The 57,671-nt window shown below is 47.6% G+C and carries 56 protein-coding genes and 1 riboswitch (1 of these 57 only partly in view); of the genes, 24 read left to right on the top strand and 32 right to left on the bottom strand.

What is annotated here, in order from left to right:
• Positions 1–616 carry the 5' end (the start) of a UDP-N-acetylmuramoyl-tripeptide--D-alanyl-D-alanine ligase gene (locus NG796_RS05330; protein ID WP_261204874.1) on the bottom strand. Its footprint begins 758 nt before the window's first position, so the window shows 616 of its 1,374 coding nt (coding positions 1–616); the start codon lies at positions 614–616; its stop codon lies off the left edge, out of view.
• 490 nt (positions 617–1,106) lie between these two features.
• Here NG796_RS05330 and NG796_RS05325 point away from each other — a divergent pair, with 490 nt between their 5' ends.
• Both NG796_RS05325 and NG796_RS05320 read left to right on the top strand, forming a co-directional pair.
• Positions 1,107–2,390: a hypothetical protein gene (locus NG796_RS05325; protein ID WP_261204873.1), complete on the top strand. Its 1,284-nt coding sequence runs from the start codon at positions 1,107–1,109 to the stop codon at positions 2,388–2,390.
• A 185-nt stretch (positions 2,391–2,575) separates the two neighbouring features.
• Positions 2,576–4,048: a GTP-binding protein gene (locus tag NG796_RS05320; RefSeq protein ID WP_261204949.1), complete on the top strand. Its 1,473-nt coding sequence runs from the start codon at positions 2,576–2,578 to the stop codon at positions 4,046–4,048.
• A gap of 88 nt (positions 4,049–4,136) precedes the next feature.
• On the opposite strand, the gene NG796_RS05315 is transcribed toward NG796_RS05320, so the two are convergent.
• Positions 4,137–5,840 carry a mechanosensitive ion channel gene (locus tag NG796_RS05315; RefSeq protein ID WP_261204872.1) on the bottom strand — a complete coding sequence of 568 codons (1,704 nt, stop codon included), beginning with the start codon at positions 5,838–5,840 and terminating at the stop codon, positions 4,137–4,139.
• Positions 5,841–6,226: 386 nt separating this feature from the next.
• On the opposite strand from NG796_RS05315, the gene NG796_RS05310 reads away from it, so the two are divergent.
• Positions 6,227–6,688 (top strand): SRPBCC family protein, encoded by a 462-nt coding sequence (locus tag NG796_RS05310; RefSeq protein ID WP_261204871.1) that lies wholly within the window; start codon positions 6,227–6,229, stop codon positions 6,686–6,688.
• 80 nt (positions 6,689–6,768) lie between these two features.
• Here NG796_RS05310 and NG796_RS05305 read toward each other — a convergent pair whose 3' ends face one another.
• Positions 6,769–7,599: a SirB1 family protein gene (locus NG796_RS05305; RefSeq protein ID WP_261204870.1), complete on the bottom strand. Its 831-nt coding sequence runs from the start codon at positions 7,597–7,599 to the stop codon at positions 6,769–6,771.
• 191 nt (positions 7,600–7,790) lie between these two features.
• Here NG796_RS05305 and lgt point away from each other — a divergent pair, with 191 nt between their 5' ends.
• The 5 genes from lgt (at position 7,791) to NG796_RS05280 (ending at position 12,329) form a co-directional block, all read left to right on the top strand.
• Complete coding sequence (gene lgt, locus NG796_RS05300; protein ID WP_261204869.1) at positions 7,791–8,657, top strand: prolipoprotein diacylglyceryl transferase; 867 nt, start codon at positions 7,791–7,793, stop codon at positions 8,655–8,657.
• Between the two features lie 258 nt (positions 8,658–8,915).
• Complete coding sequence (gene cobM, locus NG796_RS05295) at positions 8,916–9,755, top strand: precorrin-4 C(11)-methyltransferase (RefSeq protein ID WP_261204868.1); 840 nt, start codon at positions 8,916–8,918, stop codon at positions 9,753–9,755.
• A gap of 62 nt (positions 9,756–9,817) precedes the next feature.
• Entirely contained in the window at positions 9,818–10,297 is a 480-nt protein-coding gene (locus NG796_RS05290; RefSeq protein WP_261204867.1) for a flavin reductase family protein, read from the top strand.
• Between the two features lie 66 nt (positions 10,298–10,363).
• On the top strand, positions 10,364–10,714 hold the full coding sequence (locus NG796_RS05285) for a phenylpyruvate tautomerase MIF-related protein (RefSeq protein WP_261204866.1): 351 nt from the start codon (positions 10,364–10,366) through the stop codon (positions 10,712–10,714).
• A gap of 535 nt (positions 10,715–11,249) precedes the next feature.
• Positions 11,250–12,329 carry a Gfo/Idh/MocA family protein gene (locus NG796_RS05280; RefSeq protein WP_261204865.1) on the top strand — a complete coding sequence of 360 codons (1,080 nt, stop codon included), beginning with the start codon at positions 11,250–11,252 and terminating at the stop codon, positions 12,327–12,329.
• A 138-nt stretch (positions 12,330–12,467) separates the two neighbouring features.
• Here the strand turns inward: NG796_RS05280 and NG796_RS05275 are convergent, their stop codons facing one another.
• The 9 genes from NG796_RS05275 to sufR all read right to left on the bottom strand — a co-directional run bounded on the left by NG796_RS05275 (position 12,468) and on the right by sufR (position 19,027).
• Positions 12,468–12,821 (bottom strand): type II toxin-antitoxin system PemK/MazF family toxin, encoded by a 354-nt coding sequence (locus NG796_RS05275; protein ID WP_261204864.1) that lies wholly within the window; start codon positions 12,819–12,821, stop codon positions 12,468–12,470.
• A 2-nt stretch (positions 12,822–12,823) separates the two neighbouring features.
• Positions 12,824–13,054, bottom strand: a complete 231-nt coding sequence (locus NG796_RS05270) for a hypothetical protein (protein WP_261204863.1) — start codon at positions 13,052–13,054, stop codon at positions 12,824–12,826.
• A 203-nt stretch (positions 13,055–13,257) separates the two neighbouring features.
• Positions 13,258–13,578 carry a clan AA aspartic protease gene (locus NG796_RS05265; protein WP_261204861.1) on the bottom strand — a complete coding sequence of 107 codons (321 nt, stop codon included), beginning with the start codon at positions 13,576–13,578 and terminating at the stop codon, positions 13,258–13,260.
• A complete protein-coding gene (locus tag NG796_RS05260) occupies positions 13,575–13,850 on the bottom strand; it encodes a hypothetical protein (RefSeq protein ID WP_261204860.1) in 276 nt (91 codons plus the stop codon). Before NG796_RS05260 ends, NG796_RS05265 begins: the two co-directional genes overlap by 4 nt.
• Positions 13,851–14,086: 236 nt before the next feature.
• Positions 14,087–15,493: an NAD(P)(+) transhydrogenase (Re/Si-specific) subunit beta gene (locus tag NG796_RS05255; RefSeq protein ID WP_261204859.1), complete on the bottom strand. Its 1,407-nt coding sequence runs from the start codon at positions 15,491–15,493 to the stop codon at positions 14,087–14,089.
• Positions 15,490–15,783 carry an NAD(P) transhydrogenase subunit alpha gene (locus NG796_RS05250; RefSeq protein WP_015151532.1) on the bottom strand — a complete coding sequence of 98 codons (294 nt, stop codon included), beginning with the start codon at positions 15,781–15,783 and terminating at the stop codon, positions 15,490–15,492. The genes NG796_RS05255 and NG796_RS05250 overlap by 4 nt, the downstream gene beginning before the upstream one ends.
• Positions 15,784–15,883: 100 nt before the next feature.
• Positions 15,884–17,029, bottom strand: coding sequence for a Re/Si-specific NAD(P)(+) transhydrogenase subunit alpha (locus NG796_RS05245; RefSeq protein WP_261204857.1), 1,146 nt, complete (start codon positions 17,027–17,029; stop codon positions 15,884–15,886).
• Positions 17,030–17,998: 969 nt separating this feature from the next.
• The gene (locus NG796_RS05240; protein WP_261204856.1) at positions 17,999–18,253 is read right to left on the bottom strand and encodes a hypothetical protein; all 255 of its coding nucleotides are present in this window, start codon (positions 18,251–18,253) and stop codon (positions 17,999–18,001) included.
• Positions 18,254–18,349: 96 nt separating this feature from the next.
• The gene (gene sufR, locus NG796_RS05235; protein ID WP_261204855.1) at positions 18,350–19,027 is read right to left on the bottom strand and encodes an iron-sulfur cluster biosynthesis transcriptional regulator SufR; all 678 of its coding nucleotides are present in this window, start codon (positions 19,025–19,027) and stop codon (positions 18,350–18,352) included.
• Positions 19,028–19,389: 362 nt separating this feature from the next.
• Between sufR and NG796_RS05230 the strand changes: the two genes are divergently transcribed.
• The 5 genes from NG796_RS05230 (at position 19,390) to NG796_RS05210 (ending at position 25,295) form a co-directional block, all read left to right on the top strand.
• A complete protein-coding gene (locus NG796_RS05230) occupies positions 19,390–19,752 on the top strand; it encodes a ferredoxin-thioredoxin reductase catalytic domain-containing protein (RefSeq protein WP_261204948.1) in 363 nt (120 codons plus the stop codon).
• 227 nt (positions 19,753–19,979) lie between these two features.
• Positions 19,980–21,419 (top strand): Fe-S cluster assembly protein SufB, encoded by a 1,440-nt coding sequence (gene sufB, locus NG796_RS05225; protein WP_261204854.1) that lies wholly within the window; start codon positions 19,980–19,982, stop codon positions 21,417–21,419.
• A gap of 123 nt (positions 21,420–21,542) precedes the next feature.
• Positions 21,543–22,331 carry a Fe-S cluster assembly ATPase SufC gene (gene sufC, locus NG796_RS05220; protein WP_261204853.1) on the top strand — a complete coding sequence of 263 codons (789 nt, stop codon included), beginning with the start codon at positions 21,543–21,545 and terminating at the stop codon, positions 22,329–22,331.
• The gene (sufD, locus tag NG796_RS05215; protein WP_261204852.1) at positions 22,331–23,704 is read left to right on the top strand and encodes a Fe-S cluster assembly protein SufD; all 1,374 of its coding nucleotides are present in this window, start codon (positions 22,331–22,333) and stop codon (positions 23,702–23,704) included. Before sufC ends, sufD begins: the two co-directional genes overlap by 1 nt.
• A 328-nt stretch (positions 23,705–24,032) precedes the next feature.
• Positions 24,033–25,295, top strand: a complete 1,263-nt coding sequence (locus tag NG796_RS05210; RefSeq protein ID WP_261204851.1) for a SufS family cysteine desulfurase — start codon at positions 24,033–24,035, stop codon at positions 25,293–25,295.
• A 297-nt stretch (positions 25,296–25,592) separates the two neighbouring features.
• Here NG796_RS05210 and NG796_RS05205 read toward each other — a convergent pair whose 3' ends face one another.
• Positions 25,593–26,216 carry a Uma2 family endonuclease gene (locus tag NG796_RS05205; protein ID WP_261204850.1) on the bottom strand — a complete coding sequence of 208 codons (624 nt, stop codon included), beginning with the start codon at positions 26,214–26,216 and terminating at the stop codon, positions 25,593–25,595.
• A gap of 380 nt (positions 26,217–26,596) precedes the next feature.
• On the opposite strand from NG796_RS05205, the gene NG796_RS05200 reads away from it, so the two are divergent.
• Together NG796_RS05200 and NG796_RS05195 are read left to right on the top strand one after the other, a co-directional pair.
• On the top strand, positions 26,597–28,372 hold the full coding sequence (locus NG796_RS05200; protein ID WP_261204947.1) for a serine/threonine-protein kinase: 1,776 nt from the start codon (positions 26,597–26,599) through the stop codon (positions 28,370–28,372).
• Complete coding sequence (locus NG796_RS05195; RefSeq protein ID WP_261204849.1) at positions 28,373–29,392, top strand: hypothetical protein; 1,020 nt, start codon at positions 28,373–28,375, stop codon at positions 29,390–29,392. It begins immediately after the preceding gene.
• Positions 29,393–29,417: 25 nt separating this feature from the next.
• Here the strand turns inward: NG796_RS05195 and NG796_RS05190 are convergent, their stop codons facing one another.
• The 6 genes from NG796_RS05190 to NG796_RS05165 form a co-directional block, all read right to left on the bottom strand.
• The gene (locus NG796_RS05190) at positions 29,418–29,765 is read right to left on the bottom strand and encodes a type II toxin-antitoxin system PemK/MazF family toxin (RefSeq protein ID WP_261204848.1); all 348 of its coding nucleotides are present in this window, start codon (positions 29,763–29,765) and stop codon (positions 29,418–29,420) included.
• Positions 29,762–29,971, bottom strand: coding sequence for a hypothetical protein (locus NG796_RS05185; protein WP_261204847.1), 210 nt, complete (start codon positions 29,969–29,971; stop codon positions 29,762–29,764). Before NG796_RS05185 ends, NG796_RS05190 begins: the two co-directional genes overlap by 4 nt.
• 162 nt (positions 29,972–30,133) lie before the next feature.
• Entirely contained in the window at positions 30,134–30,415 is a 282-nt protein-coding gene (locus tag NG796_RS05180; RefSeq protein WP_261204846.1) for an acylphosphatase, read from the bottom strand.
• A gap of 6 nt (positions 30,416–30,421) precedes the next feature.
• Positions 30,422–31,159: a phycocyanobilin:ferredoxin oxidoreductase gene (locus tag NG796_RS05175; protein ID WP_261204845.1), complete on the bottom strand. Its 738-nt coding sequence runs from the start codon at positions 31,157–31,159 to the stop codon at positions 30,422–30,424.
• A gap of 274 nt (positions 31,160–31,433) precedes the next feature.
• Entirely contained in the window at positions 31,434–34,127 is a 2,694-nt protein-coding gene (gene cphA / locus NG796_RS05170; protein ID WP_261204844.1) for a cyanophycin synthetase, read from the bottom strand.
• 284 nt (positions 34,128–34,411) lie between these two features.
• The gene (locus NG796_RS05165) at positions 34,412–35,263 is read right to left on the bottom strand and encodes a cyanophycinase (protein WP_261201637.1); all 852 of its coding nucleotides are present in this window, start codon (positions 35,261–35,263) and stop codon (positions 34,412–34,414) included.
• 502 nt (positions 35,264–35,765) lie between these two features.
• Here NG796_RS05165 and trmD point away from each other — a divergent pair.
• From trmD to NG796_RS05150, 3 genes are all read left to right on the top strand, one after another.
• Positions 35,766–36,488, top strand: coding sequence for a tRNA (guanosine(37)-N1)-methyltransferase TrmD (gene trmD / locus NG796_RS05160; protein ID WP_261204843.1), 723 nt, complete (start codon positions 35,766–35,768; stop codon positions 36,486–36,488).
• A 28-nt stretch (positions 36,489–36,516) separates the two neighbouring features.
• Positions 36,517–37,881: a DUF1517 domain-containing protein gene (locus tag NG796_RS05155; RefSeq protein WP_261204842.1), complete on the top strand. Its 1,365-nt coding sequence runs from the start codon at positions 36,517–36,519 to the stop codon at positions 37,879–37,881.
• 146 nt (positions 37,882–38,027) lie between these two features.
• A complete protein-coding gene (locus NG796_RS05150) occupies positions 38,028–38,621 on the top strand; it encodes a DUF1517 domain-containing protein (protein WP_261204841.1) in 594 nt (197 codons plus the stop codon).
• A 98-nt stretch (positions 38,622–38,719) separates the two neighbouring features.
• Here the strand turns inward: NG796_RS05150 and NG796_RS05145 are convergent, their stop codons facing one another.
• Complete coding sequence (locus tag NG796_RS05145) at positions 38,720–38,926, bottom strand: hypothetical protein (RefSeq protein WP_261204840.1); 207 nt, start codon at positions 38,924–38,926, stop codon at positions 38,720–38,722.
• A gap of 33 nt (positions 38,927–38,959) precedes the next feature.
• Positions 38,960–39,033: riboswitch (Glutamine riboswitch) on the bottom strand.
• 88 nt (positions 39,034–39,121) lie between these two features.
• Positions 39,122–39,346 (bottom strand): hypothetical protein, encoded by a 225-nt coding sequence (locus NG796_RS05140; RefSeq protein WP_261204839.1) that lies wholly within the window; start codon positions 39,344–39,346, stop codon positions 39,122–39,124.
• A 460-nt stretch (positions 39,347–39,806) separates the two neighbouring features.
• Here NG796_RS05140 and NG796_RS05135 point away from each other — a divergent pair, with 460 nt between their 5' ends.
• Complete coding sequence (locus NG796_RS05135; protein WP_261204838.1) at positions 39,807–40,376, top strand: Uma2 family endonuclease; 570 nt, start codon at positions 39,807–39,809, stop codon at positions 40,374–40,376.
• A gap of 32 nt (positions 40,377–40,408) precedes the next feature.
• On the opposite strand, the gene NG796_RS05130 is transcribed toward NG796_RS05135, so the two are convergent.
• The 6 genes from NG796_RS05130 to NG796_RS05105 all read right to left on the bottom strand — a co-directional run bounded on the left by NG796_RS05130 (position 40,409) and on the right by NG796_RS05105 (position 47,694).
• Positions 40,409–41,782 (bottom strand): MATE family efflux transporter, encoded by a 1,374-nt coding sequence (locus NG796_RS05130; protein ID WP_261204837.1) that lies wholly within the window; start codon positions 41,780–41,782, stop codon positions 40,409–40,411.
• A gap of 31 nt (positions 41,783–41,813) precedes the next feature.
• The gene (locus NG796_RS05125; RefSeq protein ID WP_261204836.1) at positions 41,814–42,596 is read right to left on the bottom strand and encodes a tryptophan-rich sensory protein; all 783 of its coding nucleotides are present in this window, start codon (positions 42,594–42,596) and stop codon (positions 41,814–41,816) included.
• Between the two features lie 156 nt (positions 42,597–42,752).
• Positions 42,753–43,367, bottom strand: coding sequence for a DUF1822 family protein (locus NG796_RS05120; protein ID WP_261204835.1), 615 nt, complete (start codon positions 43,365–43,367; stop codon positions 42,753–42,755).
• A 57-nt stretch (positions 43,368–43,424) separates the two neighbouring features.
• The gene (locus NG796_RS05115; RefSeq protein WP_261204834.1) at positions 43,425–44,117 is read right to left on the bottom strand and encodes a hypothetical protein; all 693 of its coding nucleotides are present in this window, start codon (positions 44,115–44,117) and stop codon (positions 43,425–43,427) included.
• A 176-nt stretch (positions 44,118–44,293) separates the two neighbouring features.
• Positions 44,294–46,495, bottom strand: coding sequence for a protein kinase domain-containing protein (locus NG796_RS05110; protein WP_261204833.1), 2,202 nt, complete (start codon positions 46,493–46,495; stop codon positions 44,294–44,296).
• A gap of 371 nt (positions 46,496–46,866) precedes the next feature.
• On the bottom strand, positions 46,867–47,694 hold the full coding sequence (locus NG796_RS05105; RefSeq protein ID WP_261204832.1) for a photosystem II manganese-stabilizing polypeptide: 828 nt from the start codon (positions 47,692–47,694) through the stop codon (positions 46,867–46,869).
• Positions 47,695–48,676: 982 nt separating this feature from the next.
• Between NG796_RS05105 and NG796_RS05100 the strand changes: the two genes are divergently transcribed.
• On the top strand, positions 48,677–49,024 hold the full coding sequence (locus NG796_RS05100) for a hypothetical protein (RefSeq protein WP_261204831.1): 348 nt from the start codon (positions 48,677–48,679) through the stop codon (positions 49,022–49,024).
• Between the two features lie 220 nt (positions 49,025–49,244).
• Here NG796_RS05100 and NG796_RS05095 read toward each other — a convergent pair whose 3' ends face one another.
• Complete coding sequence (locus NG796_RS05095) at positions 49,245–50,417, bottom strand: calcium-binding protein (RefSeq protein WP_261204830.1); 1,173 nt, start codon at positions 50,415–50,417, stop codon at positions 49,245–49,247.
• A gap of 442 nt (positions 50,418–50,859) precedes the next feature.
• Between NG796_RS05095 and NG796_RS05090 the strand changes: the two genes are divergently transcribed.
• Both NG796_RS05090 and rdgB read left to right on the top strand, forming a co-directional pair.
• Positions 50,860–52,326: a phosphoglucomutase/phosphomannomutase family protein gene (locus NG796_RS05090; protein ID WP_261204829.1), complete on the top strand. Its 1,467-nt coding sequence runs from the start codon at positions 50,860–50,862 to the stop codon at positions 52,324–52,326.
• Between the two features lie 64 nt (positions 52,327–52,390).
• A complete protein-coding gene (rdgB, locus tag NG796_RS05085) occupies positions 52,391–52,996 on the top strand; it encodes an RdgB/HAM1 family non-canonical purine NTP pyrophosphatase (RefSeq protein ID WP_261204828.1) in 606 nt (201 codons plus the stop codon).
• 112 nt (positions 52,997–53,108) lie between these two features.
• On the opposite strand, the gene NG796_RS05080 is transcribed toward rdgB, so the two are convergent.
• The 3 genes from NG796_RS05080 to NG796_RS05070 all read right to left on the bottom strand — a co-directional run bounded on the left by NG796_RS05080 (position 53,109) and on the right by NG796_RS05070 (position 54,674).
• Positions 53,109–53,447, bottom strand: coding sequence for a P-II family nitrogen regulator (locus NG796_RS05080; RefSeq protein ID WP_015151491.1), 339 nt, complete (start codon positions 53,445–53,447; stop codon positions 53,109–53,111).
• A gap of 212 nt (positions 53,448–53,659) precedes the next feature.
• Complete coding sequence (gene psb28 / locus NG796_RS05075) at positions 53,660–54,016, bottom strand: photosystem II reaction center protein Psb28 (RefSeq protein WP_261204827.1); 357 nt, start codon at positions 54,014–54,016, stop codon at positions 53,660–53,662.
• 457 nt (positions 54,017–54,473) lie between these two features.
• A complete protein-coding gene (locus NG796_RS05070; protein WP_015151489.1) occupies positions 54,474–54,674 on the bottom strand; it encodes a hypothetical protein in 201 nt (66 codons plus the stop codon).
• 472 nt (positions 54,675–55,146) lie between these two features.
• On the opposite strand from NG796_RS05070, the gene NG796_RS05065 reads away from it, so the two are divergent.
• Both NG796_RS05065 and rpmF read left to right on the top strand, forming a co-directional pair.
• Positions 55,147–55,989, top strand: coding sequence for an Npun_R2479 family HD domain-containing metalloprotein (locus NG796_RS05065; protein WP_261204826.1), 843 nt, complete (start codon positions 55,147–55,149; stop codon positions 55,987–55,989).
• A 135-nt stretch (positions 55,990–56,124) separates the two neighbouring features.
• Positions 56,125–56,304, top strand: a complete 180-nt coding sequence (rpmF, locus tag NG796_RS05060; RefSeq protein ID WP_261204825.1) for a 50S ribosomal protein L32 — start codon at positions 56,125–56,127, stop codon at positions 56,302–56,304.
• Positions 56,305–56,416: 112 nt separating this feature from the next.
• Here rpmF and queA read toward each other — a convergent pair whose 3' ends face one another.
• The gene (queA, locus tag NG796_RS05055) at positions 56,417–57,592 is read right to left on the bottom strand and encodes a tRNA preQ1(34) S-adenosylmethionine ribosyltransferase-isomerase QueA (RefSeq protein WP_261204824.1); all 1,176 of its coding nucleotides are present in this window, start codon (positions 57,590–57,592) and stop codon (positions 56,417–56,419) included.
• Positions 57,593–57,671: the final 79 nt, after the last annotated feature.

Below are 57,671 nucleotides of genomic sequence, written 5' to 3'. Positions count from 1 at the left end.
CTTCAGAACCTAAGCGTTCAATATGGGCAGTACCCACATTGGTAATGACACCAATGGTAGGGGCGGCAATTTTGGCGAGGAGGGCAATTTCTCCTTTCCCGCGCATCGCCATTTCAATTACGGCATAATCATGGTCTGAGGTTAAATTTAAGAGAGTTTTGGGAACACCAATTTCGTTATTATAATTCTTCTCGGTTTTGAGAACCGGACCCTGGGTGTTTAAAACCGCTGAGATTAATTCTTTAGTCGTGGTTTTGCCGACGGATCCGGTGATGCCAATCACGGGGATGTCAAACTGAGTTCGCCACCAATGGGCGATCGCCTGATAAGCTGCCAAGGTATCCGGGACCACCAAAAGGGGCCAGTCTGGATGGGTGTTCACATAGTCCCGATCCACAATCGCCGCGATCGCCCCTTTGTCAAATGCGGACCCAATAAACTGATGCCCATCAAATTGGGTCCCTCTTAGGGCCACAAATACCTCACCGGCCCGTAAATTGCGCGTATCCGTAATAATACTGAGGGCCTGTTTTGCGCCAAGTTCCTCCGAGAGCGGGTTAACGACTTGGGCATTCAAGAGGGAAATTAGTTGAGCAAGGGTCACAAAACGAGACATGGTGGCAGGACTTGAATTTAATAAAAATTAATGATACCATCCCCGCAAGCGGTGACGAAGCCAGCGATCGCCCCAATCTAAGCATCGGATATACCATAAAGGTGTTTCCACGGTCAACCGTGATAAATCTTCATTAAAATTCCGTGAATCCCCCCTGGCATCTTCACAGACTTTTTACCATACTGAATGGTTGAGGAGATCTGCCTAGGTTATTCTAATAGATAGAGATCCTATGGATCAGGGAAAGCTCAGACCTATTCAAAAGTGGCCCGAGATCACCGACTCTTTTAGGGAGTTTCATGTAACATGGGTGAATCCCAGTGGCCTGAGACTGGTCTGAATCTGTGTGATAGCTATTATCCAAGCGGATTTAAACATAAATTATCTATCAAAGTCGGGCCAATATTCCACTGGGAAAATGGTGTCCTATTGAAAACGCTCGCTCTGGAAAATTGAATCAAGCCAAACATCTGGGCAGGGGGAAAGTCAAGTGAATCATCGAACGGATCCTTACAACCGAAAAACAAGCCAGGAGGAGCAGTTACTATACGATCACCTCCTCAATCTGGTGAAAGCGGAGCCACCGTCCGAAATGATCTCGCGCTTTCACAGCCTCTTTATTGAAGGCAGGGACTACCCCGAATCTGAGATCTCAGGGGCGTTAGGTCGAATGCTTACCTATAAGGGCATGGACCAAGATTTTAAGTTTATTCTAAATAGATGTTGCCACATTTTAGTGAATCGCTGGCAAATGCACAGCCAAACGCAAGAAGCGATTCCGGAGTTAGTGGCCCTGTTTGAGCAACCTGGGGGCTATAATCCTTATAGTCGCTCAAGAACGGGCCGACAGTTGCAAGAATTGGTCAAAGATTTCACCGCAACGGAGCAGTACCTGACCCTACGCCGGTTATCCAAGGTGGTGCAACATAGTTCGGAAATCAGCCCGCCTAAAGAGCATCGGCCCTTGGGAACGTTTATCGATCGCTATCCCTACCTCTATTCTCATTGCCTGCTGAGTGAAGATAGCAGCTATGAGCATCAACAAACCGTGCGCAAAATTCAAGCGCAACGGCAACGGCAATTTGAAATTAACTTATCCCAGTATGTCACCTATCAAGTCCGGCGATCGCAGGTCCGACGGACGGGAAATGTGAATGCAGTCCGAAACCTATCGCCGGTGAACAATCCCACCTTACTCAGCGATCGCGAACTGTATTATTCCCTCAAAGATTATGTCGGCAAAGCAGAAGGGGGCCACACTTACCGCGACTTAGCCCAGAGCTTTATCACCCACACCAGTCAGACTCCGAACTACGCAGAATTTAAAGCGGATCTATACGACTACCTGATCGGGTCCATCGACCCCGAATATGGCAAACGCCAATTTAACGACAAGTTATGTAAGCATTTAAAAGCCACCCTGCCCCAGAGTGATTCCCAGAAACTCAGTGATTTTCTAGTCGTTAGAACTTGCAGCCAGCTTTTGAATTTTTTAGTCGTAGAAAGTTCTCAAAAGCCCACTCATTTTATCTTTCTGGATGTGGTTTCTAATATTGGACCCACCCGGACAACCGGAATGCTTTTGAAAATTGTACTGCTCTGTCGGAAAGTCAAACCCTACTTAGAAAAACGGCTTTCCATCTTGTTTAACCACTATGAAAATTCTAATAATGATAGCATTATTTGGCTCATCAAAATGTTAGAAAATATCAACGTAGCCTTAAGTACAAATTTTGGTGCCCTTGACTTATCTTTCATGAGCCAAATTGCTTAAAATCCCACCCTTAAATTCTTTTAATCCTGGAAATTGAAGGTGAATACCTCAATTTCATTTCCCCGTCTCGGGCGGGTCTGCACTAGGATTGGTAGTGTAGCGCGCTGAAGGATAGCCCACCTCTTATGACTCACGGAGGTTCCAACGAGAACGAGGAACAAATTCCTAACCCCCATCAGACCCCCATGCCCTCAGCCGGTTCCGCCAATTTAGATGGAGAACTGGATGAGGCAATTTTGTCGTTTGCAGATATTCAAGCGGACCTGAATTACAAACAAGCTAAAGATGCCCTGCGAGAGTTAGTGGCGAATCTGGACCTGACTCCGGAAGAACGAGCAGGCTTGGATCCAGAGATTGAAGGACTCAGCACCATGCTGGATAAACTAGAACGGACGGTGGTGCAAATCGCTGTGTTTGGCATGGTGGGACGGGGAAAATCATCGATTTTAAATGCATTATTGGGGCAGAATGTCTTTGAAACCGGGCCGATTCATGGGGTAACCCGGACCTCTCAGGGAGTGAATTGGCGAGTGGAGCGATCGCCCCTCGATGGCGGAGAGGGCAACATTACCCAACTTACCCTCTCTGGCATCGGACAGTCTCAAATCGAACTGATTGACACTCCCGGAATCGATGAAGTGGATGGTCAAACCCGGGAAATTTTGGCCCAGCAAGTCGCTTCTCGTGCGGACTTAATTTTATTTGCCGTTGCCGGGGATATGACCCAGGTGGAATATGAAGCCCTCTCCCAGTTGCGGGATGCGGGGAAACCCATGCTGCTGATTTTTAACAAAATTGACCAATATCCCGAAGCCGATCGGGAGGCAGTCTATCGTAAAATCCGCGATGATCGGGTCAAAGAACTCCTGTCGGAGGATGAAATCGTTATGGCGGCAGCAGCCCCCTTAGTCGCCCAAGCGACCCCGCGAAGCGATGGCACAATGGCGGTGCAGATGAAGCGGGGTTTACCCCAAGTCGATGACTTAAAATTAAAAATTCTGGAAATTTTAGACCGGGAGGGGAAATCCCTGGTGGCGTTGAATACCCTGCTGTATGCCGGGGATGTGAATGAACAATTGGTTGAGCGCAAAATGCAGATTCGGGACAAGAGTGCCAACCGATTGATTTGGAATGCGGTGATGACGAAAGCGGTGGCGATCGCCCTCAATCCGATTACGGCGATCGATATCCTCAGTGGGGCGGTGATTGATGTCGCTACAATTTTAACCTTATCTAAGCTCTATGGCATTCCCATGACTCAAGCCGGTGCCATCAATCTGCTCAAAAAAATAGCCCTGAGTATGGGCGGAATTAGTGCCAGCGAACTCTTGGCAAATCTGGGATTATCATCCCTGAAAGGTTTATTAGGATTAGCGGCACCGGCTACGGGTGGGGCATCTTTAGTCCCCTATCTTTCCGTTGCCATTACCCAAGCCGGTGTCGCCGGGTTTTCCTCCTACGCCATTGGTCAGGTGACCAAAACCTACTTGGCTAATGGGGCATCCTGGGGACCGGATGGGCCAAAAGCTGTGGTCACCCGAATCATTGATTCCCTTGATGAAACCACCATTATGGGTCGGATTAAGGAGGAACTTCAAGAAAAACTCCTAAAAGTGAGAGAAAGAAAAAAGCCCAAAAACTCAAGTGAGTTAAATTAAAACTTGTTTTTCAAGGCTTTATCCTGAAAAGGTCGGATATTTCTCACTTAAAGAGAGATACTTAAATTATGGGATATGAACCCTCTTGTTATTTTTCTTGTCGTTGTTTGAAATCATTGCGCCATTCTCGCAATTGCTCCGAGGCCACATCGCGGCCCCCTAACCCAAAGGCTAAGGCAATGGCAACAGCAAGGGCACCAAAGAGTAAACCAAAGGCCAGGTTAACAATATGAGGAGCAATCCCCATTTGTTGGAGTGCCATCGCACCGGCGAGAGCAATAATCGCAATTCGAGCCGCTTGAGCCAGAAGTTGAGATTGGGAACCTCGGGAACCGGAAATGAGATGATAGGCCAAATTTGCTAGGTAAAGGCCAATGCCAAAGACGATCAAACCGACGAGAACCTGACCAGCAATGACCAGTAAGCCTTGCATGATGATGGTAAGGGCTGGCAATTGCAGGACTTCAGTCGCTGCCACTGCTCCAAAGAGCATAATGCCCACCCAGGTAACAATCCCGACAATTTCTGCGGGAGTTCTCGTGGGAGACGAGGAGGGTTGGACGACGGTTTGTTGACCCGATCGCATATCCGGTGCATCTGCCGGTGGGGGTTGGGGCGGATTACCACTGGGGGTCGTTGGCAGACCGATCCAGGAGAAGATATTGTTAAACCCGATGCTACGAAGAATGCGGATGACCAGATCCGAGGTGAACTTGGCGATCGCATAGAATAACGCCAAAATGAACCCGGCAGTCAAAATCAGGGGAATGGCGGACATGATTTGCGACAGCATGGCGATCGCAGGAGCCGAGATCGCTGCGATTTCCAACGCATTCAACGCCGCGATCGCCGTCGGAATCAGAATCAAGACATAGACAATCGTCCCAATCAGTTGAGACAGCGACATTCCGTCTTGAGTCCGGGACAGTCCCAATTGAGCACCAAGGCGATCGGTTCCTGTCGCCGCCAGCAAGTTGGTGACAATCCCCCGCACAATCCGGGCCATAAACCACCCGACAGCCCCAATAATCAGGGCCATCAGAATTTTAGGCACTGCCGACAGAAAGTCATTGACCAAATTCTGAACCGGCAGCACATTTAATTCTAAGGCATTCAGAATTAGGGGCAGAAAGAACAGAAAGATAAACCAGTAGAGCGCATTACCGAGGGTTTCATTGAGTAAAAACCGGCTTTCCCCAGCAGTCTGGGGGTCTGTCGTCTCTGCTGTTTCTGCAAGCCGTTCATCTAACCGGAACTGCGCTAATCCCCGAGTCAGCAACATTTTAGACAGGGTTGCCAGGATCCAGGCTACACCCAGCAGAACTGCGGCACCGCCAATCTTGGGTAGATAGGCGAAAATCTGCTCTAAGAACCGATTTAAGGGCTGGGAAACCACCTCCAGATTCAGGGCCTGGAGAAAGGCGACCAAGACAAAAATCATGATCAGCCAGTAAACCGTATTCGAGATCCACTTTTCAGTAGGAGGCATCTCCTGTCCCGGTGCTCGTCCCATGACGGCACTGGCAATCCGGTTGTCCAGATTCGTGTTGTGGAGGACCTTTCTAATAATTCCTGCCGCAATCGTGGCAACAAACCAGCCACCGATGAGAATGGCGAGCGCTCCTAATAAACTGGGCAGGAATGACCCCAACTGTTCAAAGAGCGCCGTAAAAAATCCTGTAACGTTCCCCAAAGCAAAGCCAGAAAAGAATCCTGGTTCCTGAGCCAGCAGCGCTTCGGGGCTTAAACTTCCCCGCGCTATTGCTGATATTCCGTGCAAAATTCCATTCATAAGGTGATTTGAGTGTACTTCCGATATGACCGTTCAACAGCGTTGATCATTCAATAAATGCCAGTCAGTGCATTTGCCCTTATCCTACAGGGCTATGCATCTTTTGCTGTAGTCTATGCGATCTTTTGCGTTTTTCCCCACTCTCAACTGAGGCAGAGCAAACGCTTTATGCTTCAATTGTTCGTAACTAGAAATTAGATTAGGGACAATTTGTCACAAAAGATTGAAACTGTAGTGATTTGTAACAATTCTGCCCCAGTCTGAGGGAAGGGTCTGCTGTCTTTTAGGACCGATTCCTCCTGGCCTTGTGCCCCGCCTCTCCCAGTTGGATTCCCTTTCTCGGGGAAATTTCTATAACAACTTGTCATCATTAGGTCTCATTTCTCATGTCATCTCAAGTCTTTGAACAGTCTATTCAAATTCAGGCGAGTCCTACGGTGGTTGATTACTGTATTACCGATCGCGCATTAATGCACCAATGGTTGAATCCCGCTTTGCGTTGCGAACCGATTGGCGAATGGGATACCCGGGTGGGGAGTCGTAGTCGGTTTATTTTGAATATTCCCCTGTTGCAACCCAGCTTAAACTGTGCGATCGCCCAACGACAACCGGGACTGATTGTGTGGGAGTTTCAGGGATTTTTCAAAGGCTGCGATCGCTGGGATTGTCAACCGGACGGCAACCAAACTCGCCTCGTCAATCGTTTTGAATTTGAAATTCCCAATCCCCTAGTCGCCTGGGGCTTCAATCTATTTGCTGCAACCTGGACCCAAAAAGATATGCAGGCCCAACTCCATCGCCTCAAACAAATTGCTGAACAACTTGATCCCGATCTAAACCTATCTTAAATCGGTTAAAAGCTCTTTCCAAAGAAATATTGACAAAACTAGAAACCTATGTATATACAACAACGTTTTTAAGATTTTCCTTACTCATTCTCTTGCCAACGGATGCGATCGAGAATTTGCTGAATGATTGAGGCATCTTCAGCTTGGGGAACTCCATCCAAATAGGTTTGTAAGTCCTGACGGGCCTGAGTCCATCGGCCATTTTGATAGTAAAACAAACCGCGATCGCGCAATTCCAACGGTGAATCGGGAAATAACAGCAAAATCCGTTCGATCGCCCCGAGGCATTTCTCCGAATCCCCGCGATTCAGATAAATCATTTTTAAATTAGTCAGCATCCGGGCCAAAAATTGTTTGCGCGTCACCGCTTTTAAAAACTCCGGACGCATGGACACTTCCGGACCATAAATTTGCTGGAGACGTTGTTCGCAGTCTTCTTGAAACAACACCTCACCCCGATTAAAGGCATCCACAAAAATACCCGCCCCATCAAACTCTGGGCGAATTAAAAAGTGTCCCGGCATCCCAATTCCCACCATTGGAAAATCCAGCCGCCTTGCAATTTCCAGGTAAATTAATGCTAGGGTGATGGGAATGCCAGTCCGACGGGCGATCGCATCATTTAGAAAACTATTACAAGGGTCATAATAATCCCGGGTATTACCCGTAAACCCTAAATCTTCAAAGAGATAGTCATTGATCGCTTTAACAATTCGCAAAGGATAGCGTTGATCCTTTAACCGTTGTGCCACCTCCCCCGCCATCACATCCAGCACATTCAGATATTCCGCCGGATCGAGGGTTGGGTATTCTTCTTGCGCGATGTACAGCGCTGCCTTAGCGAGATCGATTTGGTCGTCGTTTTGGTTAATCTCGTGGTAGAACGATTGCCGCGCTAGGGGAAAGTTCATCTGAATTTAAGTAAATAGAATTGCCCTGGGGTCTCAAGGCGATCGCGCCTATCTCCCCCTGAAGATAGCAAAAATTCGGCCCCCTGACTATTTGTTCCTTCAATGTACTTTATGGCGTGAAGTACCCTAGAAACAAAACACAACCAAGGCAACTGCACCTGTCGTCCCCCTAAGCGCGTATTATTAAGGTTATGACTCTTGTTACTCTACCCCTAGCCTTGACCTTTGCCTCCCCAGGCCCGATCATCGTTGAAATCGGACCCTTAACCATCCGTTGGTATGGGTTCTTAATTGCGACTGCCGTCTTGATTGGCGTCAGTCTCTCGCAATTTTTAGCCAAACGCCGCAACATCAACCCGGACCTCATGGGTGACTTGATCCTTTGGTTAGTGGTTGGCGCAATTCCCTTGGCGCGACTGTATTATGTTTTGTTTCAGTGGGAAAATTATGCCGATAATCCGGGCCAAATCTTTGCGATTTGGCGAGGCGGCATTGCCATTCACGGCGCAATTATTGGCGGGACGATCGCCACGTTAATTTTTGCCCGACTCAAACGAATTCCCTTCTGGCAATTAGCCGATTTAGTCGCACCCTCCGTAATTTTAGGTCAGGCGATCGGACGTTGGGGAAACTTCTTTAATTCCGAAGCCTTCGGCAGACCCACAGATTTACCCTGGAAACTCTACATTCCCCCAGAATCTCGGCCCTTTCAATATGTGGGCGAGCAATATTTTCATCCCACTTTTTTATATGAATCCCTGTGGAATTTGGCCTTATTTGCCTTATTACTGTTTTTATTCTTTCGGGACCTCCAAGGCAAACCCCGTTTAAAAGTTGGCACATTATTTTTAGTCTATATGGCCGTCTATAGCTGCGGTCGTTTCTGGATTGAAGGGTTACGACTCGATAGCTTAATGTTCGGTCCTCTCAGAATGGCTCAGTTTGTCAGTTTAACGGGTATTGTCATAGGAATCGCTGGCTTAGTCTGGCTTTATGGGTTCAATCGTCCTTTGCCAGATGTGGTATCCCGGAACAATAGTGAACCCTCTTCTTCCTAGAAATTCCCCTCAAAAGAAACCAAGCACTAGAAACCGGGTTTCTATCTTAAATTTTTGCCTAAGTTGCACAGATATTGCCAAGAAGCCCGGTTTCTAATTTTTACCGTAACCCTGCCCTATAATTGATTGCAAAAAATAAAAAACCCTAGAATAAATTCTAGGGTTAAACCAGGGTGCATCTACCAGTGGTTGATTACCTCATAGAGCCGGTAACATCCGGAACCTTCTCAATTCTTTCCTTGATTTTGTTTTAGTTTGATGTCAAAATTCCAGCCAACTGACCTCCAAAAAACTGCCTCTGCACCGCTCAAACCCGCTGTTTATATCGTCGGTGCAGGACCGGGTGATCCCGAGTTATTAACGGTCAAAGCCCAAAAAATCCTCGCGATCGCCAATACGATTCTCTACGCCGACTCCCTCGTTCCTAAACAAATTTTAGAAGGGGTTCGTCCGGATGCCGAAGTTATTCCCACCGGCAATAAAACCCTAGAAGATATCTTACCCATCATGATTGACCGCGTGCGCCAAGGTCAGTCCGTCGTTCGCCTCCATTCCGGGGACCCCAGCCTCTACAGTGCCATCTCCGAACAAATGCACGCCTTAGCCGATGCGGACATTCCCTGTGAAATTATCCCCGGAATTAGTGCCTTTCAAGCAGCAGCAGCCAAACTCAACTTGGAACTCACCATCCCAGCACTGGTGCAAACCATCATTCTGACCCGCGTCAGTGGTCGAGCTTCCTCAGTCCCGGAATCGGAGGAATTAGCGGCTTTAGCCGCCCATAAAGCCAGTTTGTGCCTGTATCTGAGTGCGCGCCACATTGAAGAAGCTCAAGCCAAACTGATGGAACATTATCCCGCAGAAATGCCGATCGCCATTTGCTACCGGATTGGGTGGCCCGATGAAAAAATTGTCGTGGTCCCTCTGAAAGAGATGGCCCAAGTTACCCAGAGTGAAAACTTAATTCGGACGACCCTGTATTTAATTAGTCCAGCTTTGGCAGAACCGGAAAAGCAGTCAGGGAAAGAAACTGCGCGATCGCGCCTCTACCATCCCGAACATACCCACCTGTTTCGACCGACCCCTCGGCAGGGATGATGCCCGGTCGGATACTCTAATATAAATGTCCATCAGTTCTGTATCGAAAAATAGGTAAAGCCTTGCTAGACGAACAAGCGAAAAAAACAATCCTCAGAAAGATTCCCCACGGACTCTATGTTTGCGGTGTCAAAGATGGGGAAAATGTCAACGGATTCACCGCCAGTTGGGTGATGCAGGGGTCCTTTGAACCCCCCTTAGTCATCAACTGTGTTAAACAAGATTCCGGCTCCCATGCCATGATTGAAGCTAGTGGCGTTTTTGCCCTGAGTGTCTTAGAAGCGGGACAAAAAGACTTAGCCCAAAAATTCTTTAAACCCCAACGACGGGTCGGGGATAAATTTGAAGATGTGGAGTTTTATCTGGGAGAAACCGGCTGTCCCATTATCTCCGACTCCCTAGGGTATGTGGAATGTAATGTGGTGGGTTCGGTGAAAAAGGGCGATCACACCGTCTTTGTCGGCGAAGTGATTGCGGCAGGAGTCCACCGAGAAGGAGACCCCTTGTTGCTAGAAAGCACCGGCTGGAATTACGGCGGATAATTTGGGATAGAAACTGTTTCGGGATCCCGATTTGAATCAGCAAGACGCAAGTTAGAAGGTCAATTTATGCCCCTGATTAAAGTTAAAACTTCCGTGTCTACACCGGAAAATGCTGCAATCCAAACCCTGCTCAAGGGACTTTCCTCCAGCTTGGCGAAGCATCTGGGAAAACCTGAATCTTATGTGATGACGGCATTTAATGCGGATGTCTCGATGACATTTGCGGGGACTTTTGACCCGGTTTGCTATATCGAAGTCAAGAGTGTAGGGACAATTCGTCCCGAACAAACCCAAGCGATGAGCAAAGATTTTTGCAATAAGATTCACCAGGCGATCGGGGTTCCGCAAAATCGGATCTATATCGAATTTACCGATGCCGAGGGCTCCATGTGGGGCTGGAATGGCTCCACGTTTTAAAGTTTAGGCGGATTCATGAGGGTCCGCTTTTATTTCAGGGCCAGGACCTGGGTTGCCCATTAAATTAGGGATTTCCATAAAAAAAGTTCTGCATTAGAAATTTTGCAGCATTATTCAAGCCCCCCTTAAGAACGCCAATCGGTTGGGGGGATCCCTCCTGGAAGATGTTATTTTTTGGAGTTCCCTAGTCGAACCAGAAACCGGGTTTCTGAGCCTAATTTGTTGCCTCTGAGCAGAAATTGGGTCAGATACCCGGTTTGTCTGACTCTGACTGTACCGCCCCATTGAGGGTGGCTTTTTTTTGAAGGGTGGGGGGAGATGGAGGGGTGCGGGGGGGCGATCGCCTCAAACCCTGGAAAGCTCACTCCCTCGAAAACGGATTTCCCCCTCTATACTGGAGGGGGTCGAAAATGTTGTAAATCTTTACAACGGGATCGCCTGTGATACTATCGGGTTGGTGTGCGAGGCCAGATGCCTGTCAAGCGGCTCTGACTAATGGTGGTGGAAGAGACATCAAGGAGTGCAAAATAATCCCATGAAAGCTCGGCAATTGAATCATCATAATCTAAAAAGTCAACCGGAACCCTTACGAATTGGGGTGATTGGCGTGGGCAGTATGGGACAACATCATACCCGGGTTCTCAGCTTGCTCAAAGATATTGAATTAGTCGGGGTGGCTGATGTTAATGTAGAGCGCGGACTCGACATCGCCAGTAAGTATCGGATTCGGTTTTTTGAAGATTATCAAGATTTGCTGCCTCATGTGGATGCGGTTTGTATTGCCGTCCCCACGCGCCTGCATCATGCGGTAGGAATGACCTGCTTGCGATCGGGGGTTCATGTTTTAATTGAAAAACCGATCGCCGCGAGTATTGCGGAAGCAGAATCTTTGGTAAATGAGGCAGCAGAATCGGGATGTATTCTGCAAGTGGGTCATATTGAACGGTTTAATCCGGCATTCCAGGAATTGAGCAAGGTTCTCAAAACCGAACAAGTGCTGGCGATCGAAGCGCATCGCATGAGTCCCTACAGCGATCGGGCGAACGATGTCTCCGTCGTCTTGGATTTAATGATCCATGACATCGACCTCATTTTAGAATTAGCTGCCGCCCCTGTTGTGCGATTAACCGCCAGTGGCAGTCGCACCAGTCAAGACACCTCACAAGCTAATTCTTATTTAGATTATGTCACCGCAACCTTGGGATTTGCTAATGGTGTAATTGCCACCGTCACCGCTAGTAAAGTCACTCACCGAAAATTACGGCGCATCGTCACCCATTGCAAACATTCCCTCACCGAAGCCGATTTTCTCAACAATGAAATTTTAATTCATCGGAAAACAACAGCAAATTACAGGACCGAATATGGTCAAGTTCTGTATCGCCAAGATGGCTTAATCGAAAAAGTTTATACCAGTAATATTGAACCTTTACACGCTGAATTAGAACATTTTATCCACTGTGTTCGCGGCGGCAATCAACCCTCCGTCGGCGGAGAACAAGCCCTGAAAGCCCTCAGATTAGCTAGTTTAATCGAACAAATGGCCCTTGATGGTCAAGTGTGGAATGTTGATAATTTAGAGTTTGTCAAACCCACTGGCGTCAGTTTTGGGTGATGGAAACACATTTAAAGAAATTATGTAGGGGCAATTTATCTACTGCCCCGCATCCAGTCTGGAAGGTTTGAACTCATCTAATTTATTTAGACTTGCTTTGCGATGGGGGGTAAGTCATGATTCTCTAACCAGACAGTGCTATAAATCATATCCCAATGTTATCAAAACGACCGTTTCTAGTTGGATGATTGTTTCAGCATTAAGCTGTCCCAACTTCCGAATTAGCCGAGTTTTATCTAATACTCGCATTTGAAAACATAACGCAACTGAATCCTCGGCTAATCCGCCATTTCCTTGGGCGATCGCCAGACAAATTGGCAAGGCGGCACGACGTTGGTTTGTTGTGAGGGGAATGGTTAGAATTGTTGTGGAAAACTGAGAAACAATATCATTTTGGAATATAATTACTGGGCGAATCCCTGCTTGTTCAGAACCTTGAGTGGGATTGAGATTTGCTAACCAAACTTCTCCCCGTTTAATTGGGTTCGTCATGGTTAATCTTCCTGACCCAACAGTTCTACATAATCATCCATTCCTGCTTCTGCCAAAGTGTGGTCTTCTTCCGCAAACTCAGTTGCCAGGGAAGCAAGCTGGGTGGCGTTGAGGTTAACACGATGGCGTTGATCTCGAAATTTGAGGAAGGCAATAAAATCAGCAACGGCACGAAGTTGCTCGTCACTCAGGCGATCGAGGTCTTGTTTAATTGTTTCACTCGTGATTGTCATCAGATGGAAGTCAAAGGTTTACAAAGGATTGGTTAATGATATATAGCGGTTCCCCTAGTTATGAGGTACATTTTGGAAGGGGTAAAGCCTACAGCATAGTTTCGCTTACGCCCCTGCTAATTCTACAATGTTTAGGGGATAAAATTTTGAGAATTTTGGAGATTTCTAATTGTGACGATTCCCCCTTTAATAGCTTGGATTTGTCAATCGTAACCATAGAGCAAACTCATACCAACCAAGGGATCGGTTTCGGATTCATTCACTGGAATATCACGGTATGTACCATCCCAAATTACCTTCACCGCATAAACTTCAAAGGTAACTTCACTCCCATCGCCTAAAGTGCCTCGCTCGACTCCTGTCCAAGGTAAACTTAAAGCAGTGATAATTTCCCTGGGCAAAGTTAAAAATCCGGTATATCCTGTGTCTATCACCGCGTCAATGAGTTGGGACTGCCGATTCTCATTTGCAACAACAATGGAAATGATGGCTTCACAGTTTGTATTGACCCGACCCTCCATCATGCGGGGTTTCTCCGACTCCTTGCACCAAAACGATCAACAGCCCGATGTCCGATGCGAACGATCCAAGGTTGGGCTTCTGGAATCCTTTTAAATAAGCGATCGCTGGCATCCAAGATTTCATCAGCTACTTCAAAAGCGCCGGTTTCAATATCGATCGCGACGATTTTGCCGTGATTCCCCGCTTCAACGTTTTGGCGGATTTGAGTTTCGTACCAGTGATCCCCCCTTCGGGCAAATTCTTCTTGACTATAGCGAGGCTGACGGACTGCCATAATTTTAATATCTCCTTTGCGGTGTCCCCATCCTAATTATAGGGTTTTCCACTCTTATGAGATACCTTTTTTGTTAGTGGGTGGGAGATTTTTAATAATTAATCGCATCTGTATCTCCTGAGTTCACAGAACCGCTATAACATTTTTAAACCCCTCATAAATAAATGGAGGGGCGATCGCTTTCTCGCCCCTCTATTTAAGGTTGATTCTCTAAGACTGTGTAAGTCTTAATTCACTTACAACTGCTTGACTTCCGAGACTAACTTGGTAATCACATCTTTTGCACTACCAAATAGCATCATGGTCTTATCTTTGTAGAACAAATCATTGTCAATCCCGGCAAATCCGGTACTCATGCCGCGTTTGATGACAATGGTATGACTCGCTTTATCTACTTCCAAAATCGGCATTCCGTAGATGGGACTCGCGGAATTATCTCGGGCGGCAGGATTGACGACATCGTTTGCGCCAATGACTAAGGCGACATCAGTGCGATCGAATTCGGCATTGATATCTTCCATGTCATACAACTGTTCGTAAGGCACATTGGCCTCGGCTAGTAAGACATTCATGTGTCCAGGCATCCGACCCGCTACGGGGTGAATGGCATATTTGACTTCTACACCTAAGCGGTCTAATTGGTCGGCCAATTCTCGGACAGCGTGTTGTGCTTGGGCGACGGCCATGCCATATCCGGGAACGATGACAACGGAACGGGCATATCCTAACATCATCGCACTTTCTTCGGAGTCAATGGAGCGGACGGTTTTATCGCCCATGTCCCCAGCAGCGGCGGCAGTTTCGCCCCCTTCCCCACTACCGAAAGCGGCAAACAGGACGTTAGTGAGCGATCGGTTCATCGCTTTACACATAATCACGGTCAGGATGATCCCCGAGGCACCGACTAAGGCACCGGCGACGATCAGCATATTATTCATGACTACGAAACCGGCAGCGGATGCAGCTAAACCGGAAAAGGAGTTTAGCAGGGAAATCACCACCGGCATATCCCCACCACCAATGGGAATCACGAACATGACACCCAGGACTAGGGAAACGCCGGTTAAGGCCAAAAATACTGGGGTATTTAAGGGATTGAAGGCTAAATATACACTGCCAACGAGGAAACCGCCGAAGAGGAGGGCGTTGACAGGTTGTTGCAAGGGAAAGGTGATCGGTCTGCCGGTGACGAGTCCTTGCAGTTTAGCAAAGGCCATCACAGAACCTGTAAAGGTAATCCCCCCGATTAAGACGCCGAGTAGGGCGGTGATGGTGGTATCTAGGGGTGGTTCCTGGAATTTTTGATAGTAGCGCCAGAATTCACCGACGGCAATGAGAGCAGAGGCAGCACCCCCAAAGCCGTTGAAGAGACCGACCATTTGTGGCATGGCGGTCATTTCCACTTTCTGGGCGGAGACGACCCCGATCGCCGACCCGATCGCAATCCCCAGCAAAATCATTTCATAGTTGAGCACTTGGCGATCGAGTAGGGTGGCAACGATCGCCAACAACATTCCCACGGATGCTAATAAATTGCCGTTGCGGGCCGTCGCCGGTGAACTCAACTGTTTCAGACCGACGAAAAATAAGGATGATGCTACTAAATAGCTTAACTGTATTCCAGTTGGGATTAAGTCGCTCATGCTTTCACCTCTTTTTTCTTGAACATTTGCAACATCCGATCGGTCACGAGAAATCCACCGACTACGTTAATAGTGGAAAACACGACGGCAATTAATCCTAAAATCACCGTAACGCTCCAATCCCGGTCTCCTGCCACGATGATGGCTCCTAACAGGGCAATCCCGGAAATCGCATTCGCCCCGGACATTAAGGGGGTATGCAGGGTGGGTGGTACTTTGTTGATGACTTCAAATCCAGCAAATGAAGCCAGAACAAACACAAATAAAGCAGAAATGATCGCTTCGGGCATCTTAATTCAATACTCCGGTTTATGGATGAGTGGGGAAATTTCAGATCGGAAAATGAAGGAAAAAATTTTCCAGTTCATCCTTCATTTTCCTCGGTCAAACTTACACCTTTTCCCCGATGACTTCTAGCGCTTCCCGCACTCGGGAGTTGCGAATTTCATGACCGTGGGCAACGCAGGTACTGCCGATAATTTCGTCAGAAAAATCAAGGTTTAAGGCGTTGTCTTTAATCATGTACTGAATGAATGTGGCGATATTTTTCGAGTACATTTGGGACGCATGGACGGGCATGGAAGCGGGTAAGTTAATGGGACCGACAATGGTCACCCCATTGCGAACGATATCTTTTCCAGCTTCGGTATAGGCGCAGTTGCCTCCTTGTTCGGCTGCTAAGTCTACGATCGCCGCCCCGGGTTTCATCCGTGCAAACATTTCTTCGGTAATCAGTCGCGGCGCTTTTCTGCCGGGAACTTGTGCGGTAGTAATCACAATATCCGCCGCCGCTACCGTATCGGAAAGCACTTCTTGGGTGCGTCGCTTGGATTCTTCGGAAATTTCGCGGGCATATCCCCCTTCTGCAACGGTTTCTTCATCAAGTTTGACCTCGACAAATTTTGCCCCAAGGCTTTGCACTTCTTCTTTCACCGCAGGGCGAATGTCGAACGCTTCTACGACAGCACCCAGACGACGGGCGGTGGCGATCGCCTGCAATCCTGCCACCCCTGCACCCATTACCAACACTTTTGCGGGTCGAATGGTCCCGGCAGCAGTGGTTAACATGGGGAAGAATTTCGGGGCAGTGGCAGCCGCCAGCAGGACGGCTTTATATCCGGCGATCGCCGCCTGGGAGGACAGCGCATCCATGCTTTGGGCTTTCGTCGTCCGAGGGATCATTTCCATACTGAAAGCAGTGACCCCCCTTTGGGCGAGGCGATCGACGATAATTGGATTACCCAGGGGATTCAAAAAGCTAACGATCGCACTGCCTTCGCGCAGTTTGTGAATTTCCTCATCCCTAGGGGCAGCCACTTTCAGCAATAAGTCCGCTTCCCCCCACAGTTGAGCGCTATCGGACACAATCTTAGCGCCAGCGGCTTCATAAGCGTCATCGTAAAAAAACGATTGCTCTCCCGCACCTGCTTCTACAAAAATTTCTAGTCCAGCTTTGACTAACCGCGCCACCATATCAGGGATTAAGGCAACACGACGTTCTCCCACTTCGATTTCTTTTGCTACGGCTATTTTCATCGTTTCTCCTTATGGGGTGAAACCCATTAAATTTGTGAGGGGGACTTAATCAAGACAGGGGGTAGCCACTTTTCGGGCGTGACTGATGACTACCGGGGCTTTGTGAGTTCAATTCTTTCAATGGTATTAAGTTTACTAATTTTTTTGGGGGGGCTGATCCCGGAGGGATGGTGCTTTTTATTAGCAAGGGTAGAGACATCCGTTGTACTACTTTCTACGAGGTTAGGGAGTGCGCTTTAAGTTGAGAAACCATGACACCAGTCAACTGATTGCTGGGAAACGGGGGTTGAGCTTTTGCCGTTTTGCATCCTATTCGATCCCCAAGCCCTTGTCCATTTTTTATCTGTTCTGGGTAAATTTATCAGGAAAAACGGAAGTGTTCACCGACTGAAGGAGTGGCTGCGTGCGATCGCAATGGACCGGCCTGCTTGGAAATGAGTTTAGATGGGTCATCCCTCCTCTGTCAACCGGGGTAACCCGTAACCTTTGCCCTCGATATTAGCGTTTTTTTTCGCGCTTGTTCCGCTGAATTCCCCTTTATCTCAGAGTTTTAATATAAATTCAGATAACTTCATCTTTGTTTGCTGACAAATCTGTAGAAAAACTTACGTTTTTGAGAAAGGATCCCATTAGTTGATGGGGATCGCTCGGTTTGCAGTGTGATCGGTCTTCAGAATCTTAAGGGTTCACTGCACCTCCGGTCCCCTCCCCTGTGTCTTGGGGAGGGTTAGGGTGGGGTTCCCCCTTGGCGATCGCCACCTCAAGCACTCTTAAGGTTTAAGCACCTGTATGGAGGCTGGAGAAACCTTTTTCTTCGCCAATCGCGCCTGTACGAGAAGTCTTCACCCACTCATTCCTCAACTGACGCCCGCTTGCAGGTCAAGAGGACCCCACCCTAACCCTCCCCTTGGCAAGGGGAGGGGACCGGAGGTAAAAACCCTACTCTTGTCAGAGGGTGCGGACCCCAATTTACCATTTTAAGAAGGCAGCTTCGGGACCTTGTTCATAACGCAACTTGGCATCTTTCTCAAACCAGGCAATGATCTCTTCGTGAGTAAGGGACTCCATTGGAACTCCCGAATCGGTAGCGATATGTCGGAGTAGCTTCAGGGAAGAAATCGTCAGGCGGGTTAAAAACTTTTCATGGGATGCCAGGAGAGCGCCATCAACGGCGTAGGATTCTTCTGAGGTTAAAAATTGGGCAGAGGGTTCGGGAGAGGCCATAGTTTTTTATTTAGACAGCATAATATTAATGCCGCAGTTGCGATAACAGCAGCAATTTTAAATCTTAAAGTTACAGGTTGAGGAGTCTGGAAGCAGCTAAAGGGCCGATCGCCCCTTGGATGATTTTAAAGTAATCAAGTAGCCACAGCGGTGTTCACCGTCAATCATCCAGTAAGTCCGTTCCACAGTGCAATCGGGGAGAATTGCCCCAAACATTTCTAGTTCATGTTCACAGACACTAGGAAAAGACTCCGCCACGGTGGAAATGGCGCAGTTGTGTTCGGTGAGTAAAAAGCGATCGCCATTGTTGGACCCCTCTGGTTCGACCCGATGGACTTCCGCCATATAGCCTTCTGCTTGCCGCAGTTTGACTAATCCCGCCACCCGTTCGGATAACGGCTGATTTCCCAGGCGATCGCGGTAATGAATGGCTTTGCGTTCCCACTGCTTCCGCAAAATTGAGCTCATCTGGTCCTCCCCCATCGTTTCTGCCAGAGTTCCTAACAGGGAAACGGCAAAATCATCATATTGATTGGGAAAGAAATCTTTACCCTTGTGGGTGAGTTCATATTGATGCTGGGGTCGTCCCATCCCCGCCTGTACTGCCTTATGCCGAATCAATTCCTCCGCTTCCAGGTCCTTGAGATGGCGGCGAATCGCTTGGGGAGAGATATCTAAAACTTCGGCTAACTCTTGAGCCGTGGCTAGACCCTGCTTTAATAAGTATTGCAGGATATCTTCTTTAGTGGAAGGTTGCTGAGTAGTCGTCATCATCTTGCCTGTAGTCAAACGCCAAAACGCTCGAAAAAATCTATTGCCGACTTTGACAACACACTTGTTGCTAAAGTATTCTAAAATAGAATTAAGCAACCGGCGTGTTGTTTTAACTCTATTATTATAGACGGAGGGCAAGGATGCCCAACCAGGCAAAGAGAAAGAATCCAAAGGACGGGAGATCAGGGACCCGTGATTGGGAACGATAACAGCAAACGGCCCCCCAGTAAAGAGGGTACAGCCACTTGCTGAGAGTTCAGGGATTGACTCATTTCGGGGGCGATCGCCTGAATTCCGACCTCAACCTTCCCCTAAATCGGGGATCCTCCGCCCAAAATTTGCTCGTTATATCAATCTGGATAATGACTTTAGAACAGCCTACACAACAAGCCACCGACAAGAACCTAGAAGCGATGCGGCACTTTTCCGAGCAGTACGCTAAACGCACTGGGACCTACTTCTGCTCTGATCTGGGCGTTACTGCCGTTGTCATCGAAGGATTAGCGAAAAACAAGGATGAGTTAGGGTCACCCCTATGTCCCTGCCGCCACTACGAAGACAAAGAAGCTGAAGTTAAAGCCACCTTCTGGAATTGTCCCTGCATTCCCATGCGCGAGCGCAAAGAATGTCACTGTATGTTATTTCTGACCGAAGATAATCCATTTGCGGGCAAAGAACAGAATATCTCGTTCGAGCAAATTCGCGAAATGACCAATCAATATTAACCCTTTCCGAACACTTTTAAATTTCCAAGGCGTCGGCACTGCAACCCTTAGAAACCGGGTTTCTTTACAAAATTTATCGCTCAATTGCTGCAAATCTAGGGAAGAAACCCGGTTTCTTCCCGACTCTCACCCTCAGCCGACGTTCTAGGAGCCCATTCAACCCTCCTGTTGACTCAGTTCCACCCCTGCCCTGGATCCGAACCTAGAGAGAACACTGAACTAAGACTATGACTGCTACTACTGCAAAAACCCTCGTTAATCAACCCTATAAATATGGATTCATCACCGATGTTGAATCCGATACTTTACCCCCCGGCATTAATGAAGATGTCGTCCGGTTAATTTCGGCCAAAAAAGAAGAACCGGAGTTCATGTTAGAATTCCGCCTCAGAGCCTTTCGGCAATGGCAAAAAATGGCCGATCCAACTTGGGCACACGTTAACTATCCCAAAATTAATTATCAAGATATCATTTACTATTCTGCTCCCAAGAAAAAGCAAAAACTCAATAGCATGGATGAGGTTGACCCCGCCATTCTCGAAACCTTCGAGAAACTGGGAATTCCCCTCTCTGAACAAAAGCGCTTGAGTAACGTTGCCGTCGATGCCGTCTTTGATAGCGTTTCCATCGCCACCACTTTTAGAGAAAAATTAGCAGAAGAAGGCGTCATTTTCTGTTCTATTTCTGAAGCCGTCAAGGAATATCCTGAACTGGTGAAGCAATATCTGGGGAGTGTTGTCCCCATCGCCGATAATTACTTCGCCGCCCTCAACTCGGCAGCATTTAGTGATGGTTCCTTTGTGTATATTCCCAAAGGCGTCAAATGTCCGATGGAACTCTCTACCTATTTCCGGATTAACAATGGCGAATCGGGGCAGTTTGAGCGCACCTTGATTATTGCCGAAGAAGGGAGTCATGTATCCTATTTGGAAGGCTGTACCGCCCCCATGTTTGATACCAATCAACTCCATGCGGCGGTTGTGGAACTGGTTGCCTTGGATAATGCGGAAATTAAATATTCCACCGTCCAAAACTGGTACGCTGGAGATGAAAATGGCAAGGGTGGAATTTATAATTTCGTCACCAAGCGCGGATTGTGCAAAGGCAAAAATTCTAAAATTTCTTGGACTCAAGTCGAAACGGGTTCAGCAATTACTTGGAAATATCCCAGTTGTATGTTAGTCGGGGATAATTCCGTGGGAGAATTTTACTCCGTTGCCCTCACGAATAACAAACAACAAGCCGATACCGGCACCAAGATGATTCATATTGGCAAAAACACCCGCAGCACGATTATTTCTAAGGGAATTTCGGCGGGTAATTCGTCCAATAGCTATCGCGGATTAGTGAAAGTTTCACCCAAAGCCCAGGGGGCGCGCAACTATTCCCAATGTGATTCTATGCTGATTGGGGACAACGCTCAGGCGAATACCTTCCCCTATATTCAGGTAGAAAATGATACAGCAAAAGTGGAGCATGAAGCCTCGACTTCTAAGATTGGGGAAGATCAACTGTTCTATTTTGCCCAACGGGGAATCTCGCCAGAAGATGCAGTTTCGATGATGATTAGCGGATTCTGCAAGGATGTGTTTAATCAGTTGCCAATGGAATTTGCAGTGGAAGCCGATCGCTTGTTGAGCTTGAAGTTAGAAGGCTCAGTAGGGTAAGGGTTTGGGACTGTTTCCCGGGAGTGAAAGAATTGAGGGGAGGCGATCGCCACTGAACGGATTGCTCGCCTTTTCTAACCCTCGGATTTAGATTGTTCAATGGAAGGAATTGATTGAAGAGAAATGATTAAAGAAGGTAGTCCAGTGATTCTCTCCGTTCGCGATTTAACCGCGAATGTGAATGATACCCCAATTCTCAAAGGTTTGAATTTGGAAATTAAGGCAGGAGAAATCCATGCCATTATGGGACCGAATGGTTCCGGAAAAAGTACCTTTTCTAAGGTACTTTCGGGGCATCCCGCCTACGAAGTCACCGGAGGAGAGGTGATTTTTATGGGTCAAAATCTCCTAGATTTGGAACCGGAACAACGCTCATTAGCAGGCGTTTTCTTGGCATTCCAATATCCATTGGAAATTCCGGGAGTGAGCAATTTAGACTTTTTGCGAGTTGCCTACAATTCTCGCCGCAAGCATTTGGGGTTAGAGGAAGTCGATGCCTTTGATTTTGAAGACATCATCGAAGAAAAGCTGGACGTAGTGAAAATGAATCCAGCCTTTCTCAACCGCAGTGTAAATGAAGGATTTTCCGGCGGTGAAAAGAAGCGTAACGAAATCTTGCAAATGGCACTGTTAGAGCCAAAATTAGCCATCCTGGATGAAACTGATTCTGGCTTAGATATTGATGCTTTAAAAATTGTCGCCAATGGGGTGAATCAGTTATCTTCGGCAGATAATGCAGTGTTAGCAATTACCCACTATCAGCGCTTGCTGAATTATATTGTCCCGGATTATGTCCATGTTATGGAAGGGGGTCGAATTTTGACCACCGGAACCAAAGAATTGGCACTGGAATTGGAAGAACGGGGATATGATTGGGTGGTAGAAGCCGATCGGGTGAAGGCAGGTGTGTAATGGTTATAGAGGTTTCTAAAAAACCCCAAGTGTCTTATTTAGATGAATTGTTGAAACAGGCAGTTGCCTCTCCTGCGCCGGTGGTGAATCCAGAATATGGAATTGCACCCCCGATTGCCGCGTTATTGCAGCAGGTGCGGGATAATTCGGCAACCTGGGTACGAGAGTTGGCAATGCCGACTCGCAAAGATGAGGAATGGCGAGTTACGGATTTATCTGGGTTACAAGCATTGACGTTCCAGGCAGCACCTCCCGAGGCAATTCCGGCGACGGGAATCGCGCCTTTTGTGTTACCCGAAATGCTAGACAGCCGCTTAGTTTTTGTCAACGGCTGTTATTCGGCTGAACTTTCCAATGTTTCTGCGTTACCGGAAGGGGTATTTGTCGGAAATCTAGGACAATTGCCAGAATTATTGCAGACTGATTTGCCAAAATATTTGGGCAATGTTGACGGCAACAAAGAGGTGTTTACCTCTTTAAATACCGCCGGATTGATGGATGCAGCAGTGGTATGGATTGCCAAAAATGTGGCAGTTGACAAACCCATTCATCTATTATTTATGGCAGTTCCTGGGGATCAACCTCGGTTGATTCAACCCCGCTGTTTAGTGGTAGCGGAACGGGGAAGTCGCTGCACCGCGATCGAGGAATATGTAGTTGCCGATGACGATTCCTGCGGTAATTTTAAGGGAAATGCACCTTATTTTACCAATGCTGTTACGGAAATTTGGGTAACAGAAAATGCTCAAGTGACTCATGCCAAAATCCAGCGTGAGAGTACCAACTCGTTCCATATTGGCAAGACTGCGATCGCCCAAGCGAAAGATAGCAATTATTCCTGTACCGCAGTTTCCACCGGCGGTTTACTCTCTCGGCATCATCTGGAAGTGTACCAACAGGGGGAAGGAACCTATACCACCCTCAACGGATTGGCGATCGCCGCTGGGAAACAAGTCAGCGATACTCACAGTGCGATCGTGCTTAACCATCCCAACGGCACTAGCAAACAACTACACAAATGTATCATTGATGATGCAGCCCAGGGCGTGTTTAATGGCAAAGTTTTTGTTCCCAAACCGGCACAACTCACCGATGCCAGCCAGTTGAATCGTACCTTATTGCTCTCGCCAAAAGCCAGAGTCGATACCAAACCCCAACTAGAAATCACCGCTGATAACGTCAAATGTTCTCACGGTGCTACCATTAGCCAACTGGAAGAAGATGAACTCTTCTACTTGCGGAGTCGCGGATTAGACCCTGTGATGAGTCGCAGCTTACTGATTGATGGATTTGCCGGAGAAATTCTCCAAGAATTACCGTCCGCTGCCTTGCAAACGAAAATTTCTCGATGTGTTGCTTGCAAAAGTATCTAATTTCTCCACATTGAGGAATTTATCGATGTAGAGACGTAAAAAATTGCGTCTCTACAACCCAAGTCTTCAACTTATAAAAAACCATGATAACAACTTTTTCTTTAGACTCTTCGCCAAAGACTAAAAAGCCCCCCTTGTTAAGGGGGGTTGGGGGGATCAATCCGGATGTTTACAAGTCTGATTTAACCCGCACCCTCAACGATGGAGGCTCACAGGAAAAAGCCTCCCTTAGCCCACGAAGAGAGAAATTTGAATAAATTTGCATTAATTTTCTCTAACTGATTTTTTTCACATCTCCAACCCATTCATCCTTTATTCATTCAGGACCATGATAGTTACCCGAGAAAAAACATTAGCGCAAAAAGTTCGCCCTGATTTCCCGATTTTAAATCAAGAAATTCATGGTAAACCCTTAGTTTATTTAGATAACGCCGCCACTTCCCAAAAGCCGGTGCAGGTTTTGGATGCCTTGCGGCATTACTATGATTTTGACAATGCTAACGTTCATAGAGGAGTTCATACTCTTAGTGGACGTGCTACCGATGCTTATGAAGGGGCCCGAGAAAAAATTGCTAAATTTGTCAATGCGGCATCGGAACAAGAAATCATCTATACCCGCAATGCCAGTGAGGGAATTAACCTCGTTGCTAATACTTGGGGAGTCAGTAATATTAGCGCGGGAGATGAAATTATTCTCACCGTCATGGAACATCACAGCAACTTAGTTCCTTGGCAAATTCTAGCCCAAAAAACAGGAGCAGTTCTCAAATTTGTCGAACTCACGGCAACTCAAGAGTTTGATATAGACCAATATCAAACCCTGCTATCTGATAAAACAAAATTAGTAGCAGTCGTGCATATTTCTAATACCTTGGGTTGTATTAATCCAGTCAAAGAAATTGCTGCTCTGGCCCATGAAAAGGGCGCAAAAGTCTTAATTGATGCTTGTCAAAGTATGCCACATTTGCCGATTGATGTCCAGGAAATGGATTGTGATTGGTTAGTGGCATCGGGACATAAAATGTGTGCGCCGACAGGAATTGGCTTCCTGTATGGCAAACTGGCCCTGTTGCGATCGATGCCGCCCTTTTTAGGGGGAGGTGAGATGATTGCCGATGTATTTTTAGACCATTCCACCTATGCGGATGTGCCTCATAAATTTGAAGCGGGTACGCCTGCGATCGGAGAAGCGGTAGCATTGGGTGCAGCAGTAGACTATCTCAGCAGCATTGGCCTGGATAAAATCTATGACTATGAGAAACAGTTAACCGCCTATTTGTTCGAGCAACTCAACCCGATTTCTGATGTCAAAATTTACGGACCTCAACCGCAAGCAGATGGTTCAGGACGAGCGGCATTAGCCTCATTTACCTGCGGCACAGTCCATCCCCATGACCTTTCCACTATTTTAGATCAAGCAGGAGTCGCGATTCGTGCTGGACATCATTGCACCCAACCTTTACACCGTGTCATAGGTGCACAATCCACCGCCCGAGCGAGTTTGTATTTCTACAATACTCGGGAAGAAATTGATGCGTTTATTGGGGCATTAAAAGAGGCGATCGAGTTTTTTGGGGGCATATTTGGGTAAGTTAATTGAAAGGGTGAGCAATGGCCCACCCTTTTAATTGTGGGAGTAATCATGACGTAAGAATTAGCCGATTTAAGAACCCCTTACCGGAGTATATTTTTACTCTTATAAGGGCAGGGCGGAGAGAGGTCAGATCGGTTTTTGGGCAAAATTGAAATGCTCCCACGGCTATAACCTGCCTAAGCGCTGTCGCGCAGGCTGCGCCAAACGCAGCGTCATAGAAAACACCGACTTTTGACCACCGAATTTAGTATCAACAAGAAAAACATCTGCCCTTCCCTGCGCCTCAAGTATTCCTCACTGCTGCCTCAAGTGACGAATTGCTGCGCTAGTGTTGCGTTGATAGGCAATTTCCAAACATCGGGCGACGATATCAGCTAAGTTCAACTCTGGGAAGTATAGACTTTGGGATTTGACCTCATACTCATCGCCTTGAAGCTGGTAAATCAACAATTGTTGTTGACGAAATAACCAGACCTCTGGGACTCGATAGGGTAGATAATCCTGTACATCTGAATAACTGGTCACATCAATTTCTAACACCAAATCGGGCGGGGGGTCATTGCGCCAATCAATCCGTTCTTTGCCCGAAACCGCTTGCCAATGGTCAATGTAAAAACAATAGTCCGGCTCGATGCCGCTTTCTTCTGGCAGTTGCATTGTGACTGGCGTAAAGGCATCATATTCCTGTTCCTGGTTATCCAGCAACGTGGTGATGATGGCAGCAATCAAATGCGCATCACGTCCGTGTTTTGGCAAGGGAGACATCAGCCATACTTCTCCAGAATGATATTTAATTCGGGGAATGGAACCGTCCCCACGGCGATCGCATAAAGCTTGATACTCCTGCCAGGTTCCCGGTAGCCGAATGACACTGCCCGCTGGCAATTTAATTTCTTCAGGAGAAATCACCGCATACATGGCTAGTTTCCTCGATAAAATGGGCAGATTTTACCCCTCCTATTTTAAATCTTTCAGATGTTCAATTCAACCTATAGCGTTTCTCATGTCCATAAGGTACAGCCCTCACCCCGGGTCCCTCTGGCAAGATGGGAGAGGGACTTGGGGTGAAGATGGATCCACTGAACCGCTATACCCTTATCTTGATGTTTTTGGTAAACAGCCAGACTGGAAAACTTAACAATACTTATTAACTTCTGAAAGCCCGGTGCAATAAGTATTTTAAGGGTTGAATATCCCCAAGTGACTTAAGGATAGGCTAATAAGAGCATCAAACCTCCTATCCAAAAATACTCAGGCAGCCTTAGAATAATTGAGTATGGGTAATTCCGAGGTTGATTATGAGCTATTGCCTTAATCCTGATTGCAAGAATCCTAAGAATGTAGACCAAACCAAATTTTGTCAAAATTGTGGCTCTAAATTACTACTTCAGGAGCGTTATAGAGCGATTAAACCCATTGGCGAAGGCGGGTTTAGCCGAACATTCTTAGGGGTAGATAGCTCAGACCCTACTGAACCCCGTTGTGTGATTAAGCAGTTTTCTCCGGCTAACGTCAATCCCAACAATGTTGAAAGAGCTACACAATTCTTTCACCAAGAAGCGGATTGGTTGAAAAAATTAGGCGACCATCCTCAAATTCCTGCCCTGTTAACCTCGTTTGCCCAAGACAACTATCAATATTTAGTGCAAGAGTTTATTGAAGGGGACAATTTAGCAGAGGAATTGAAGCAGGAAGGACCTTTTACTGAAACAAAAATTGGGATATTACTCCATGATTTATTGCCCGTGTTGAAGGTTATCCACGACGCCAAGGCAATCCACCGGGATATTAAACCTGAGAACATTATTCGTCGCGCTACGGATGGAAAACTCGTTCTTGTGGATTGGGGTGCGGCAAAATCAGTAACCGGAACCTCGATGATTAATACGGGAACCTCAATCGGGAGTCCCGCCTATGTTGCCCCAGAACAAGCCAAAGGAAAAGCCGTCTTTGCCAGTGATCTATATAGTTTAGGGGTAACCTGTATTCATTTAATGACTCAAGTCTCTCCATTTGAATTATTTAATGATACTGAAGATACCTGGATTTGGCGGCAATACTTAAACAACAATTCAGTGAGCGATCGCCTCGGTTCAATTTTGGACAAAATGCTCGAACGTGCCACGAACCGACGCTATTCTTCAGCGGATGATGTTCTGAACTCCTTATCCAGCGAAGAGGAATCCTCCGACACCCCCCCACCTGACACAGAATCCACTAAAAAATCCGGCTTGTATTGGACACTTGAATCCTTAGAAGTTTATCAGCTTCAGGCAATCTACAAACGTATTTTCTGGACGACTCCTCCGACTGAAAGCAAAAATCTCACTGAGAAAATTTATGGATTTTTAGAGGGATTCACAGAACAGCATAAGAAAGAAACGAATGTCAAGGAAGAAGACATTTTATCTCTCTGGATAACTCACCTATTAGAACTGGTCAACTCTTTATCCATGCCTCAAGAAAAAATGGAGGCTAATAAAAATCTGATTTTAGTAGAAATTTCTAAAATCAAACTTCTTAAAAATTCGCAAGAACGAGATGAAAAATTAGAAGCGATTGCCAAGCAACTCTTGCGATTATTCTTTGAAGAGTCTAATGCAGAAGGTGTATTTAAAGAGGTCATCACCAAAAATTCTGAACCTTACCAGTCGCTCCTAACCAAAAAGCCACTTAAGCAAGCAGCACAGTCGAATCTTTTAGAGGCAGGGACTTCTATGTTGCTGATAGCAATAGGTATTTTCTTTACTAAAAAATTCTTTCCTAATTCACCAGTTTCTGAAGGAATGACCGTTATAAATACAAAGTTAGCGGATGCAGGAAACTCGGTATGTGAGGGCATATCATTCTCAAATAAGCTATTTTTTTGTAATAAAGCCACTATAAATCAGACTACTCAGATGCCGCAAAATAATCCTGTTTCTCAATTTTGGCCCTTGATTGTACTAGCGGCGCTCTTGTTCTCAATCTTTTTCTTTATTCGGTACAACAATAGGCGCAAAAAACTTTTATTTATCCAGACGATTTTCTCGATTTACAGCTATAAATTTCAAAATGGACTGGATAAACTTTAAATGACACCCCCCCAATTTTTAGTCCAACTCCCTGAGCATCTCATAGAAGCTTATAAGGCTGGAGAAATCATGATTAGTGGCGGTGTAGCGAGAGATGTTGCTACAAAACAAATTGTTGCCCATTTGGAGCAAGCAGCACCCGAACTCTTAAAAGTGGGAATCAAATGGGGTGTCAGTTTTACGCCATTATCAGCCGCATTGGTTGCTACTGATGTAGTAGAATCTTTGTTCCAAGGTGTGGTTATCTCCAAAAGACTGGATGAGGTTAGCCAGCGCGTTAATGAAATTTATAATTTAGTCAATCAGTTACAATTTATTGCCTGGATGAATACAGGTTTGCTGAGTTTAAATTTGGGACTGAATTTGATTGGCTTTTGTAAAATCAGTTCCCAAATCAATAAACTCAGCCGAAAGCTGGATCGAATTAGTTCTCAAATTGATAGTTTGTTGAGCAATGAGCAGAGAAAGCTCTTTAAAGAAACTCAGATTTATATCAAGCAAGCGGAGACGTTATCGGGAAAGTTAGATCAAGTCGGATTAACTGAAGGTTTGGGAATAAAGACCCTGGAATTACTTAATCACCTGGAAGTTCATTTACAGGACTTAATTAGTCGGTATCAAAAAGGTGAGTTGATTCAGCTCTCTTTAGAATATATTTACACCTCATATTTAGCTTATGCAAATCTATTAAGAGCCTATTTTACGGCTCAACATTTAAAAGGGGAGACTTTTTACCAAGTTACTGAACGAATTCAGGCATTGGAGAAACTTAAAAAAGAGCTAATTTCTCAGCAGATTCTGGACCTCCTCTATGAAGAATGCACTTGGAATCAGGAAAGAATGCTGACGGAACGGGAAATCAAAGACATTCTATGTTTTTATAAAGCCTCCTGTAGAGAGTCGTTTGAGCGGGTGAACTCTCATTTTGAGATTCTTTCAAAAAATGGATTAGAACAGCTAGACCTGTGGAGAAAAACGGCTAGAAAGGCATCCGCTCCGGTGATATTGATTTCTCATTAGTTAAGGATAAGGTTACTTTATTCTATTAATTAATCTGAAAAGCGCGACTCAATGCAGCATTAAGGTGTTGAATCTGTTGCTGACCTAAGCTGCCTAATCGTCTTTTAATAAGTCGGCGCTCAAGAGTAACTACTCTAGCTACTCTAATTTTTGAAGCCAGTTTCAGGCCAGTTCGGGCAAATTCTGGGTCGCTGGGTTCAATTATAAATTCATCATCACTTGTGCAATCAAGATTTTGTGAAGAGATAAAGCAGACCGTAATATCTTGCCCTTGTGAATCTACCCACAAAACTACCGCAGGCCGTAGCTTGGTTTGACTCAGGTCTGTGAAGGGAAAAGGCACTAAAACAATATCGCCTTTAGTCAAATTCATACAATGGGTTCTCCATCGTCGATGGTATAAAGGTCTGGTTCGTCGTTGAGAAAATCAAAGCTACTGCTGTGCAAAGCCAGGTTAATCGCCTCGGGGGTAGAGGGATAAGCATTGTCAAAAAATAGTTTTTCTTCTAAGGCGGCCCGGTCTTCTGGGGATAGGGAATGAATCAATTGAAATAGGGCGTTGACCAGTGGCGTATTCATAACAATCGTGGGTATAGAATTGATGGGTAATTACAAGGTTTCGGTGATTTTTTCTCTCTTTTATTTTAAGTCATTCACCCCAAAAAAACAACGGTTTTAGAATTGAGGGGTTTATGATGTGATAGGGGATAGGACAAGGCATTGCCTTGTCCCGACGGGGTGTTATTTGTAACGGGTGGTGAAGCCGGTGAGTCCTTGGGGTTGTTGATAGGTGACGGTGACTTCGGTGACTTGGGCGGATGAGGGTCCTTGATGACACCAAGCTATCATGCGATCGAGAGTTTCGGGGTTGCCTTCAAAGATGGCTTCGACTCGACCATCGGTGAGGTTTCTCACCCAACCAGATACTCCTAATTTCTGCGCTTGATGGACGGTACTAAATCGATAACCGACTCCCTGAACGATTCCCGAAATTAAGACGTGAGCGCACTTTGTTTCGGTCATGGTCTTTTAGTCCTCTTCAGGCAGGTCAAATAAGACTTGGGTCATATAATATTCGGCCCATTCGTTGCCAAAAGCGTTTTCTAAAACTCGGCGCGTTTTGTCATTTTTGCGCTGATGGTCGCAGTAATTGCGTTGTCCGGCAAGGATTTCGCTGTGGAGTTCGGGGGTTGCTGGGGTGTTTCTGGCTTGTTGGCAGTGAATTTGCATATAGGCTTTGACGCGATCGAGAAATAGGGTTTCTTCGACAGAATTATCGGGTCGTACAAAGAGGCAAAATTCTGAGAAGATATGACCCCAGGGGGGGAGATCTCGGGGATTGGTAAAAGCGATCGCCGGTAAGTCAGAAAGTTGCTGTTGATAAGCTGGGGGGAGGACTTTTTGACGAATGGGGGATAAGTCGGCGATCGCAGCCCCGATTTTCCCTTTTGCACCGACTAAATCAGTCCCAAACATGGGTAAATCATAGTTGGGGTTGGGAAACATCACGCAGTGCAAAATATCCAGGGTAGTGCCAACTTTTGCCAGTTCTAAATGGATTTTCCGAAATTCTGGGGTCTGATAGCAGCGATTTTCAATTCTGAGTTTTTCCCCTTCTAATCGTCCTTCGACATATCCTAGGTCCTCCGGGAGGGGATAAGGGGAGAGTTCTAACTGTTCTTGCCACACTCCCTCGATGCAGTCGGCGAGTTTTTGGATCAGGCTATGTTGTTCGGTTCGTAGGGATGGACTAGAGGTTGATGTCACGGGTTTTTCCTATATGAGGGTGGATCAATATAACGCGGGGCGCGGTGTTTATTTTATCTTATTTAGGGGGTGGGAAGTTGGGATGTTGTTACTACGAACATGAGAAACGACTGAAGTTGTTCCAGTGAACTTGGATAACGACTGAAGTTGTTAGGACGAACCTTAGAAATGGCTTTTAGAAAAGATAGCTTTAATTAGGTATGTTTTTAATAAAAAAAGACTTGAAAAGGGAGGGTTATCCTTTTCAAGTCTTTTCGGAAAATTCAGGGCTGAATTAAGTGGAAGACTCGCTATATTCAACCGAGGAAGATTCTACGGGCTGAGAATTTTTGAGGGGAATGCGCGGTTCTTCTAGGGGTTTGCGCTTCTCGATTAGGTTAATCGCCCGAGTGACGCTTTCGGGAAGAATGACAACTAAGCTACCAGAGGGGGCCTCATTGAGGGCGGTTTCGATCGCCTCGGTTTCATTCAAGATCGTTTGATAGGCCGCTGGACCATTCGCTTGGGCGATGCCTGCACAGATGAAGTGGGCGGCATTTCCCCGGGGACGACCTCGGGTATCATTATCTTCTTTGACAATAATTTGGTTGAAGATTTCGGCAGAGAGTTTGCCTAGGTTGGTCAAATCTTCATCCCGGCGATCGCCAGGACCACCGATGACGCCAATGGTTTCTCCCGGCCAATTGCGCACGAACCCGCCCAAGGCTTCATAACTGGCGGCATTATGGGCATAATCCACCAAGGCATGATAGGTCCCCATATTGAACAGATTCATCCGTCCCGGAGTTTGGGCAACCGATGCCTCAAAGGTCGCCAATCCCGTGCGAATTTGCTCAATGGGAACCCCATTGCTATAGGCAGCTAAGGCAGCGGCAAGGGCGTTGGCAATCATAAAGGGAGCCAATCCTGCCATTGTCAGCGGGACGTTAACCGCTTGTTCAATCCGCAGGGTCCAATCTCCTTTAATAATCGAGAGATAGCCATTTTCATAGACGGCGGCGAGTCCCCCACTACGAACATGATTTTGCAAAATTTCGTTCTCGGGGTCCATCGAGAAATAGGCGATTTGAGATTTCACCCGTTTTGCCATCTTGACGACGAGGGGGTCTTCGGCATTCAAAATCGCATAACCTTTGGCATCCACGGATTCGGCGAGGACGCTCTTGAGGGTTGCCATTTGTTCGATGGTATCGATATCGCCGATGCCGAGATGATCCGCAGAGACGTTTAAAACGACCCCTACATCACAGCGATCGAAGGCTAAACCCGATCGCAAAATGCCTCCTCGGGCCGTTTCTAAGACAGCCACTTCGACGGTGGGGTCTTTCAAAATCAGTTCGGCACTTTGGGGCCCGGTGTTATCCCCTTTTTCAACGATAAAATCGCCGATATAAGTCCCATCGGTGGTGGTGTAACCGATGGTTTTGCCAGTTTGTTTATAAATATGGGCTAAAAGGCGGGTTGTGGTGGTTTTACCATTGGTGCCAGTGACGGCGAGAATGGGAATTCGCGAGGGAGTGCCTGTCGGAAAGAGCATTTCCATGACCGGGGCTGCGACGTTGCGGGGCAGGCCCTGGCTGGGACAGACGTGCATCCGGAAACCGGGGGCAGCATTCACTTCCACGATGACGCCATCATTGTCCCGGAGGGGTTGGGAAATATCCTCGGTGACGACATCGATGCCACAGATATCTAAGCCAATTAGTTTGGCAATTCTTTCGGCCATCCAGAGATTTTCTGGGTGAATTTCATCGGTGCGATCGATGGCAATACCGCCGGTGCTGAGGTTGGCGGTGTAGCGCAGATAGCAGATTTCGCCGTCTTGGAGTACGGTGTTGAGGTCGTATCCTTTGCGCTCCAAGATTTGCATACTCATCCGGTCTACTTGGATACGAGTCAGAACGTTATCGTGACCGTCGCCTCGGTTGGGGTCGCGATTGGTTTCTTCGATGAGTTCTTGGATGGTAGATTTACCATTCCCGATCGCATGAGCGGGAACCCGTTCTGCCACAGCGATCAGTTTACCATTGACCACGAGCACCCGGTGGTCCCGACCTTTGTAGTAGCGTTCGACGATCACCGATCGCGTTTTCGAGGCGGTTGTAGCGGCGTCGTAAGCTTCTTCCGCCTCTTCCCAGGTGTGGATATCGATGGTAATCCCGCGTCCGTGGTTGCCATCAAGGGGTTTAATCACAATGGGATAACCACCCACCTCATCGATCGCCTCTTGCAGTTCATCCAGATAATGAATCAACGTGCCTCGGGGAACCGGCACTCCCGCATCCCGCAGAGTTTTTTTGGTTCCTTCTTTATCGCAGGCGAGTTCAACGCCTAAAATACTGCTGCGATCGGTCAGGGTTGCCTGGACTCGTTTTTGATAAATCCCCGTTCCCAGTTGGATCATGGATCTAGCACTGGAGTGAAACCAGGGAATATCGCGAGCTTCGGCTTCTTTAATCAGGGTCTCGGTACTGGGACCCAAGGACGCTTTAGCCGCCAAATCTTTCAAGTCTTGGATGTCCTGTTCCAACTCGGAAACCGGATAGCGACCCGTATCGACAATACTGCGACAGAGGCGTACCGCTGCTCTAGCGGCATAGCGACCCGCTTGTTCATCGACATATTCAAACGCCACTTGGTAGGTGCCTGGGGTCGAGGTTTCGCGGGTGCGACCAAAACCAACTATCATCCCCGCGAGTTCCTGGAGCTCTAAGGCAACGTGTTCCACCACATGACCCATATAGGTCCCCTCTTGGACTCGGCTGAGGAATCCTCCTCTACAACCCGGAGAGCAGTAGTGGTCTACCAAACTGGGTAGTGCCTCAACGAGACCTTGATAAAAGCCGGGGATCAAAGAGGTCGGCTTGGGTGCTAAGTCCTCTAGGTCGAGGCGCATCACGATGACCTTGTGGCGTCGAATGCTCCAATAGTTCGGACCCCGTAATGTCTGGATTTTAAGTATTTTCATAAGCTGCGCGAGGATGAAGCTCTTGTTTTGGAAGCAATAGAGGCACTTGTTCTAGTTTCTGGCTTTCGTGCGTTACAAGATGTTCAAAATGAACATCTTGATCGAGTCCAGTGCAGGACAAGTGCAAACTGAATCAGGAGAAAATGGGGGGTTCAGGTGAAGCGTGAAGTGGAATGGGGTAAGGTTTGGGCTTTGAACGTTCAGGTTTCACCGGAAAGGACCTATTCTCTTCTGTGCAGTTTAATCATAACGAGGGAGTTGGGTGGATATGCTGCCATAAAAGCCTAGGGATGGTTGGGACGACTGACACGCTGACGTAACTCAAAGCGATCGCCGTGACACAGAATATGTAAGCGCATATTGTACAAACTCAAGGGGTCTGTGGCTCCCACTTGTTGCTCGTTGGTGACGAAAGCCGAACCGGGATCGACGATGGTTACCGTGCCTTTGCCAATCACTTCAATGACGCCATCGCCTTGAAACATGGCGCAAGTATCTTCGTCAATGCCGATGCCAAGGCGGTCTGGATGAGAGGCGATCGCCGAGAGTAGCCGTGCCATGCGATTCCGGTTATGGAAATGCTGATCCACAATCACATCGGGCAGAATTCCTAATCCCGTTGCCATATCCACTAACGAGCGATTCGGTGATTCTCCACTGCCTCCCCCGGCAATCATGTGATGGCCCATTACTGCCGCACCGGCACTGGTTCCCGCTAAAACAATTTTTCCTTCCCGCACCTTCATCCGAACCTTTTCCATTAAAGGCGTATCCGCAACTAAGGCGCAGAGTCGGAGTTGATCTCCGCCTGTCATAAAGACTCCAGTACATTCTTCCATGTACTCTTGCCACTTCGGATCCTCTCCCTGGGTCCTTTCGCGGATATCTAGCAATTCTATGCTTGTGGCACCCATCTCCGCAAAGATCTTCTGATATCGGTCCCCGATCGCCGAGGGTTCCCGCGAAGCACAAGGAACGATCGCAATTTTTGCCTCGCTTCCTCCAGCACGAGTAAAAAACGTATGCAGGATCTCGCGGCCATGAACTTTGTCTTCCGCACCGCCAATCACCATTACAGTGCTTTTAAGTGTTTGGGGCATCTTCTGTTGTAGGGATTGAGTGTCTAACTGTAGCATGGGTGGTCTTGCTATTGGCCCTTATTTTTTGTACGTTTCGATCCTTCCCCAAGCGCAGGGCTTTAGAGGGCATTCTTGTCCGTTTTTGTATTACCGGATGGGCTTTTCTTTCGCCCAAGTGCGGACCCAGGGTCAGGGAGTTTAATTTTCTCACGTTTTTACGATTCCACGGTTTTTTTTTGCCGTGTCTGCTGAAGCCCTAAGCGAGTTAGCGATCGCCCCGCTTACTTGCTTCCAGGATTTTTGCCCGTTTTTACCGGGTCAGCATGGGTAGTTATTCAATCGATATAATGGCAAAAATTTCCACAAATATTTAGAATTAAAACATCACCCCCCTGGTATTTTTCCTCAATAGTGGCGTGCCCGTGGCAAAGATAACAGCAGGGTAAAGGATTGGGCTAAGGCGATCGTCTCTACCGGATAAGGGAGGGATTCCCAACCTCGGATAGCTTGGATAGTCGGACTTATAATAAAAGATTGTATCCGCTCCCTTGTTGTCCCTGTGCGAATAGATATTATCACGTTATTTCCCGATTTTTTTACCACCCCGCTCCAATCTTCCCTCCTTGGGAAAGCCCTCGCGAACCAGATTGCTGCGGTCAATCTCGTTAATCCTCGCGACTTTACGACGGATAAGCATCGTCGAGTCGATGACGAACCCTATGGCGGGGGAGTCGGAATGGTCATGAAACCTGAACCTTTATTTGCGGCGGTCGAATCCTTACCCATCCTGCCTCGCCGCGAGGTGATTTTTCTTAGCCCCCAAGGGCAACCGATGAATCGTAACCTCTGTTGGGAACTCGCCCAAAACTTCGAGCAACTTGTCTTGATTTGCGGACATTATGAAGGCATTGACGAACGGGTGATGAATCTCGTCACTCGGGAAGTCTCCCTGGGGGATTTCGTCCTAACAGGGGGAGAAATTCCGGCTTTAGCCTTAGTCGATGGGGTCGTCCGCCTTCTCCCAGGAACTGTGGGTAAAGCCGAATCCCTAGAAGCGGAGAGTTTTGAGGATGGATTGCTGGACTATCCCCATTACACCCGTCCGGCCCAATTTCGCGACTGGAAAGTACCGGACGTTTTACTCTCGGGACATCACGGGAAAATTGAGGAATGGCGCAAAGCACAACAACTGCAACGCACTCGCGATCGCCGACCAGACCTCCTCCAAAACCTCAACAATCTGTCAGTAAAAGATGACAATTCCGAGGGGGATAAGCTATGACTAAATAAATAAAGCTGGGTTTTCAGCCATGCATAAATTTAATCTCACCTTAACCACTCTCCTGTGTCTCTTGCTCTTTAATGAAGTCAAGATTAACCCCACAACCCGCCCAATGGGAGAGTGGATAGAGGTTCAATCCACTGCTCTAGCCCGCACCGGAGGACGAAGCCGAGGAGGGTCTTTCAGTCGCCCCGCCCCCTCCCGTTCCAGTCCCTCTCGTTCTACCCCGTCCCGTTCTACCCCGTCCCGTTCCACTCCTTCTCGCACCACCAGTCCTCCTCCCACTCGTTCGGCCCCCCGTTCCAGTGGTTCCGGTAGTAGCAACACGCCCTCACGCCCGAACAATCCTCCGCCCACAGAGTCTACTCCCAGTCGTGGCAATACGGGAGGACGAGCCAGGGGTGGTTCTTTCGAGGCACAACCCACTCCAGCGCCCATTCCAGCGCCCATTCCAGCACCCACTCCAGTCCCCCAAACCTCTTCTCCCTCCAGAGGCGGAACGGTGGTGGTCCCGGTGCCAGTTCCAGTGCCGCAACCCTACTATCCGACTCCCCAATATAGCGATCGCCCGTATCAAGATTCTGCCGGAACCGGACTCAAACCCGCCCCAGTCGTCCCGCCAACCTATGTCCCCAGTCCCACTGCACCGGCAGCAACCCAACCCGTCCCAGGCGCACCTCCCCAATCGGGCTATGCCGGGACCCAATCTGCTGGAAATACTCGCTTTCCGTGGAAATTTCTACTATTTTTACTCCTAGCTGGAGGGGCGATCGCTGCCGTCTTTTGGATTCGTTCTAAACGTGCCGCCACAGCCGTTTCAGAACTCGACAATGAGATTGTCACCGTCACCAAATTGCAGGTTGCCCTATTAGCTTCCGCCCGAGATATTCAATCCCATCTCACCGATTTAAGCCTGAGTGCCGAACTCGATACTCCCGAAGGATTGACGGAATTTTTACAAGAATCCGCCTTATCCTTACTCCGCCATCCCGAATATTGGACTCATGTTCAAACCCATTCCCAAACCGTCAAAAATCGGGAAGAAGCAGGGCGAGTTTTTGAGCAATTATCGATTCAAGAACGCAGTAAATTTAGTGCAGAAACCTTGAGTAATGTGGGGGGTAAAATTCGCCAGAATCAAGCCCGCCCCCAATCCGAAGGGGACCCCGCCTCTTATCTGGTGGTAACCCTCCTCCTGGGCACAGAAGATGATCAGCCCTTATTCGGACCCCTCCATTCTGCGGAAGAATTGCGATCGGCCCTGCAACAAGTCGCCGCTATTACCCCGGATTATCTCTTAGTATTTGAGTTACTCTGGAGTCCCCAGGAAGCCACAGATAGTTTGAGTTATGATGACTTACTAACTCAGTATAGTGACCTGGTTCAAATTTGATAAGCAGCAGTTCTAACCCTTGTATAGTGCGGCTATCCGGACAACAAAGCCCGCTTGAGCGGGCTAAAATAAGAACAACCTACCTTTTAACTTTTAAAAAGGGTATCTGTATAACATTCAAGCCCGTTTACTTAGGATAAATATAAATGATACATTCAGAACTTGATAACGATATCGTCACGGTGAGCCAAATTCAAATTGCCCTGAGTGTTGGAGTGAGTTCGATTCAATCTCAATTGTCCGACTTAAGTCTGAAAGCCGACACAAAAACCCCGGAGGGATTATATGAATTACTCGAAGTTACCGTAGAACAGTTACTCGAAAACGCCCTCTATTGGACTCATCTTTTAGGCAGTTCGGAAACTTTCGAGAGTCGCGAAGCAGCAGAAGAGGTATTTGAACGCTTATCCCTTCAAGAACGAGGTAAATTTAGCGCGGAAACCCTGAGTAATGTGGAAGGAATCATTACCCAAACCGATAAACCGGCCGTGATTCAGGACGGAGGAGAAGCCGCCTATGTGGTGATTACGTTATTGCTGGGGACGGCACACGATCGCCCGTTATTTGGCCCAATTGATACGATCGGTGGGATGAAAACAGCGCTGAGTCAATTGCGATCGCTCTCGTCAGAGTATCTGCTTATCTTAGAACTGCTCTGGAGTCCGCAAGCTGAAACCGATACGCTTTCGGTGCAGGATATGGCAACCTACTACAGCGATATGAAGGCGATCGCCTCCTAATCCCGGTATTGATATCACCCTGCCTCCACATTCTCTCTCCCTCGCCCTGGCTACTGTCAGCACTTTGTGTCAGTCGAGTTTAGGAGTGGAGGCAGCGGTTAAGCTGGATTAAGTTTTTGACTGACCAAGGGAATCGCAACCAGCGCCAGTTTCACAATCCAAGGAGCAAAGATTACGCTTAAAATCAGGCAAAAGGCAGCAAGAACCGTGGCAGCGACTTTGACGATTTCTTCGGTTGTATTGACACTCAGACAAAAGGCTAAGGAAGCGATCGCCAAGGACATTAATGAAGGCACAAGCATCATTGTATCTACCTCATATACTTTCTGGAAAGATGCAGTGCGTTCCTTCGGCTAGAATACCTACTTCCGTTTTTCCCCGTCGAGCGATCGCCGGGGGAAAAATGAACGATTAGATTATTTAATAAGTTTTACAACTTTTTTGGAAGTCTTGTCAAGCCCTGGACTCAAACTCATTACCAGGTCCCTTGAGGATCCCCTTTATTGGGGTTCGGGAATGGTTTGCGGAATCGGCGCAGGAACAGTTTGAGGAATGGGTGCCGGGACTGTTTCAGGTACAGGTGCCGGAATGGTTTGCGGAATCGGTTCAGGGACTGGTTCGGGCGTCGGGGGTTCGGGATTCGGGGGAGGTTCCGGTTGCGGTAAAGGGTTAGGCTCCGGAATTTGAATCCCTTGAGGGGTGGGTTCGACTGTAAGATAGTTCATGATTTTTTTGCATTAAAACAAGGTATTTTACACCAGGGGGCGATCGCACTTCTCTCGTTCCAGAATTTCTTCTATAAAACTCTGAGCCCGAGGGCAATACCTGATATAATTTTTAGTAAAAAACCGATGCTATGTCCGGCAGATCCGGTCAATAGCTAGATTTGGTTTATTTGACTCTAAACTATCAGTAATCCGCGCCCCACCGCATCTATCAAAAGCAGGATTTTTTTTCAGGGGTGAATAATCCCTCCCTTCCTTTTGGGCGATCGGGTGAGGTTCACCTAAGAGTGCATCGTTGCTACAAAATTGCTTAGAAACCGGGTATTTTTACGCGATTTCTGGCAAGAAAGCACCCAATTTGGGCCAAAAACCCGGTTTCTTGTCCCTAGGATGTAAACAGGGTACTGATGCGCTAGAGTATTATTGGTTAATTTAAAATTAACATTCAGGACTAAAATTTATGAACTTAGCAACCGCTTTTATTTCCGTCCCCGATTATTTTAAACAGGAAGAAACTAGCCCCATCCGTCATGAATATCTGGGGGGACAACTTTTTGCAATGGCGGGTGCCAGTGAGGAACATAATCGGATTTCAGGTAACATTTATGCTTATTTACTCACTCATTTGCGGGGAAGTGGCTGTAAAACATTTATGTCTGATATGAAAATAAAAATCCAAGTGGCCCAAGGGACTGGAGATATCTTTTACTATCCGGATGTCCTGGTAACTTGTGACGAGGAAGATCGAGACAAATTTTATAAAACTCAACCTTGTTTAGTCGTAGAGGTTTTATCTCCTTCGACAGAAACGATAGACCGGCGAGAAAAACGTCTGAATTATCAAAGTTTAACCAGTTTGCAAGAATATGTGCTGGTTGCTCAAGACCAGATGCAGGTAGAGGTTTATCGCCGCAAGGCTTCAGGGAATTGGGAAGTTGAGCGATTAGGGCCGAATGATAGTTTAGAATTAAATTCTGTGGGCTTAACCTTGACTCTGGCCGAGATTTATGATGAAGTATTTGCCGGTTAATGCGGTTGATTCTCTGAAGGTATAGCGCTATCCTATTTAACCAAGCTTGTTTTGCTGGTTAGTAAATAAGCGAAGCGATAGGTCAACAACAAACCGGAAAAAGCGAGTCCGAGGACTAAGCCTAACCACAAGCCGACTCCGCCAAAATGAAGACGTAATCCCAGGATATAGCCACTGAATAGGCCAATACACCAATAGCCTAAAAAGCCGATCGCCATTGGAACTCGGGTATCTTTTACGCCGCGTAAAGCACCGGCTGCAATCACTTGCATTCCATCAAAAATTTGAAACATGGCAGCCATGCCTAACAAGGACATTGCCAATTCTAATACAGGTTGATTCTCTGAATTCTGAATATCCAAATACAAGGCAACAATTTTATCAGGGTTGGTCCACAAAAATAACCCGGTGAGACTCATGAAACTGACCCCGATCGCAATGCCGACATATCCAGCGCGTCTGGCACTGAGAGTATCGTTTCGTCCCATTGCTTGTCCAACTCTCACCGTGGTGGCAAGGGACAATCCAACGGGAACCATAAAGGTGATATTGGCGGTTTGTAAGGCGATGTTATGGGCGGCTAAGGTGACAGTTCCCAAAGTTCCCATCAGAAAGGTAGTGACGGCAAAAAGTCCGGTTTCTATGACAAAAAGTCCGGCGATCGGCCAGCCAATTTTGACAATTTCTCTAAATTCTCGGGCATCAAATTGATAAGAAGTCCGAAAAATATGATAGGGTTTTAACCGGCGACTAAAGGCAAGAAACCCCGCAGCGGTGATAAACATCACCCAAAAAGACAGGGTGCTTGACCATCCAATTCCTGCTAAACCCAAGGCGGGTAACCCCCATTTGCCAAACATGAAAACATAATTACCGCCAATATTGAGGGGAACACAACAGGCAACGATCGCCATGATCGGGCGGGTATAATTGAGGGCAGAAAGGATATTGCGTAACACGGCAAATCCTAGGGCGGCGGGAAATCCCAAAATCAGCGCCCGCAGATAGGTTTGAGCTAATTCGACGGCCCTCGGGTCCTGTCCGAAACGCAGTAACAGGGGGGTGAGGTTCCAGATTAGGAATCCCATCAGAATGGAGAGTGCGAGAGTTAACCAGAGTCCCTGAATGGTTAAGCGACTGATTCGGTGGAGTTCTCCGGCACCATGCGCTGTGGCAGCGATCGCCCCAACGGCGGAAACCATCCCGTTGCAAATTAGGATTAAAGTGAAAAAGATGATCGCACCTAAACCCCCTGCGGCTAAAGTCTCACTGCCGAGTAACCCCATCATGACTGTATCTACAAACCCGGTTGCCGCTTGCGCCAGTTGGGCGGCAATCAGAGGAATTGCCAGGTGCAGGGTAGCTTTGGCTTCAGAGAAAACTTTAGATTTAGATAGACTGTGCATGACAATAGTATCGGTCCCTGGTATATTTCCGTCAAGTTTTCCGGCGTTTCTTCCACCGGGGAACGACGAGGAGGAGAATCAAGCCGATCGCTAGTCCCAAGGCGGTACTGAGGATTACTACATACTCGCTTTGCCGAACGGCGATCGCAATATAAGCCCACACAAACACTAGATTAAAAGCAGTATCCCCCCGTTGAATTGTCACAACAGCGGCGATCGCGGTGGAGACTCCTAACATGACAATAGTCCAAAATACCAAGGTATTCGGGTCCTTCCAACCCCAGTTATAGAGGGTACTGGCAATATTCACCACCGTTGCAACACTAATCCAAGCTAAATAAATACTTAAGGGAATATTAATCAACCACTTTTCCCGAGGGGGAACTCGTTCTACCCCGATCTGTAGGCGCAGATAGGTGAGAATCAGAGACCCTAAAATAATCAGCATGGCTAAGACGGACCAGCCAAACTGGAGATATTCAAACAAAAATACCCACGCAATCTGAGCTAAACTGGCTAGAACCAGCAAGTAACTCATGCGCCTTAACCGAGGATGATGCCGTTGCGCCGGTAAGACTTGATAGATGCCAAAGCTAATGAGAGATAAATAAATTAACCCCCAAATCGAAAAGGCATAGTTGGCGGGAATAATTAAAACATCTCCAAAGAATTGGCTAGAAATTTCCCCAATGGTTAGGCCATTAAAGGGGAAAATATTGGCGATAATATTAGTAACAAAGGCAGCAAGAATCGCCAACAACGTGGATACTGACCGGAATAGGTCAGAGTTAGAGCGTTCAGAGAGCTGTGTCATGGGAATGACTCCTAGATTCTAAACTTTATCCTAGGCGATCGCCCCTGACTTTGCACTCATCCTGTGAGTCTATTTTTCCCGGGTTAGTCAACCGGCATAGTAATCAAACGGACAGAGAATACACTCCGCCCGTTCAATGCACTAGAATGACTAACATTAAATGACAAACTCTTCCGTGACTTGCTCGCGCTCTAAGGTAAGCTGAATGCTATAGCGTTCTCCAGGTTGTCCGCTTAACTCCATTTGCAATCCGGAGTCAGCATTTCGGGCTACCACTTCATGGAGGCGATCGCCGTGGTGAGAGAGTAACGTCAGTTGTAACCCAGCAGGTAATTCCGGGCGATCGCCGGTGGGATAAACCTGGACTAATACCCCCGTTTCCCCGTGAGATTCAGCCTTAATCGTCACAATCAACGCGATTGATCGATGCTGGCTATTTTGATGGCCTAATTGCAGTGTTTTAGCCCGTTTTACGCCAGCCGTTTCTCGGATTAACGCCAGGGAATCTTCTTCCGGACAAAAGACTTCATCGATCGCCTGCCATCCGGGTTCAAATCGCTCTTGAAACCACTTTCCCAAATTCACCGGATTCTGCCACGCTTGCCCTTCTCCCCAGGTTTCTATCCAATCCCCTTCTACATCCTCGACATACAAATTCACATGATCCAGACCAAACCTTAGTCGGTCCTCCTGTAAATCTTGAGCCGCTTGAAGGGCTTGCCATGCTTTTTCGAGGCGGTCTTTACTTGATGTTTGGATTGTCGTACCCATATCTAAAGTCTTAAAAAAGGTTTGTTGTCCAATGGAATGATTAAGAAACAGAGTTTCTTAAAAACTAAATTTCAGATATTTTGACTCTTCCAGATGGCTGCTGTTATGCAATACCAAATTCACCACTTGACTCACGAATTCTTCTTTTCCCGGATTGTAACTCACAAAAATCCCCCGTTCTATATTCCAGTCTTTCAGGGTTTTTTTCCACTCTTCATACTTGTGTTCGGAAAAATCATCAGAGATGCTAGTCACTTGGACGCAAAGCGGTCGGCCCTTGTTGCTGCTGACGATCGCATCGGTTGCCATCGAGAAATCTGCCACATACCGTTGGACGAGGCTCCCTTCACGAATCTTTATCTTTTGTGCGATTAGGTCAATCAGTTGAGCATCCTCCTGATTGAATTCTCCGGATCTTAATTTTTGTTTCCAAATGTAAAATTTGTTATCTTTTTCATTAAACCACTTGGGGAACAGGAATTCATACCAATACCGAACCGGGGGAGTCAGTTGATTTAAAAATGATTCCCGTTCTTCATCGGTTAAAACTTTGAGCGCTAACCAAAATTCTGCATCCTTAATGACTTCGAGCAGAAACCCCATTAAAAATTTTTTCTGCATTAATAAACCGGGTCTCATATCTTTGATCCAACGCCAGATTTCCTCCAAACGGTACTCTAGCCCTGGATCCACAGAGGAAGCTATCCCCATGAGTTCCCTAAGTTTCGGCTCGATTTCAATCGCTTGCAAACACTCCCCCTACATCCGAAAAGCGCCTTTCCTGCATATATTCTGATCTTACTTTAAAAAGTGACCGACTGAATAGAGGGGCGATCGCCCTCTCGATAGAGATTTGCAGTGAAATCCTAATCCAGTTAAGCGGCGAAAAAGCTCAGTTGAGTCAGTTGCCCCCGGGCCAACGACCTCTACTGTAACTGCCACACCTTAATTGTATGATCTTGACTGCCACTTGTCAGCATTTTGCCATCGGCACTAATTGCCAGGGAATTAATGGTATCCGAATGACCTTTCAGGGTTTGTAACAATTGTCCCGTGCCAATATTCCAAAGTTTCAGCGTACTATCGAGAGACCCACCCCCACTCACCAACGTCTGACCATCGGGACTAAAGGCGATCGCGTGAACCGCATCAGAATGTCCGAATAACGTGCGGACCAACTGACCACTACTCACCTGCCAAATCAGAATTGAACTATCCCCACTGGCACCCGCTACCCATTGACCATTGGGACTAAAAGCCACCGAACGAAACCGATACAACCCCCCTTCTAACGTGCGTACCACCTCTCCAGTTTGAGTATGCCAGATTTTAATCGAGCGATCAAAACTGCCACTCGCTAACAGTTGACCATCGGGACTATAAGCGAGGGAAAACACCCAACCGGAATGACCGGCGATCGACCGAATCAACTCCCCAGTTTCCACATTCCACAGCTTGATCGTATTGTCAAATCCCCCAGACGCTAACTGCTTGCCATCGGGACTAAACGCCACGGACATCACCCAAGCTGCATGATCCGTTAAAGTATGTAAGAGCTGACCCGTACTTGTCTCCCAAACTTTAATCGTCCCATCTCCACTGCTACTGGCGACCTTGCTGCCATCGGGACTAAACGTCACCGACCAAATTTCATGGGAATGACCGGATAAACTCTGGCGGACCTGACCCGATTCTATATCCCATAGCTTTACCGTTTTGTCAACACTACCACTGACCAAGAGGCGGCTATCGGGACTCAAAGCAATGGAATTGACCCCCCACAGATGACCCCCTAGAGTTTTCGCTAACGTAACGGGTTGTTTTGCGCTCAAGGGTTGAGCCGACACCGTAGAAATTGGAGTGAAGGGTTCGTCCGGGTTAACTGGAACTTCAGGCATTACCCCAGGATTACCATAGTTCAACCACAGTAAAGCCGAGACATTGGGTAATGTAAACCCGCCGAATAGTTGGGTGGCTGTTCCTGCTAAGGCTAAGAAAAATCCACCCACTAGGAATTTTTGAGCAGATTTCAGGGCTTTTTTGTAATGAACCCGCGATGATCGCCGACTGTGACGACTATAATTTTTGGCTCCATTCAATCGCAGCAGTCGTGTGGGAATCCTCGCTGCCACTTGATAAGGTTGCATTCCCCCCATTGGTTGAGGCGATCGCACAGGCATGGGAGAAGAACCCCAAGGTTGCTGCATCTCCTGCTCGATTTCTTCCAACCGCTTTAAAATCACCTGCGTATTTTGAGGCCGATTCCCCGGAAAAGGGGCCATCATGTAATCAATACAATCTGCTAACGGGTTCGTCGTGAATCCCGCTGTGGGACTGTGACGACTCCCATCCGATCGCCACAACAGTTGACCCGTCCTTGTATCTTCAGGAAAGGCATTCGGTTCCTTTCCGGTTAACAGGAATACAAAGGTTCGTCCTAAAGCAAAAAAATCTGATTGCGGAACCGCTTTACCATTCGCCTGTTCTGGCGGTGTGTAACCGGGGGAAACAATCCCCGTAATTTGATGACCTCCCCCGACTTTAGCCAGATAAGTTCCCGTCACCTCTCTAGCACTGCCAAAATCAATCAACGCCAGTTGACCATTCGGCTGAAGCATGATGTTTGAGGGTTTGATATCGCGGTGGAAAAACTGCTGTTGATGGACAATATGTAAAATTTCCGCAAGCTGTTTCAACCAATTGAGGGCCTGATGCTGCGGAATCGGTAGATGATGGCGATCGGCCATCCACACCTCTAAATTCCGGCCCTCAATCCGTTGCATCACCAGACAGTGTAACGGCTGCTGGCTATCTCTAGGCAGGACAGTAAAGTACCCGTCGGATTCCACCCGAGGAATCCCGGGGTGATTCAAATGACTTAAGACTTGAGCTTCCCGCTGAAACAGGGCGATCGCCTTGGGATTATCATCCGTCAGGACCTTCAGGACCTTTAGGATACCCCCATCATTCACCTCAAAGGTTTGACCAAACCCCCCTTCTCCCAATAATCGCCCAATCCGATATCGCCCTTGGAAAATCAACAGCGAACCACAATGCCGACAGATCCGGTTTTGTGCATTTAAGGGGTCAGCCCGATTGAGACATTTAGGATTGAGGCAATAACTCACAGCAACTCTATCCAACGATTGAGGATACCTTGATTATCCTAACTTTCCCCGGGAAAAAACAACTATCATTGGTCAGATGTCTTTATCAAGAAACGATAGGGGAGATGGGGAGGATGGGGGAGATGGGGGAGATAGGGAGGATAGGGGAGATGGGGGAGATAGGGGAACTTTGTAGTAACGACTGAGGGGGTTTCCTCGTTATGTGCTTAAGGCAACTCCCCATCCTCCCCATCCTCCCCATCCTCCCCATCCTCCCCATCTCCCCTATCCTCCCCATCTCCCCCATCCTCCCCATCCTCCCCATCTCAAAAAAAAAGGGGCCAATTGCCCCTTTAGTCGGATTCTTCAGGTGATGAGTGCAACCCGATCGCTTATGCGTCTGGTTCCACGCGACCGTAAAATAGACCGCGAATCTTCACTTCTACGGGTTCTTTTGCACCTAAGTCAGTATCCGAAGACTGTTCGCTGACGAAAACACCAGCAATTTCGCCTGTGGCATTGTTGACTTTAGAAACACTCAGGGAAATATGACCTTTACCCTGAAGTGCACGCTTAACATTGGACCGATTCAAATCCTGTGCATCCGAGCTGGCAGGCAACGCAACGGCGTTATCATATCCCGTGGCTCCGCCACGACCTTTGGGGTCGAGGAAAGAAGCAGAACGGTAGGAGGGAACGGTATAGTCGCCTTCAAAGTCGGTGGAGGTATTAATGCTATCAAGTCCGGGTTGACTTTTGGCTTTGAGTCCTTTGACGGTAAACAGGAAAGGAACTTCCTCACCACCCGGAAGCATGACGGTAATCGCTTGGAAGTCGATCCCATCTTTTTCCACGAAGGTGAGGCTGCCATCTCCACCCACTTCTAAGGGTCCAGAGATTTGGGTCAGGGAGGAGGTATAACGAGTCAAAGGTTTGCTGGGAATATATTCGGCTTCTTTCCGTTTATTGGAGCCTTCTTCCAGAACGAAATATTCCGTCGGTTGCAAACACAGCTCACTCAGCAAATAAGATTGGCTGCCCTCAATGGGAATTGCACCCCGAGCGGTTTCTGCCAATTCCGGACAGCTATTTGCTAAACCCGTGTTTCTAATATCATCATAGGTGAGTTCTGTACTCCCCACAGTCGGCCCTTCACTACAAGCCGTTAGCACGCTCAAGCATACTGCTAGAAATGCGACAATTAAAGCGCGATACCTCATGGTCAACCTTTATTTCAAAATTTGACAATCCCACCAGGGGTTAATCTGCGGTTTGGGTTCAATTTCGTTTGAAAGACCGAACCCAAACCGTTAAGCCTTTGCAAGTTCGATTCAGAACTAATGAGTAAACTTACTCATCTATGACAACGAAACGTCTACCGCAGAAATCACGACGGAGCCACCCAAATCCTCAATCGGTTTTGTCAGTTGTGGCACTGTCGGAAAAGAGTGCGGGCGTTTTTGTTCGGCGATCCGGGATTGAGGAGGTTGCATCTAGGTCAGTCAGCGGGATTGGGTAAGCTGACCGGAAGAGATGATCTCCTCGGTCCGTTTCAGCTTGCTACGGCGACAAGGCGACTCCGACTTCTCAGGGAAGCGGGAATTGTCCTGTCGAGGTTTAAGCATTTTACGTTGGTTTTAGATGCCATAGAGCATTTTACCGAAATAAGCACCCATCGTAACGTAGGTTGCTTTTAATTCTTGTGGAGAGAGGGAAGAATGCAAGGGTTGTGATCCCCAGACGATATTTTCTGGAATCCAAGGGTATTTTCATCAATGCCAGAATGCACCATTTATAGGGATCCTCAAACCTGGGATCGGGATAAAGACTGGCGGATTGAGTATCTTAACTTCGGAAACCAACCCCTTGAAGGCGAGAAAGGTTGAAGAGGGTCTGAGCGATCGCCACTGAGACTGAAGCGTTTGAATGAAAACTCTGTTGCAACCCAGGCGGGGAATTTTTCAAGCAACCGAGTTTCTACCCTAGAGGGTCCCCCTACGTTAAGAATGGAGGGAGTCAGGGAGCGATCGCCTCGGGAAACCCGGATTTTTAACCGAACCTCAACGGATCCCCTTTCTCTTCCTCGGTACAAAGTTAGATAAAATATCAAATTTGATAGCCATAGACTCCCAGTACAAGCCGGTGAAAGCCCAGCTTAAGGATTGGAATGTTTACCCGCGACTTTGAGGCAAAAAAACTACAATGGACTTGACTACAAATCTTGACTCTGACGGCAAACTACCCAATTTAAGCAGTACGATTGAAGACTTGCGACTTGTCGCCAATCATTACCAAGGGGATTGTCTGGCACTCTTGGAGTTACTGCGGACTTTAGAGCAACTTCATCGAGAAATTTGCGAAAGTTTGTTTTTGGAATCTCTACCCAGTAACCGACAGGCACTTTACAACTTGTTGCGAGATATCGAAACCTCTGGAGGGTGGCCCTACATCCAGCGGATCAAGTTGCGATCGCTCCTGGACGTGTTATCAGAAGCGGCGATCGAGCATACCCCCGATCTTGAGGATTCGGTGAGGGTTGACGGAGAATAACAAGTTGGGGAGGGTCGGGTCCATCAGGAACTCGACCCTCGTGAGGGTCCCTTTGATTGTAATTCCGGGCTTACCCTCTTTTCTAAAAGGCTGCTATTGTCCTTGGGATTCACATGATCCCTGGGTCAACTTCAAAGGCGATCGCCCCTACCCTGGCTCCCTAATAGTTTAAAGTTTCAGCCGCTCCCACTCCTGATCTCCTCCTCTTCTATTCCTCGGGTTAAATTAGTCCCAGGCTATCCGTATTATCCAAGGCCAAAAAATCAGATCCACTGCGAATATTCTGATTAACACTAGATTCCAAATTCTCCTCTGTCGGCGTTGCAAACAGATCCGCCAAACCCGTCGCAAATAGATTATTAGTCGCTGTAATATCCTCAGTTTCCTCACTCGTATTATCTTCCACGGGGGGACGTTCAATAGAAATCGGTTGTCCAGAAATATCCACAAAATCTGCCCCGGTGAAAGTAGAGGCGGACGCTCCCGATAAAATGGCAATAATTCTTTCTGTATCTCTAAGCAAGATAGCGGTACTAGAGGTAAGACTATTATCTGGACCAACATTTGTAATATTTTTAAAGTCCAAATCCCCGAATTCCAAGCCCTTATCTAAAGCTAAGAAATCCTCTTGCGGGTTGTAGTCAGTAATCAAATCTACCCCAGCATTTGATTGCAACACAAAATAGTCTGACCCGGTGCTACCCGTCAAGCTATCCGCACCTAAATCCCCAAACAGCCAATCACTTCCTGCACCTCCAAAAAAACTGTCATCCCCACGTCCACCATAGAGGGTATCTTCACCTTCTCCCCCCTCTAAGGTATCGGTACCGATGTTGCCATTTAAGATATCATTTCCTAAATCCCCAAATAGCTGGTCATTCCCCTCTTCTCCAAACAGGTTATCGTCATCCCGTCCACCATAGAGGGTTTCGTCTCCCAGTCCTCCTAGGATCAGATCATCCCCTTTATTCCCAAATAAGACGTCATCGCCTATTTCTCCAAATAGCGTATCATCCCCAGTGTCCCCGAGGAGGGTGTCGTTATCATCCCCACCCTGCAAAAGATCATTTCCATCGCCCCCGTAGAGGATATCTCGTCCCGCCTCACCTAATAGCAGATCGTTTCCAGATTCCCCAAATAGGTTGTCATTGTCTAAGTTTCCAAAGAGGGTGTCATTTCCCGTGCCGCTATAAATGACGTCATCTCCTTGACCCCCAAACAGGAAGTCATCCCCTTCCTTGCCACTGATGATATCCGCCCCCTGGTTACCGTTGATGGTATTATTTCCTGAGCTTCCGTCGATTGTGTCTTCACCTTTTAAGCCCAAAATTGAATCCGATTCAACGGTTCCCAAGATGAGGTCAGCCTGCTCTGTGCCAATTATAATAGCCATATTCGATTACGGGTTTCCTGAATTTACAAGAGAATAAAACAGACTCAATTATTTTAGCAGTTTTAAGGATTGCTCCCAGTAAACCAGTCCCCGAAAAATTACCAAATATTTACATTGGGTCAAGTGCCTTCGGTCTAGTATTGATTTACCCGATCGCTGTGAACCAGGCGATTGTGTCGATTCATTAACTTTTGGCCTAAAATATCTCACAAATCTCTCCTTTAAAGGGACGAACTTTCACTGACTAATCTGTTTAAACCTGTTTTATCTCTCAAGTTTTTTGATAAAATCTTAAACGCTTAGGACAGAGATCAGTCGGTAACCACCGAGTGCAAAACCTGATGAGTCAATCTATCTTTTGCGCTGATTCTCTGAGGGTCGATTAGGATCCTGGCTAAGTTGATATTTCTTTAACAATTATTGTGGTTTGAGGCACATATTTATGAGCTCTGCGCCTATCTCTCTCCCCGTGAATGGTAGCCCGATTAAGTTTGGTACCGATGGTTGGCGCGGTGTGATTGCCGCTGATTTTACTTTTGAGCGGGTGGTCCGGGTGGCGGCGATCGCCGCCCAGATTTTAGAGGAAGTTTATGGACCCGCCACGGGAAGCCGAACGATTATCGTGGGGTTCGATCGCCGTTTTATGGCGGAAACCTTTGCCCAAGCTGCGGCTGAGTCTATCCAATCTGTGGGGTTTGACGTGATGCTGTCAGAATCCTACGCCCCTACCCCCGCCTTTAGTTGGTTAGCCAACCAACGCAAGGCCCTCGGTGCCATTGTCTTGACTGCTTCCCATAATCCGGCAGCCTACCTGGGCTTAAAAGTCAAGGGCGCATTTGGAGGTTCAGTTCCTCCGGAAGTCACCCACCGGATTGAAGCGCAACTGGCACAGGAAAACCCGGTAGGGTCTGCTTCCCCAGGGAAGTTAGAGAAGTTCAATATCTGGCCGAGTTACTGCGAAATGCTGCGCTCAATGGTGGATATTGCCCGGATTAAAGAGGCCGTCGCCCAAGGTCAACTCACGGTGTTTGTGGATGCGATGCATGGGGCGGGAGCTACGGGATTGGGTAAAATCCTGGAGGTCCCGGTGCAGGAAATCAATAGCGATCGCGACCCCCTCTTTGATGGCGGTGCCCCAGAACCCCTGCCGCGCTACCTCTCCTCCCTCTTCCGACTCATGCGAACTCACCGGCGATCGGTCAATCCCGGGTTATCGGTCGGATTTGTCTTCGATGGCGATGCCGATCGCATTGCTGCGGTTGATGGTGATGGCACTTTCCTCAGTTCCCAAATCTTGATCCCCGTCTTAATCGAACATCTCGCTAAACGGCGCGGATTTATGGGGGCCGTCATCAAAACGGTCAGTGGTTCGGACCTGATTCCCCGGGTAGCCAAATTGTACGATAGACCTCTGATGGAAACGGCGATTGGCTTCAAATATATCGCCGATCGGATGCTAGAAAATCGCGTCTTGATTGGCGGCGAAGAGTCGGGCGGTATTGGATATGGCACTCATGTCCCAGAACGGGATGCCTTGCTCTCTTCTTTGTACCTCCTAGAGGCGATCGTTCACTCCGGCTTAGAACTAGGCACTCTGTATCGTCGGGCTCAGGACCAAGCGGACTACCACTTTAGCTACGATCGCATCGATTTACCCTTAAGCAGTATGGCCGTGGCCGATCGCCTGCGGGAACAACTCAAAACCACCACATTGAAGGAAATCGCCGGTCAATCTGTGGTGGATTGTCTGACTATTGATGGCTACAAATTCCGCTTAAGCGATGGCAGTTGGTTGCTGATTCGGTTTAGCGGCACTGAACCCGTTTTGAGGCTGTATTGTGAAGCTCCCAACCTAGCCCAAGTCCGTGATACCTTAGCCTGGGCCAAACAATGGGCCGAGGGGGTTTAGCGGGTCATTTTCCCGTTGTTTTCCGCTCCTTCTGAACCGTTGATACAGAATCCCTTTTCCTACTATGACTTTAGAATCCGAACCTGAAATGCAAAAAACCCTGGTGGTTGCCACCAGCAATCCCGGTAAGCTCGACGAAATGGAGGCTTATTTGGGAGAGTTGGGCTGGGAATTGCAGCTTAAACCCCCAGAAATCGATGTTGAGGAGACCGGCGAGACCTTTATGGAAAATGCAGTGCTTAAGGCGTCGGAGGTGGCGATCGCAACGGGACAATGGGCGATCGCCGATGATTCGGGGTTGGCTGTGGATGCTCTCGATGGTAGTCCCGGGATTTTTTCCGCTCGCTATGGTGCAACGGATCAGGAGCGGATTGATCGCCTGCTATTTGAGTTAGGGAGTGAATTGAATCGCGAGGCGCAGTTTGTCTGTGCCATTGCGATCGCCCGTCCCGATGGTTCTATTGCCTTACAAGCGGAAGGGATTTGTCCGGGTCGGATCCTCCATCGTCCCCGGGGAAATAACGGCTTTGGTTACGACCCTATTTTTTACCACCCCGAACAGCGTCAGTCCTTTGCGGAAATGGACCCCGAGACTAAAAAACGTCTGAGTCATCGGGGTGAAGCCTTTAAGATTCTCTTGCCTCAATTGGCTACCTTAGATTTTTCCTAAAAAATCCCTCTCCAACCTAAGTTGGAGAGGGATTTGAGGAGAACGGAGAATGAGGAATTGAGGATCCATTAAATCAGTCTCAATTCAGGAGTCTTTATTCTGTCTCAGGGTTCTAAATGGCTTCCAGGTTCTTTTCTCCGGTGCGAATCCGGACGATTTCATCTACGGAAGAGATGAAAATTTTACCGTCCCCAATTTCGCCAGTTCTAGCGGCAGCAACAACTTTGTCCACCACGAGATCCACCATGTCGTCATCAACGACAATCTCCACTTTGAGTTTTTGTAAAAATTCTACCGTGTACTCAGAACCGCGATACCGTTCAGTTTGACCTTTTTGCCGTCCGAAGCCTCGGACTTCTGAAACAGTCATCCCTACTACGCCTGCGTTAACTAAGGCGATTTTTACTTCGTCGAGTTTAAATGGCCGAATAATGGCTTCTACCTTTTTCAAGCTTCTGACTCCTCACGCTGTTGAACTGCTGATTGCGTAACCTGCATCGTACCTTAGTATCACCGCCCTGTCCTGGGTTTTTGTAGCTTTTGATACAGAAATTCTCGATTGAGGTGCCAGTTAGGGTAGGATCCGGGAAAATTGCGGGGGTCAATCAATCCCATTGAGCCCAGCTAATAGCCCTCGGATTGGCGATCGCCCCAGAAGAAAGCCTAGACTTGAGGGGCTTGAAATTCAAACCCATGTGCATCGGCATATCGGTGCAAAAATCTCATCACCCGTTCCCAAGCTTCATCAGAAGTCACCTCAAACGAACATTCAGCTTGAGACAGATTATCATCATCAACAAATTGAAATTTCATGCCATTGGGAATGACTTGAATTTCCCCTTCTTCATCAGACAAATTTAAGGTTTCTATTTTATTGATAAAGCTTCGGCCTTTTTCCATCGCTTGGACCCGTTCAAACAGTAATACTACTGTTTTCGTTCCTGAGTTTCGGCCTTTTCGCAGACTAATTCCGCCGAGTTCCTCATCTAAACCCTTGATAAATTGTACGGAGACACTCACGAGTCGCACCCGTCTAAACGTCTTTCTTATCGTAGCATTTTTTCCGAGGGGCGATCGCGCTTAATCTTTACCGGGTCAAGGGTTTAACTTCTCTGATTCAGCCTACACCAACCCTTGACCGTCAAGGGGACCGAGTAAGGGCTACAGCCTAGGGATGAGATCTCTAGGACAGAATGCTAAACCAAGGTCCTAGGGAAGAATTATAAAATGCTCAGCAAAAATTGCCCTCAATACTCACTCCAGGAGAGGGAGATTCATCAAAATTTTTGCCCTTTGAAGATTCTGGAGTCTGGGAGAATCAATTAAGAGATGAAAAACCAAAGGATGCTGACAGGTTGAGGAACTGTTCTCAGCGGACAACATCCGAATATAAAATCGGATAAAACGAATAAAAGAAAAAGATACCGTACTCACTGCTTAAAGTCAGAAGCAGGTTTTTTTATAAGGGGGTGGGAGTTCAATCGATAAGCTGGAGCCATCCCCGGCGGACATTATAAAGCACTCGGTCAATAATGGCTTGTTCATCTTCGCTCAAGCAATCTTTTAGCAGCGCGGCTTTAAGCTGTTGGCGATCGGCACGAGTCACCACATTAGAAAACATGACTTGACCGTATAATTCTTCCAGCGGGACTTGAGACATGGCTGCGGTTAGTTCCATTGTTCTACGGAAACCTATAATTTCCACTGAAAATCGGTAGGATCGATATGATATAGATCTTAGCGATTCTGCTTTTCTACGATGCGATCGCATCCAGGGTATGGGTGTGATCTAGATCGCGACTCCCGAGGATCTCCATCATTGAAATAGACCAGAAAACCGTATATTGAAAAAACGGCTAGGGAAGACAAGTCCCCAGTTGCCACAGACGCCTCATTTCGGGTCTCCCGATCAAAGCAAGGTGGGACCCCACTCTAACTCCCATTCCCAAGGGGACTGGAGTCGGAGTCTGACTCTGTATTTTTACCTCTGAGGTCACCCAATTGTCTACACTGAATACCAGCACCTAATTCTCTGGTTCAAGCTCACCTACCGAGTTTCTATGATTGACAGGAGCAAAGTTTGCGGTCTACTCGGCGTTTTTGGTCCCTCCAGGGCAATCAAGCGCTAATAATAACAGGCAGAAGGGGATATGTTTAATACCACGGAAATCTTGATTGATGACTTCGTGCGCCAGCTTAAAGCAGGCTATGCCCGGACATACGGGGGTTTGAAACCAGACTATGCGGATATTATCGGGTGGGCGGGCCACATGGCCCTAGAGAACCTAGCCAATACCGATGCTTTGTACCACAATATCGAACACACCATTAACATCACGTTAGTGGGACAAGAGATCTTGCGGGGGAAACACATCCGTGAGGGGGGCGTTTCCTGTGAAGATTGGCTGCACTTTATCATTTCTCTCGTCTGCCACGATATCGGCTATGTCAAAGGGGTTTGCAAACAGGATCAAACCGCTGCCGGAATCTATGCCACGGGTTGCAATGGCGAAACGGTGACTCTACCGGAAGGGGCGACCTCTGCGAGTTTGACACCCTATCGAGTTGATCGCGATAAGCTATTTATTCAAGAGCGCTTTGGCGGCCATAAACTGATTGATGCTGAAGCCCTCAAGCGGAATATCGAACTAACGCGGTTTCCCATGCCGATGGTTGAGGATTCTCAGGAAAATGGCACTTATCCGGGACTGGTGCGGGCGGCGGCCCTAGTCGGCCAACTCAGCGATCCTAGATATTTGAAAAAGATTAGTGCGCTGTTCTATGAATTTGAAGAAATTGGCATGAACGCAAAGCTGGGGTATGAAAACCCTGGGGATCTGCGGGCCAAATATCCTCGGGTTTATTGGGAAAGCGTTTATCCTTACATTCAGGAGGCCCTCCCTTACTTAGGGCTGACCCAACAGGGACAACAGGTTTTAGCGAATCTGTATGCCAATGTGTTTGTAATCGAGCATGAAAATTTTCATTCATGAGGACCCAGGGGGAAAACTGGGTAGGGTATGAAAATTTTTTACCCCAGAAAGCCGCAAACGACTCGCGGTGCGATCGCAGAGTCAAGATTATGGCTTAAAATGGAAAGGTTGTCAAAAATTTGAGTCATTCAGGTTATGGCGGTTCCCAAGAAGAAAACCTCGAAATCCAAGCGCGATAAACGTAAAGCAACTTGGAAGAACAAAGCAGCTTTACAAGCTCAAAAAGCCCTGTCCCTCGGCAAGTCGGTATTGACCGGACGTTCTACGGGTTTTGTCTATCCTTCTGACGAAGATAACGAGGACGAAGAATCCTAACGGTTGGGGTTCATTGATGGTCAAGACGCGGGCGATCGCGTCTTGCTATCCGTTCCAGGCAAAAATCAAGCATGAAGCATTGTCATTTGTCAAGTGCTTGATGCTTAATTTTTTAGGAGGCTGAGGTTTCAGTTTTGGCAGCAGGTAAAATGATCATCGCGTCCCCAAAGGAATAAAAGCGATACTCCTGAGCGATCGCCTCCTGATACAATCCCAACAGGCGATCGCGCCCCACTAATGCACTCACCAACATCAGCAAACTCGATTTCGGTAGATGAAAATTGGTAATCAATCCATCGACGACGCGCCACTGATATCCCGGATAGATAAATAAATCGGTCTTGCCACAAAACGGCTGCAATTCCCCGGTAACCGCTGCACCTTCAAGCGATCGCACTCCCGTTGTTCCCACCGCAATCACTCGACCCCCCCGCGCTTTGGTTTCGCGGATTTTTTTCACCGTTTCCTCCGGCACTTGCACCCATTCTTCATGCATTTGATGGCGGGTAACATCTTCAACCTCCACCGGGCGAAAGGTTCCCACGCCGACGTGCAAGGTGACAAAAGCGCGATGAATTCCCTTGGCTTCCAGGCGATCGAGCAATTCTTCCGTAAAGTGCAACCCCGCCGTAGGTGCGGCTGCGGATCCAGACTGTTCCGCATAAACCGTTTGATACTGGTCCGGTGAAGCAACCGATTGAGTAATATAAGGCGGTAACGGCACCTGTCCATAGGACTCTAGCAACTCTCGCACTGACTCTCCCGGTGCCGCTTCAAATTGCAAGATTCTCCCCCCCGTCGCGTCATCGGTGGCTAAAACCGTGGCCCATAAGGTGGAGTTTGATAGAGGTTCGCCCGCTGGAGGGTTTGGCGCAGGAAACCGAATCAGCGCCCCCGGTTTTAACCGCCGTCCCGGTTTGACTAATCCTAACCACTGGTTCTCCTTTTGTTCTTCTAATAGCAGAACCTCAACAGGTGCACCTGTGGATTTAGAGCCGTAGAGTCTAGCAGGCATTACCCGAGTATTGTTGAGAACCAGTAAGTCACCGGGTTCTAGGAGTTTGGGGAGGTCGCGGAATCTCCGATGCTGGTGAGTGGTGGGGGAATCCACCACCAGCAAACGAGAATGATCCCGAGGGGTCACCGGATTCTGAGCGATACGGTCTTCCGGCAGGTGGTAGTCATATCCGGATAGGGTGCGATCGCCCCCCGTATTACTGTGGCTGGGGCCGTTGAGGGCGGTGACCGGGGAGATTAGGGTCTCAGAATCGATTTTGTTAGGGAACATACTTGTCATCCCAAAAAGGGATTTATTCGGTTTAATCTGTGCTAAGATAGAAAATTATAATGTAAGGTTTAGCTAATTA

The organism is Laspinema sp. D2d (genome assembly GCF_025370755.1).
Lineage (GTDB): Bacteria > Cyanobacteriota > Cyanobacteriia > Cyanobacteriales > Laspinemataceae > Laspinema.
This window is presented reverse-complemented; position numbering and strand designations above follow the sequence as displayed.

Bases quoted from the DNA above. Each gene is read 5' to 3' on its own strand.
- NG796_RS05320 (WP_261204949.1), top strand. From the start codon at position 2,576: ATGCCCTCAGCCGGTTCCGCCAATTTAGATGGAGAACTGGATGAGGCA.
- NG796_RS05315 (WP_261204872.1), bottom strand. From the start codon at position 5,840: ATGAATGGAATTTTGCACGGAATATCAGCAATAGCGCGGGGAAGTTTA.
- NG796_RS05310 (WP_261204871.1), top strand. From the start codon at position 6,227: ATGTCATCTCAAGTCTTTGAACAGTCTATTCAAATTCAGGCGAGTCCT.
- NG796_RS05305 (WP_261204870.1), bottom strand. From the start codon at position 7,599: ATGAACTTTCCCCTAGCGCGGCAATCGTTCTACCACGAGATTAACCAA.
- lgt (WP_261204869.1), top strand. From the start codon at position 7,791: ATGACTCTTGTTACTCTACCCCTAGCCTTGACCTTTGCCTCCCCAGGC.
- cobM (WP_261204868.1), top strand. From the start codon at position 8,916: ATGTCAAAATTCCAGCCAACTGACCTCCAAAAAACTGCCTCTGCACCG.
- NG796_RS05285 (WP_261204866.1), top strand. From the start codon at position 10,364: ATGCCCCTGATTAAAGTTAAAACTTCCGTGTCTACACCGGAAAATGCT.
- NG796_RS05280 (WP_261204865.1), top strand. From the start codon at position 11,250: ATGAAAGCTCGGCAATTGAATCATCATAATCTAAAAAGTCAACCGGAA.
- NG796_RS05275 (WP_261204864.1), bottom strand. From the start codon at position 12,821: ATGACGAACCCAATTAAACGGGGAGAAGTTTGGTTAGCAAATCTCAAT.
- NG796_RS05270 (WP_261204863.1), bottom strand. From the start codon at position 13,054: ATGACAATCACGAGTGAAACAATTAAACAAGACCTCGATCGCCTGAGT.
- NG796_RS05265 (WP_261204861.1), bottom strand. From the start codon at position 13,578: ATGATGGAGGGTCGGGTCAATACAAACTGTGAAGCCATCATTTCCATT.
- NG796_RS05260 (WP_261204860.1), bottom strand. From the start codon at position 13,850: ATGGCAGTCCGTCAGCCTCGCTATAGTCAAGAAGAATTTGCCCGAAGG.
- NG796_RS05255 (WP_261204859.1), bottom strand. From the start codon at position 15,493: ATGAGCGACTTAATCCCAACTGGAATACAGTTAAGCTATTTAGTAGCA.
- NG796_RS05250 (WP_015151532.1), bottom strand. From the start codon at position 15,783: ATGCCCGAAGCGATCATTTCTGCTTTATTTGTGTTTGTTCTGGCTTCA.
- NG796_RS05245 (WP_261204857.1), bottom strand. From the start codon at position 17,029: ATGAAAATAGCCGTAGCAAAAGAAATCGAAGTGGGAGAACGTCGTGTT.
- NG796_RS05240 (WP_261204856.1), bottom strand. From the start codon at position 18,253: ATGGCCTCTCCCGAACCCTCTGCCCAATTTTTAACCTCAGAAGAATCC.
- sufR (WP_261204855.1), bottom strand. From the start codon at position 19,027: ATGATGACGACTACTCAGCAACCTTCCACTAAAGAAGATATCCTGCAA.
- NG796_RS05230 (WP_261204948.1), top strand. From the start codon at position 19,390: ATGACTTTAGAACAGCCTACACAACAAGCCACCGACAAGAACCTAGAA.
- sufB (WP_261204854.1), top strand. From the start codon at position 19,980: ATGACTGCTACTACTGCAAAAACCCTCGTTAATCAACCCTATAAATAT.
- sufC (WP_261204853.1), top strand. From the start codon at position 21,543: ATGATTAAAGAAGGTAGTCCAGTGATTCTCTCCGTTCGCGATTTAACC.
- sufD (WP_261204852.1), top strand. From the start codon at position 22,331: ATGGTTATAGAGGTTTCTAAAAAACCCCAAGTGTCTTATTTAGATGAA.
- NG796_RS05210 (WP_261204851.1), top strand. From the start codon at position 24,033: ATGATAGTTACCCGAGAAAAAACATTAGCGCAAAAAGTTCGCCCTGAT.
- NG796_RS05205 (WP_261204850.1), bottom strand. From the start codon at position 26,216: ATGTATGCGGTGATTTCTCCTGAAGAAATTAAATTGCCAGCGGGCAGT.
- NG796_RS05200 (WP_261204947.1), top strand. From the start codon at position 26,597: ATGAGCTATTGCCTTAATCCTGATTGCAAGAATCCTAAGAATGTAGAC.
- NG796_RS05195 (WP_261204849.1), top strand. From the start codon at position 28,373: ATGACACCCCCCCAATTTTTAGTCCAACTCCCTGAGCATCTCATAGAA.
- NG796_RS05190 (WP_261204848.1), bottom strand. From the start codon at position 29,765: ATGAATTTGACTAAAGGCGATATTGTTTTAGTGCCTTTTCCCTTCACA.
- NG796_RS05185 (WP_261204847.1), bottom strand. From the start codon at position 29,971: ATGAATACGCCACTGGTCAACGCCCTATTTCAATTGATTCATTCCCTA.
- NG796_RS05180 (WP_261204846.1), bottom strand. From the start codon at position 30,415: ATGACCGAAACAAAGTGCGCTCACGTCTTAATTTCGGGAATCGTTCAG.
- cphA (WP_261204844.1), bottom strand. From the start codon at position 34,127: ATGAAAATACTTAAAATCCAGACATTACGGGGTCCGAACTATTGGAGC.
- NG796_RS05165 (WP_261201637.1), bottom strand. From the start codon at position 35,263: ATGCTACAGTTAGACACTCAATCCCTACAACAGAAGATGCCCCAAACA.
- NG796_RS05155 (WP_261204842.1), top strand. From the start codon at position 36,517: ATGCATAAATTTAATCTCACCTTAACCACTCTCCTGTGTCTCTTGCTC.
- NG796_RS05150 (WP_261204841.1), top strand. From the start codon at position 38,028: ATGATACATTCAGAACTTGATAACGATATCGTCACGGTGAGCCAAATT.
- NG796_RS05145 (WP_261204840.1), bottom strand. From the start codon at position 38,926: ATGATGCTTGTGCCTTCATTAATGTCCTTGGCGATCGCTTCCTTAGCC.
- NG796_RS05140 (WP_261204839.1), bottom strand. From the start codon at position 39,346: ATGAACTATCTTACAGTCGAACCCACCCCTCAAGGGATTCAAATTCCG.
- NG796_RS05135 (WP_261204838.1), top strand. From the start codon at position 39,807: ATGAACTTAGCAACCGCTTTTATTTCCGTCCCCGATTATTTTAAACAG.
- NG796_RS05130 (WP_261204837.1), bottom strand. From the start codon at position 41,782: ATGCACAGTCTATCTAAATCTAAAGTTTTCTCTGAAGCCAAAGCTACC.
- NG796_RS05125 (WP_261204836.1), bottom strand. From the start codon at position 42,596: ATGACACAGCTCTCTGAACGCTCTAACTCTGACCTATTCCGGTCAGTA.
- NG796_RS05120 (WP_261204835.1), bottom strand. From the start codon at position 43,367: ATGGGTACGACAATCCAAACATCAAGTAAAGACCGCCTCGAAAAAGCA.
- NG796_RS05105 (WP_261204832.1), bottom strand. From the start codon at position 47,694: ATGAGGTATCGCGCTTTAATTGTCGCATTTCTAGCAGTATGCTTGAGC.
- NG796_RS05100 (WP_261204831.1), top strand. From the start codon at position 48,677: ATGGACTTGACTACAAATCTTGACTCTGACGGCAAACTACCCAATTTA.
- NG796_RS05095 (WP_261204830.1), bottom strand. From the start codon at position 50,417: ATGGCTATTATAATTGGCACAGAGCAGGCTGACCTCATCTTGGGAACC.
- NG796_RS05090 (WP_261204829.1), top strand. From the start codon at position 50,860: ATGAGCTCTGCGCCTATCTCTCTCCCCGTGAATGGTAGCCCGATTAAG.
- rdgB (WP_261204828.1), top strand. From the start codon at position 52,391: ATGACTTTAGAATCCGAACCTGAAATGCAAAAAACCCTGGTGGTTGCC.
- NG796_RS05070 (WP_015151489.1), bottom strand. From the start codon at position 54,674: ATGGAACTAACCGCAGCCATGTCTCAAGTCCCGCTGGAAGAATTATAC.
- NG796_RS05065 (WP_261204826.1), top strand. From the start codon at position 55,147: ATGTTTAATACCACGGAAATCTTGATTGATGACTTCGTGCGCCAGCTT.
- rpmF (WP_261204825.1), top strand. From the start codon at position 56,125: ATGGCGGTTCCCAAGAAGAAAACCTCGAAATCCAAGCGCGATAAACGT.
- queA (WP_261204824.1), bottom strand. From the start codon at position 57,592: ATGTTCCCTAACAAAATCGATTCTGAGACCCTAATCTCCCCGGTCACC.